The organism is Enterobacter cloacae complex sp. ECC445 (assembly GCF_021892025.1).
Classification (GTDB): Bacteria; Pseudomonadota; Gammaproteobacteria; order Enterobacterales; family Enterobacteriaceae; genus Enterobacter; species Enterobacter chengduensis.
The window spans coordinates 394,554-440,795 of the sequence record NZ_JAKLRZ010000002.1 but is presented as its reverse complement, the minus strand read 5'-3'; the positions used below and the strand labels follow the sequence as shown (position 1 = coordinate 440,795).

The window sequence follows — 46,242 nt, the reverse complement described above, 5'->3', positions numbered from 1 at the left end:
TTTTTTTGCGCGGCTGTCTTGTACCCCCCCGCCACCCCCCCCGCGCGGGGGGGCCACCGGGCCACAACCACCCGTACCTTAAAACCCACCCCGCCCCCCTTTAATATGCCCGGCCCGGGGCGATATCGGGGGGGCCGGGGGGAGGTCCCCGGGGGGGCGGACGGCGGTTCGTACGTGATTAACGCCCAGGTCAGCAACGCCATCGGCAACAGCGCCAGCGATAACCACACCGTTACCGTGGATCTGACCGCGCCGTCGATGGGGATTAGCATCGATTCGCTGCAAAACGACACCGGCCTGAGCGCGACGGATTTCATCACCAACGACGCTCAGGTCGTGGTCAACGGCTCGCTGACCGCGCAGCTCGGCAATAACGAGAAGGCGCAGATCAGCCTCGACGGTGGGGCAACCTGGATTGACCTGACCGTGACCGGCACCACATGGCGTTATACGGACGGCCGCACCCTGACCGACGGGACCTATCAGTATCAGGTGCGGGTGATTGATAACGCGGGCAACGTGGGGTCAACGGACAGCCAGGACGTGGTCATTGACCTGACGAAACCGGCGGCAACGACCATTACCGTGGATTCCGTTTCCCAGGATACCGGCCTGTCCGACAGCGACTTCATTACCAGCGACAACCAGATCAGCCTGAAAGGGACGCTCGGCGCGGCGCTGGGCAGCGGCGACCACGCGCAGATCAGCCTTGACGGCGGCGTCACCTGGACCGACGTCAGCGTCAGCGGGCTGAGCTGGACGTATGTCGATGGCCGCACGCTGGCCGACGGAGATTACAACTACCAGCTGCGCGTGATTGACGACGCGGGGAATATCAGCGCCACCGCCAGCCAGGTGGTGACCATTGATACCGTCGCGCCGGACGCCAGCAAAACGATCGCTATCGACCGCATCAGTGACGATACCGGCCTGAGCAGCAGCGACTTTATCACCAACGATACGTCCCTGACGCTGCACGGCTCGCTCGGCGCGACGCTGGCGGACGGCGAGTACGCCCAGATCAGCATCGACGGCGGCGTGACCTGGCAGAACGTCATCGTCACCGGCAACACTTGGTACTACGTAGATGGCCGCACGCTGGGTAACCAGACCTATGACTACTACGTTCGCGTGGTGGATGCGGCGGGCAACGTGGGGGCCAGCGCCCATCAGCAGGTGACCGTGGATACGATCGCCCCGGATGCGGCCATTACGGTGACCGTGGATAACATTACCGTCGATACCGGCTTCGACAACAATGACTTCCTGACCAGCTCTACCTCCTACACGCTGCACGGCACGCTCGGGGCCGAGCTGGGTGCGGGCGAGTACGTTCAGGTGAGCATGGACGGCGGCACCACCTGGGTGTACGCCACCGTCAGCGGTACCCAGTGGAGCTACAGCGATACGCGTACCCTGTCAGACGGTAGCCATAACTACCAGGTACGGGTTGTTGACCAGGCGGGTAACGTCGGGGCGACCACCTCGCAGGCGGTGACGGTGGATACGCAGGCGCCGCAGTACGGCATCACCATCGACAGCATCAGCGAAGACACCGGCCAGTCCGGAAGTGATTTCATCACCATGGACACCACGCTGACCATTAACGGCTCGCTGGGCAACGCGCTGGCAAACGACGAGCGCGTCCAGATAAGCCTTGACGGCGGGAATACCTGGTCAGACGCCACGGTCACCAACCAGCGCTGGAGCTATACCGATACCCGCGATCTGGCGGACGGTGACTACACCTACCAGGTGCGGATCATCGACCAGGCGGGCAACGTGGGTTCCACCGCGTCTCAGATCGTCACGGTAGACACGACGCCGCCAACCACGGTGGGCACGGTCGTGAGCTATACCGACGGTGAAGGCGAGCGTCAGGGCACCTTTGGCAGCGCGGTGGCAACGGACGATAACTCGCCGCTGATCAACGGCACGCTTAACCGCGCCCCGGACGACGGCGAGATCGTGCAGCTTTACCGCGACGGGGTCCTGCTGGGCCAGGTGACCATGAACGGCAGCGCGAGCTGGTCCTTCCAGGACAACGGCCTGAGCGACGGGAATCACACCTACATTGTGCGCGTCACCGACAGGGCCGGAAACTACACGGAATCCGACGGCTTTGTGCTGAACGTCGATACCAGCATTCCGACCACCACGGCGGCGATTACCGCGCAGACCACGTCGGATACCACGCCGATCGTCAGCGGTACCGTCTCCGCTGACCTGGTGAACGGTGAATACCTGGTGGTCACGGTGAACGGCAAAACCTACACCTCCCAGACGGGCGGTGCGGTGGTGGTCGACCCGGATCACAACACCTGGTATCTGCAGATCCCGGACGGCGACGCGCTGAGCGTGGCGAGCTACGGCGTGACGGCGCAGGTGAAGAGCAGCGCGGGTAACGGGAATACCACCGGCATCGCGACCGGCAGCCTGGTGATTGACACCACCTCGGTGAATACCGACTGGGCAACCACGGCGGGGAACAGCAATAACTCCACCATGACCCTCGGCATCAACAGCAGCGGTCTGTGGAATATCATTGCGAACGGCCAGTCTTACTCCAGCAGCGACAGCTCGACCTATGCCGGCAATACGCTGACCAACACCCGTAACTTCTACGTGGTGAGCCAGACCGCCGCCGACTTTGACCGTAACGGCACGCAGGACATTTTCGCCACGGAGAACACCTACGGTGGCTCCACTCAGGTGATGTGGACCTACGATGGCAGTACCTATAACGCCAGCCAGCTGGGGGTAGGCACCACCATCTGGTACGGCGGGGTGGTTGCGTACGACAAAACCGGTGACGGCTATCTGGATCTGGCCTACGGCGATGCGGGTGCAGACTCCATTACGTACGTGATCAACAACAACGGGGTACTGTCGCCGGACGGCACCAACGGCGGCGCAGGTTTCTGGGGGCAGTTCACCACCATGCGTGAAATCTCCGGCGTTGACCTGAACAACGACGGCACGGTGGATATTGTTCAGCACACCAACCGCAGCGGCGCGTACTCGTTAACCGTGATCAACAACAACGGCAACGGCACGCTCTCTATCGGCCAGAACCTGACCAACGTGTTTGTGGTCAACGCCGCGAACACCACCACGGCGGCGTCCATGACGTGGGCAGACTTCAACGGCGATGGCTACATGGATCTGTACCTGGGCAGCAGCTACAACAACAACGGCGGGGTGATCTACTACAACGACGGCACCGGGAAGCTCTCTACCACCAAGAGCGCGGTGGAAGCCTCTAACGCGTCGGCGGGATATCTGTCGGTAGCGGTGGACTGGAACGGTGACGGGCAGATGGACATTATCAAGCTCAGCACCTACGGCGCGTCACAAACGGCGACCCTGTTCACCAACAACGGTTACGGTTCCACCTGGACCTCCAGCCAGCTGGCGTCCGGTATTGCCTACGCCACCGGCGTGGCGGCAGTGGACTACAACTGGGACGGCGCGCAGGACCTGCTGGTGTCTCAGCAGAACGGCAAGGTTGTGCTGGTCCAGAACAGTAAAGCCATTGCGGACGGCACCGCGATGCATCTGCACATTGTCGATAGCGAGGGCATCAACGCCTACTACGGCAACACGGTCAACCTGTATAACGCCGCGGGCGTGCTGGTTGCCTCGCAGATCATCAACGCCCAGTCCGGTATCGGATCGAACGATACCTCCGCGCTGGTGAGCTTCTACGGGCTGGATCCGAAGGAGACCTACTCGGCGGAGATTGTGAAGATCACCAACGGGGTATCGGATAACGTCACCTGGAGCGATCTGGTCGCGGGCAACGGCAAAGAGGGCTACGTCCTGACGGCCGAAGCGGCCACCGGCGGCCACAGTGGGACCATTACCGGTACCGGGTATAACGACACCTTTATTGCAGAGGATGGCACCTATACCTACAACGGCTCCGGCGGCTGGAATACCCATTCCGACTACGACACCTGGAGCAACACCGGCGGCATGGACGTGGTGGATTACCGCAACGCGACCTCCGGCGTGACCGTTGACCTGCGCCTTTCAACCGCGCAGGACACCGGCTTCGGGACCACGCGGCTGTTGAACATTGAAGGCATTAACGGCTCGGACTTCGACGATGTTATCACCGGCAACAGCGCGGATAACCAGTTCGAAGGCCGCGGCGGAAATGACACCTTCAACATCGGCAGCGGCGGTCACGATACGTTGCTCTACAAGCTGATCAACGCCTCGGACGCAACGGGCGGTAACGGTCACGACGTGGTGAACGGCTTTACGGTCGGCACCTGGGAAGGGACGGCGGACACGGATCGTATTGACCTGCGCGATCTGCTTTCCGGCAGCGGCTATACCGGCACGGGCTCGGCGAGCTATGTGAACGGCGTGGCCACGCTGGACAGCAGCGCGGGCAATATCAGCGATTACATCCGCGTGGTGCAGAACGGCAGCAATACCGAAATTCAGGTTGACCTGGACGGTACCGGCGGTCAGTTCTCGCCGACCACCCTGGTGACGCTCAACGGCGTGCAGACGGATCTGGCGACGCTGCTGGCCAACCATCAGCTGTTAATTGCGTAAAACAACGCCGCGAGGAGCGATCCTCGCGGCCTTTTGCGTTTCTTTACATAAACGGCAATAACCCTATATTTCACAAGATTATTTTGCGGGCTCGTTTAAAGAATGTTCGATTTTGAGTTATCCCGTAAAGGTATCATTTCAGTGCGAAATTATCGCCCTGGACAGGACGTAGCAATATGAAGACACATCCACAGTACGAACCCTGGCTGCAGGGCATGCTCATCATCGCGAAGCACTACCGGCTGGACTTTTCCGCAGAGCATGTTCGGGTCACGATTAACCACGAAAGCCAGTCTCCGCGCCAGCTGGTGCTGGAGGAGATGGCGCATCAGCTTGGGCTGGGGATGCGTGCGGTGGCGGCTGAAGCGGTCTCCCTCGACCCGTGGCGCCTGCCGCTGCTGGCGGAGTTCACCGGCGGGCAAATTGCGGTGATCAACCGCATGGATAACGAAGGCAACGTCAGCCTGCAGTTCAGCGGCGACGGCGGCCTGGAGACGACGCTGACGCGTGAGGAGCTTGGACCGCGGTTAAAAGCCCTGATGGTGCTGCGCCCGCTCGAGTCCACGCCGGACGCCCGCGTGGATGACTACATCAAACCGTATGAGAAAAACTGGTTCTGGCAGCTGGCGCTGAAGGACTGGCGGCGCTACGGCGACATTATGCTGGTCGCGCTGGTGGCTAACGTGCTGGCGCTTTCCGGCATGGTCTTCTCCATGCAGGTGTACGACAGGGTAGTGCCGTCGCAGTCCGAAGCCACGCTGTGGGTGCTGTTTGGCGGCGTCATGATTGCCATCGTTTTCGAATTCATCATGCGCATGCTGCGCGTGCATATTTCTGACGTGGTGGGGAAACGCGCGGACCTGCGCATCTCCGAACGCGTCTTTGCCCACGCGCTGCGGATCAAAAACGGCGCGCGCTCCAAATCAACCGGATCGTTTATCGCCCAGATCCGCGAGCTGGAGTCGGTGCGCGAGCTGATCACCTCCACCACCATTGCGGCGATTTCCGATCTGCCGTTCTTCCTGCTGTTCGTCTTTATCCTGTGGATGATTGGCGGCCCGCTGGTGCTGGTGGTCCTGCTCGCCGTGCCGCTGCTGCTGATTCCTGGGCTGCTGGTGCAGCGCCCGCTGGGGAAGCTCTCCAGCGAAGGGATGCGTGAATCCGCCATTCGTAACGCCACGCTGGTGGAAGCGGTGCAGGGCATTGAAGACATCAAGCTGATGCGCGCCGAGCAGCGTTTCCAGAACCAGTGGAATAACACCAACGACGTCGCCGCCAGCGTCGGCATGAAGCAGCGCTGGCTGACGGGCCTGCTGCTCACCTGGACGCAGGAGGTGCAGTCTATCGTTTATGCCGTGGTCCTGCTGGTGGGCTGTTACCTGGTCATCAGCGGCGACATGACCACCGGTGCGCTGGTGGGCACCTCGATTCTGGCATCGCGCACCATCGCGCCGCTGTCGCAGATTTCGGGCGTGCTCTCCCGCTGGCAGTCGGCAAAAGTGGCCCGCAAGGGGCTGGATGACCTGATGCAGCGGCCGATTGACGACCCGCAGCACGGCAAGAAGGTGCACAAAGCCCACCTGCGCGGCGACTACGCGCTGGAGGACGTCGGGTTTTACTACGATGAAGAAGAAAAACTCAGCGTGCTCAACGTCAGCAGGCTGCAGATCCGCGCCGGGGAGCGCGTGGCGGTGCTCGGCCGCAACGGTTCCGGGAAAAGCACGCTGTTACAGCTTCTGGCGGGCATGCAGGAGCCGCAGCAGGGCAGCATCCTGCTCGACGATATTGCGCTCAATCATCTCGACCCGGCCGACGTGCGACGCGACATGCAGCTGCTGAGCCAGCAGGCGCGGCTGTTCTTTGGCTCCGTGCGGGACAACATCCTGATGGGGAACCCGCTGGCGACCGACGACGAGATTCACCAGGCGCTGGTCAACAGCGGCGCGCTGGAGTTTGTGCGTAAGCAAAAAATGGGGCTTAACACCCTTATCAACGAGGGCGGCACGGGGCTGTCCGGCGGCCAGCGTCAGGCGCTTTTGCTGGCGCGCGCGCTGCTCACCTCGCCGAACATTCTGCTGCTGGACGAGCCTACCGCCTGGCTGGACGAAATGAGCGAGAAGCAGTTTATTCAGCATCTTCACAAATGGCTGGGTAAACGCCGGACGCTGGTGGTGGCGACGCATCGCCTGCCGATTCTGGACCTGGTCGACCGCATCATCGTGCTGGAGAACGGCAAGGTGGTGATGGACGGCCCGCGCGACGCCATCCTGCACCAGCACGGTATGGCGCCGCAAAAGACAGCACAGCGCACCGTGACCATGAAACCGGCGGCGGTAGCTGAGGAGGGCGCGGCATGAATGATTTCTCCCGTTTTAATAGTCGCCTGAAGGAGCCGCGCCTGCCGAGGTCGTCGCTGGTTGCCTGGTCGCTGTTCGCCCTGCTGGCGGTATTTATCGCCTGGGCGAGCCTGTTCGAACTTGATGAAGTCACAACCGGCAGCGGCAAGGTGATTCCCTCTTCGCATGAGCAGGTCATTCAGTCTCTTGAAGGTGGGATTATCCACAGCCTGATGGTGCGCGAAGGCGACATCGTTGAACGCGGCCAGCAGCTTGCGCAGCTTGACCGGACCAAAACCGAGTCCAGCGTGCTGGAGAGTGAGTCGCGTCTGAATGCCGCGCTGGCAACCGCCGCGCGCCTGAAGGCCGAGGTCAACGACACCGAACTCGCGTTTCCGGACGAGCTGGATGACGACGTTGAGCTGGTCAAACAGGAAACGGCGCTCTACCAGTCCCGCCGAGAAAGCCTGGAAAAAGGGCTGGCAGGCCTGCGTCAGGGCGCCGAGCTGGTGCAGCGCGAGCTGTCGTTAACCCGTCCGCTGGTGACCCAGGGGGCGGCCAGCAAGGTTGAGGTGTTACGTCTTGAACGTCAGAAAAATGAGCTTGAGAATAAAATCACCGAGATGAAAAACCAGTATTATGTTCGCGCCCGGGAAGAGCTGGCGAAAGCCAATGCGGAGATTGAAGCCCAGCGTTCGGTGATGAAAGGGCGTGAGGATTCGCTGACCCGGCTGACCTTCAATGCGCCGGTGCGCGGGATCGTAAAGGATATTGACGTGACGACCGTGGGCGGGGTTATCCCGCCAAACGGCAAGCTGATGAGCCTGGTCCCGCTGGATGACCAGATGGTGGTTGAGGCAAAAATCTCCCCGCGCGATGTGGCGTTTATCCATCCCGGCCAGAAAGCGCTGGTGAAGGTCACGGCCTATGACTATTCCATCTACGGCGGGCTGGAAGGGGAAGTGACCATGATTTCACCGGATACCCTGCAGGACGAGGTGAAAAGGGATGTTTACTACTATCGCGTCTATATCCGCACCGACAGTAACCATCTGACCAATAAGCAGGGAAAAGAATTTCCTGTTTTTCCGGGGATGATTGCGACGGTGGATATAAAAACGGGGAGTAAAACTATCCTTGATTATCTGCTGAAGCCGCTCAACAAAGCAAAAGAGGCGCTGCGGGAAAGATAAGGTTGGGGCGTTCGGGAAACCGAACGCCATTTTGACTATACCGCTGTCGTTACGTGATGTGTTTGACGTCGCTCTTTCGGTACCACGTTGATGTAGTGTGTGACATACGCGAAATAGAGTCCGGCATAGTTTTCGACCAGTTCGATAAATGTCGGATATATTGATATCCGACCATCACCCCGATCCTTAAGATAACCTGCCTCTTGTGCCGATTTGATAATTCGGTTGACGTGAATACGTGAAACAAAAAATTCTTTTGCGAGCGTGCTGGCTGAATAGTCAATCACGGCGCCGTAAGCGGATTTGTTTTTCATGGCCTGCAAATAGATATAAAGCATAATCATCCGGCCGCCATCTTTATCAATAAATAACCCCACCTCGGGTAACACCTTTCTGAACGTTAATCCCCTGAACAGATATTCCGCGGCGCGGCGGAAAAAGTTATTTCTTAACGTATCGTTGTCCAGCAGGTTCACGTTGATATTAAATGCCGGGTAAAGAATGCTGACGGGCAAAAAAGCACCGGACATATATCGCTTAAGTTCATTCAGGCCTTTTTCGGTTGGCGCGATTCTCGTTTTGCGTCTGTCTTCCTCGCAGCGCCAGGTCCTGATGCGCCCGGTGGTTCTCAATATTGTGATGATCGCAATAACGCTATTGGGGCTGGCTATTTTATAGCGGGAGCATAACTCTTTAATCTCAGAAACTGACTCGGCCTGGTTGCCAAAAATAAAACAACACATGGCGAGGATAATGTTAAACCGTGCTTCCTGAAGCATTGTCTTGTAGAACAAAGGTTGTTTTTTATAGATGGCGTCATTAATTGTGTAGTGCTCTAATATTGCCTCACTAAATCGCGGGTTGTTTTTTATAACATCCCTTCGATGTAGCAAAGCCCTGGATGAGATGTGATTATCCATAGCATTTTCTCGTATTTGATGGACCGATAGATGAAGTATCCAGTCTTCTTTTTCGGAATTTTCATTATACCTGAGAAAAAACGATTTGCGGTCGTTATTTGCAAAGAAAGATATATTTACATTTATCTGAAGAAGCGGGGTGATTAACGCAAAGATGTTCCGGTGAGTAGGGCTGATAACAGTATCTTAACCTCGTGGCGTGCGGTAAAATTCCTATATTCACCGGATGATAATAATTCCGCATTCATAATAAGAATGGCGCTTTTTGTGCCCAGGAGCAGGTTATGACTCATAAAGTTTCTCTCAGAAATGTTGCTTGCGACGAACGGCGATTTGTCATTTCAACCTGCGGTTTTACGTTCCAGGGTTATGCATTGATGCTTGAAAAGTACGGCATTGAGGCTACGCATGTCCACTTTCAGGGAGATGACGCGTGCGAGCGGGATAGGGAAAATATGCTTATTAATCATAATGCTCACATCGTCGTGTTTCTCGGGAAAGGGGTTGTTAATCTCCTTGAAAGCCTGAAGCGGCTGGCCTGCGTTCTGAATGCACTGCCGGTGATTCGACGCGTCACGCTGTACGGTGACATTCCCGACAGCTGGCTCTATCGAACCTTAAGCAGCCTGTTAAATAATAGCCATCAATTATCATTGATTCGCATCGCCAGCGTTTCCGATGTTATTGCCTGTTTCCATACCCACAATAAGGGGTTTAAAGACCGCTCGCGCTTATTGCGCGACGGCTATATGGGAGATTCCCCTCAGGAAAACCTGCGGTGGTTAACACGAAGAGAAATAGAGGTTTTATTAAATTTTTATCGCGGCATGTCCGTAAAAGAATTGTGCGACAGGCTGGGATTGTCGAACAAAACGGTTTACACCCATCGTAAAGAAGGCGTGCAAAAATTACAGCATATTAAGCGATGGTTAAACGATCCGCACAGTTTCAAGATGGAAAGAAGCGTTAAGCGCCAGCGTCAAAAAGAGGGGTTTTCAGAAAAGGAAGCCGAGATCTTCAATGCGCTGTTGAGGCGAGAAATATTCCCCGCTTATCAGATCATTACCGATCGCGATAAGAAAGGGGTGGGCTTTGAAATACTGATCCGCTGGAATAAGAACGGAAAAATCGTTAAGCCAGCCTGTTTTCTGGATGATATTGTTAATCATGAAATATGGCTGAAAATCACGGCGCTGGTTATCCACGCCGCGGTGTCGGGTATTAATAAATATAATGGGAAGTTTTATTTTTCAGTCAATATTCCACCTCGCCTGGCGTCCGGAAATGCATTGCCCGAGATGGCCAGGAAAGCTATCGGCATGCTGCTTAAGCCCCAGTGGGCTGAAAAACTTGTCTTTGAGTTTGCGGAAGATATTGATGTGACGAAAGATAAAAACATCCCCGAAACGATGCGGCACCTTCGCAATACCGGATGCAGACTCTTTCTGGACGACTGTTTCTCTAACCATCACACCATGTTCCCGGTGAGACAGGTGCATTTTGACGGGTTAAAACTTGACCGGGACATCGTTGAGCATTTTGTGGCGAACGACAATGACTATAATCTTATTAAGGCCATTCAAATCTACAGCGATATGACCGGAACGGACTGCATTGCCGAGGGGGTGGACAGTGAAGAGAAGTTTGAAAAATTAGTCGAGCTGGGGGTGAAGAATTTCCAGGGTTATTATTTGTCGCGCGCCGTGAAAGAGGAAGAGTTAGACCGCATGGTGAGGCTTTTTAGCTAAAAAAATAAAGCCCCGAAGGGCCTTGATTATTTACGTCCCAGCAACAGACCGAGAACAATACCTACCGCGCCCGCCGCGACGAGGCCGGTGAGGGGGTTATTTCTGACAGCGTCAGTAACATCAGAAACGGCATCGCTGGCCTGCGCGGCGTATTTTTTGGCCGCACCTTTTACCTGATGCTTTGGTGAATCAACGAATTCACCAAACTGCTGCTGGGCTGAACCTGCAAGTTCATCAAATTTATTTTTTGCTTTTTCTTCAGCAAACTGGGTGTTTTTATCAGTATCGAAATCAGACATTTTTGCCTCCTTTTGTTGATACTTAAAGGATAGCCGCTCTTTGTGAATGTGGGAGGCGGAGGGCTAAATTCAGCCCTCGACGGGGCGGTTTTCGGATATATCTCTATACGGTAATACGGCTTCCCAATGCGGATCGGCGGGAGATCCCAAGCGAACTGCGCATGCATTTCGTGCGATTAGACCCGGTATCGGTGACGATCCCGCAGAGCGGGATTTTCTGAGCCCCGCTATGCCGCCGAGAAGCTCGTTGCCGGACAAGATTCTGCCTTTCGGGTCCTGTAGGAGTTGATCTGAGGCTCTCGAATTGACGTTTCCACACCGGCCATTTTATATAAAACATCCTTGCTGAACTCGTGAGTGAAAAAGAAACACAGGTGATACATTGTTTTTAATTCCATTCTACGCGTAGTCACATTAATAACCTGGTAAATGTACTTGCTGCTGGATTTTAATATGGATGCAACGGTGTGTATGTTATAGAGGCAGCACAAAGCACATATTCTGATCTGCCTGTCAGTAATAGATTGAAGAGAGAGGTAGGCAAAAATGCGTTCTTTTATCTCAAACAACGCTGGGGCATCTGGGTCGCTTATCAGGCTATTGATTTCATTAAGGGTAGTGCACTTATGCAACCACGCAAATTTTTTGAACAGTAGTGAGTAAACGCCTGCTTTTCCGGTAAGCACGACGCGGTAGTGCGGGTCTAGTGGCCTTAATGCGTTTAACAGTTCCGTGAGTGAAACAATGGAGTCAAAATCAATAATGCATAATTTGCTGTGAAGGCCAACTCTGTCGTATAGCGCCCGTATGGCGATGTCTAAAAAAATATTTTTTGTTATGATTTCTATCCTGTTATTCATTCCGGATTAGTCCTTTAATCATTCGCTACTGATTTTAATTGAGCCGAACGCAGTTGATATTTTTCATTTTCTGTTTTTTTGTAACTTTATTTACAATTATAGATTCATAAAAATGCACGCACAATTCTTAACGGATCCAATATTGGATTCGTTCACGGAACGCGGGTGCTCAGTTGATGCCCCTGAACGCGTCAGGGGCGGGAGGCCTCTGTATGGCCATCCCGCAGGGATTGTAGGCCGGATAAACGCAGTGCCACCCGGCACAATGGCGATCAATTAAGGTAGGAAACTATGGAGAGGTGATGCTGGCAGCATAACGTTGCGCGGCAGCAATCGCTCTGTCGTCAAAAATATTTTGTTCAAAACGATGGCTCGCATCCGCGACGCGATAAATTTTCCATTTTCCGTCTTCATTGCGTAGATACACCTTTAACCGCAGTTTCTGACTATTACCTGCACCCAGCTCAACGTTAACAACTTTACCGGACGCATAGTTTATCGCGTTACTTACGCTTAGGTCAGGGATCCACTCCGCCGCATAGTCTTGCGTATAGGTAAAATAGTCGGAATCGATAATTTCCTGTTCATAGAGAGAAAGTATCTTCTTCAGTCTGGAGAGCGTGTCTCTTGCTATATATTCACGCATTTTGGATGAATCAAGGTCATCTTCAAGGGAATCTGTTACGAAAGCCGTGAGATAGAAAGTATAAAAATCATGAGTGCGTTTTTCCGGCGCATCCATTTGTGTTGCACATCCCGTCAGTAACAGGCACATCAAGAGAATGTTGCGCATCAGTTTTTCCTGTAAATTTTGTAAGCAGGACGTGCAGAGCGATATCCCGGACCACCCCACATATCTCTTTGTCTAAAGTCAGAGTACCAGGTTGTGCCGTCATAAATTGCCATGTGCCCCGCAGGATTACCTCCTGCATAGGGCTGAATAATAACCACATCGCCTTCCTGTAATGCTTCACCTTGCCCTAAAACTCGGAAACCTGCCCGTTCAAGGTTACTGCCATAGTCTTTTGCAGCAGGTGCATTGCCAATATCCGCACCACCTGCACGTATCGCCTTACGCGTAAACTCTCCGCAGCGTTTTTGCGATGAAGTGCCTGCTTTTTGGCGCGCGTGCTGGGCCGCTGCGTGTTTGTTCCATGCCATGTGTTAACTCCTGTTGTATATGAAATCGTCACTAAACAACGGGAGCTTCAATCCGGTTAGGCAAATAATGTTATTAAAAAAATATATATTTCATAAAGTTATGTATTTTTGAGGTTTCATTTTCTTGGTTGATGATATGCAGTAGAGGCAGACGCTGTTGTTGAAACGGAAACAGAAGGTTTACATCGGCAGGTAAGTAAAATACCATACCCCCCTATAGTATCAGGAGGGCGTATGCCGCATTCACCCGAAGATAAAAAACGTATTCTTACCCGCGTCCGTCGCATTCGGGGCCAGGTTGATGCCCTTGAACGCGCGCTGGAGTCGGGCGATCCCTGCCTGGCGATCCTGCAGCAAATTGCTGCCGTGCGCGGCGCTGCCAATGGCCTGATGGGCGAAATGGTTGAAATTCACCTCAAAGATGAGCTGGTAGCGGGGGAAACCACGCCGGATCAGCGAGCCGTTCGCATGGCGGAAGTCGGCCATTTGCTGCGCGCTTATCTAAAATAAACCCACACACCTGACAAAAAGGGAAGACCTATGAAATCTCGCGCTGCTGTCGCATTTGGCCCCGGCCAGCCGCTCAAAATCGTTGAAATCGACGTGGCACCGCCGAAAAAAGGCGAAGTGCTGATCAAAATCACCCATACGGGCGTGTGCCATACCGATGCGTTTACCCTCTCGGGCGACGATCCGGAAGGCGTCTTCCCGGCGGTACTCGGCCATGAAGGCGGCGGGGTTGTCGTTGAAGTGGGCGAGGGCGTGACCAGCCTGAAGCCTGGCGATCACGTGATCCCGCTCTACACGGCAGAGTGCGGCGAGTGCAAGTTCTGTAAATCCGGCAAAACCAACCTCTGCCAGGCCGTTCGCGCCACGCAGGGCAAAGGGCTGATGCCGGACGGCACGACCCGTTTCTCGTACAACGGCGAGCCGGTTTATCACTACATGGGCACAAGCACCTTCAGCGAATACACCGTTTGCGCGGAGATCTCGCTGGCGAAGGTGAACCCGCAGGCGCCGCTGGATAAGGTCTGCCTGCTGGGCTGCGGCGTGACCACCGGTATTGGCGCGGTGCATAACACGGCAAAAGTCAAAGAGGGTGATACCGTGGCGGTGTTCGGTCTCGGCGGCATTGGTCTGGCGGTTATTCAGGGCGCGGTGCAGGCGAAGGCCGGGCGTATCATTGCGGTCGACACCAACCCCGAGAAATTCAAGCTGGCGGGCGAAATGGGCGCGACCGATTTCGTGAACCCGAAAGATCACGAGAAGCCGATTCAGGAGGTCATCGTTGAGATGACAGACGGCGGCGTAGACTTCAGCTTCGAATGTATCGGCAACGTCAACGTGATGCGTTCCGCGCTGGAGTGCTGCCACAAAGGCTGGGGCGAGAGCATCATCATTGGCGTGGCCGGTGCGGGCCAGGAGATTAAAACCCGCCCATTCCAGCTGGTCACCGGTCGCGTGTGGCGCGGTTCCGCGTTTGGCGGCGTGAAGGGGCGCACCCAGCTTCCGGGTATGGTTGAAGACGCCATGGTTGGCAAGATTCAGCTCGACCCGTTCATCACCCACCGTTTGCCGCTGGAGCAGATCAACGAGGCGTTCGATCTGATGCACGACGGAAAATCCATCCGTACCGTTATCCACTTCGGCGACAAGTAACTCTTCTGCCAGCGGTTTTTCGCCGCTGGCGTTTCTTTAATAATCTTCTCTAAAGTGTGACCAGTGCGGCGTTTTTAGCCGTAATCTAAATCTGTGCCGTGCCGATGACTATTTAACAGGCGTGTTTTAACGCATCTTCCCTACAAGAGAGTCGACGGTCATGGACAACACTTCTTCGATGCAGCCGCAGCGCACGCTGGGCTTCTTGCATCACATCAGGCTGGTTCCGCTGTTTTCCTCCATTCTCGGTGGCATTATTCTTCTGTTTGCCTTGAGCTCGGGTCTGGCGGGTTATTTTCTGCTGCAGGCCGATCGCGATCAGCAGGATGTTACATCCGAAATTCAGGTGCGTATGGGGCTGTCGAACAGCTCAAACCATCTGCGAACCGCGCGTATCAACCTGATCCACGCCGGTGCGGCAAGCCGTATCGCGGAGATGGACGCGATGAAGCAGAACATCAGCGAGGCGGAAACGCGCATCAAGCAGTCTCAGGATAGCTTTACCGCGTATATGAATCGCGCCGTACGTAGTCCTGCTGACGAAGCGCTGGATGCGGACCTGAAGGCGCGCTACGACGCCTATATCGCGGGCATGCAGCCGATGGTCAAATTCGCCAAAAACGGCATGTTTGAGGCGATTATTAACCACGAAAACGAAACGGCGCGCCCGCTGGATGACGCCTACAACGCCGTGCTGCTGAAGGCGATTAAGATCCGTACCGACCGCGCGAGCGCGCTGACGGCACAGGCGCACAGCCGCACGCAGCTGGGCCTGATGTTTATGGTGGGCGCGTTTGCGCTGGCGCTGGTGCTGACGGCGATGACCTTTGTCGTGCTGCGCCGCACGGTCATTCATCCGCTGCAGCGTGCCGCGAAACGTATCGAGAATATCGCTAAAGGCGACCTGACGATGCCGGACGACGCGGCGGGCCGCAGCGAAATTGGGCGCCTGACGCGCGATCTGCAAACCATGCAGCACTCGCTGGAAAACACCGTGGGCACCGTACGCCAGGGAGCCGAGGAAATCTATCGCGGCACCAGCGAGATTTCTGCCGGTAACACCGATCTCTCTTCGCGCACCGAGCAGCAGGCCGCGGCCATCGAGCAGACCGCCGCGAGCATGGAACAGCTGACCGCGACGGTGAAGCAGAACGCCGATAACGCGCACCACGCCAGCAAGCTGGCGGAAGATGCCTCCGGCAAAGCCAGCCGCGGCGGCCAGATGGTCTCCGGCGTGGTGAAAACCATGGGCAACATCTCCAGCAGCTCGAAGAAGATCTCTGAGATTACCGCCGTGATTAACAGCATCGCCTTCCAGACCAATATCCTGGCGCTGAACGCGGCGGTGGAAGCGGCGCGGGCGGGTGAACAGGGACGCGGATTTGCCGTGGTGGCAAGTGAAGTCCGTACGCTGGCAAGCCGCAGCGCCAATGCCGCAAAAGAGATCGAAAGCCTGATCAACGAATCCGTTTCGCTGATCGACCAGGGCTCCGGCGAAGTTGTCGCCGCCGGTAACACCATGAATGAAATCGTCGACGCCGTTAAGCGCGTGACCGATATCATGCTGGAGATTGCCGCTGCGTCCGATGAACAGAGCCGGGGTATCGTTCAGGTGAGCCAGGCGATTTCGGAGATGGATAAAGTCACCCAGCAGAACGCCTCGCTGGTGGAAGAGGCGTCCGCAGCCGCGGCATCCCTGGAAGAACAGGGCGCGCGTCTGACCGAGGCGGTGGGGGCGTTTCGGTTGAGCGGCGCGAAGCCAAACCGCGCGGCGACACTCGCGCCGGTGCAGCAGAATGCGCCGCTACGCCCTGTGGCAACGGTTTCCGGGGATAACTGGGAGACGTTCTGAGTCGCCAGCCGTGTCGGGTGGCGCTTCGCTTACCCGACCTACAAAATCCGGCCCGTAGGCCCGCGTAAGCGAAGCGCCACCGGGCAAAAAAAAGGGACCCTTCGGTCCCTTTTTTACATCTTATGTCTTATCAGGTAACGCGTACGCGATAACGTAATCACCGCGATCCGGCGACTGACGAGCGCCCCCGGCGTTGATGATGATGTACTGTTTACCGGTTTTCGGCGACACGTAGGTCATCGGACCGGACTGGCTGCCGACCGGCAGACGGTCTTTCCAGATCTCTTTCCCGGTGGCGGTATCAAACGCGCGCAGGTAGAAATCCTGGGTGCCGGCAAAGAACAGCAGGCCGGACTGGGTAGAGAGCGACGCGCCCAGCGTTGGCATCCCGATTGGGATCGGCATGTGCATGCGAATGCCCAGCGGGCCGGTATCTTCCACCGTGCCGACAGGAACCTGCCACACCAGCTTGCCGGATTTCAGATCGACCGCAGACATGGTGCCAAACGGCGGCTTCTGGCACGGAATGCCCAGCGGCGACAGGAAGCGTTCGCGCATTGCGCCGAACGGCGTGCCGTCCATCGGGACGATACCCATCTCAATGCCGCTGGCGTTTTTCGCCACGTTCGCGCGCGGCACCATGTAGTTTGCCAGCCCCAGGCGCATATCGTTGACGAACATCAGGCTGTTGTTCGGGTCAACCGAGACGCTGCCCCAGTTCATCCCGCCGAGCGAGCCGGGGAACTGCAGGGAACGGTCGAGACCCGGCGGGGTGAAGACGCCCTGATGGCGCATCTCTTTAAACTGAATGCGGCACAGCAGCAGGTCGACAGGGGTTGCGCCCCACATGTCGGATTCGGTCAGCGTCTGGTTGCCAATCATCGGCATGCCCACGGAATACGGCTGGGTCGGCGAGTAGCGTTCGCCTTCAACGTTACCGGCCGGTACCGGACGTTCTTCCACCTTCGCCACCGGCTTGCCGGTTTCGCGGTTAAGCATGAAGATCATGCCCTGCTTGCTGGTCTGCACCAGTACCGGCGTGGTGCCGCCTTTACCGTCGGGCAGGTCGTACAGCAGCGGCTGGGAAGGGAGGTCAAAGTCCCACAGATCGTGGTGGGTCGTCTGGAAATGCCAGCGCACCTGACCGGTGGTGGCGTCAACGGCGACGATAGAAGAGCTGTACTTGTCGTCCAGGGCGGTGCGCTCGCCCGCCCAGAAGTCTGGCGTGGCGTTGCCGGTTGGCAGGTAGATCAGGTTAAGCTTAGCGTCGTAAGACATGGCAGACCAGACGTTCGGCGTGCCGCGCGTGTAGGTCTGACCTTCCGGCGGCAGGCCGGTGAGGTTCGGATTACCCGGATCCCACGCCCAGGCCAGCTTACCGGTGTGAACGTCATACGCGCGCACCACGCCCGGCGGTTCGCCGGTGGAGAAGTTATCCGCGACGCGACCGCCGACGACAACGACGTTACCGGCAACCAGCGGCGTGGAGGTCTGCTGATAATATCCCGGTTTGATTTCGCCCATGCCGACGCTCAGATCCACGGTGCCGTGGTCGCCAAAGTCGTCGCATGCCTTGCCGGTATCCGCATTGATGGCAATCAGGCGGGCATCGGTGGTGGGCAGGAACAGACGGCGAGGACATGCCGCAGGCTGTGTGTCTGCCTGTGACGTTGTCACGCTTGAATGGTCTTCAAAGTAGCCCAGACCGCGGCAGCGCTGCCAGTTAGGCGCGGTGGCTTTTGAATCGTAACGCCATTTTTCTTTACCGGAATCCACGTCCAGCGCCAGCACCTTACTGTACGGCGTACAGACAAACAGGGTGTCGCCAATCTGCAGAGGCGTGTTCTGATCTTCCGCGCCGGAGCCGTTGCTCTGCGGGATATCGCCGGTGTGAGCTACCCACGCGACTTTCAGCGAGCTGACGTTTTGCTTGTTGATCTGGTCCAGCGCGGCAAAACGATCGCCGTGGGTGGTATTGCCCCAGTGTTCCCAGTTCTTTTGCTGCTCGCCGGGTGCGACGGGCTTTACCGGAACGGGCTCGTTCGCCGCCACGAGGGTTTGCGGCTTAAACATCCAGCCCAGGCTGACCAGCATGGCCACGGCGAGCACGGCCGCAACGCCGAACGCAGGCGCCTTGTTCGCTGCCGCGTGGTTAGCCGTGCGCAGGAAGGGCCAGACGATGGCGCTCAGGAACGCCAGTACGGCAAAGGTAAACAGGCGCGAGAAGAGCGGCCAAAAATCCCAGCCCGCATCGCTTACCGCCCAGACCAGCGAGGCAATAAATGCGATGGCGTAAAGCACGATCCCGCTGGTGCGGTTGCGGAAAATGAGGATGGCGGAAATCACCATTACCACGCCCATTATCAGGAAGTAAAGACTTCCTCCCACGGTGGCGAGCTTAAAGCCTAATCCGCCGACGGCCAGACCGATGAGCAACATCAGTCCGGCTAAAAGCCACTGCAGAATACGAGGTATTCCGCGCGGCGCGCTGCCAAATGCCATTTCTCTCTCCTTTAGATCCCGCCGCCGTGTCGGGTATGTACCAGTTGGGTAATAAATGCGGTGGGATTGATGATTAGTACGGGTGAATTCGTTTTTATCAAACCGTTTGTGAACCATTTGGTGAATTCACGGCTATGATAAAACTGTTAAATTGTTTTACGCAATTGTTAATGAATGATTTCGCATTATTTGATTAACGCGCAGGTCTGTTCCCTCGCCCCTTTAGGGGAGAGGGTTAGGGTGAGGGGTATTAAACCGGCATGGATTTACGGATAGCGCTCAGCAGCGTTTGTGCGCCCGTTGAGAGCGGCGCGTCTACGCGGGTCAAAATGCCTATTGGTTCACCGGCGCCGGGGGCCGTTACCGGGAGAGCGGTCAGCGTGCCCTGGCGTAAATCATCTTTTACCGCGCCGGAGGGGACGAACCAGACGTAGTCATAGTCGAGCGTGAGCTGGCGTGACAGCGAGGCCGACAGCGTTTCGATACACCCCGAGGGTAGCGTACACCCCTGCAGTTGCAGCAGGCTTTCGGCGGCCTGGCGCGGAACGGTCCCTTTTGGACATACCACCACCGGCCACTCCATGACGCGGCTTAAGGTCACCGTGTCCTGCAGCAGAGGGTGATCGGGACGAACCACCAGCTTCAGGGATTCCAGGAACAGCAGTTCGTAATTGAGGCCGCCCATCAGTTCAGGGTCGGACATGCGGCCGATACCGATATCCAGCTCGCCCGATTTCAGCCCCGCGAGCAGCATGGTGTTATTCATGGTGGCAACCTGGATCGTGGTATGCCGCTGCTGCTTGTGGAACTGGCCAATCACCGGCGGAAGAATACCGAGCGCGGCGGTAGGCAGGGCCCCGACGCGCACAACCTCGCTGGTTTGCTCTGCTTTTCGATGCAGGGACTGGCCTGCAGTATTGAGCGCATCCAGCACCTTAACGGCGTGCGTCAGGAACTGTTCGCCCACGATGGTAAGCTGCGCGCCCAGCCGACCGCGGTCGAAAAGACGGGCGCCGGTCAGCTGTTCCAGCTCGTTGAGGGTTTTCGAGAGCGCGGGCTGGCTCAGATTGAGAGTTTCAGCCGCACGCCCCAGCGTTCCCTGTTGAGCGACGGCCACAAATGTATGCAAATGGCGCAAGCGTATGCGCTGACTGAACAGACCATTTTTTTCCATAGGCGATGTTAAAAACAGAGCGATGCGGGTGACAAGTTAAGTTGTTTAATTTTGATAACCTGATAGCAAAATATTTTTAACATCTGATCTGTTTGAGTTACAACATGTTTTTCGGCAGGGGAATAAGAGCGAACGTCCTTGTTCATTTATTGCTCATTGCGGAGGGGAAGGGGGAAGCGGTTAGATCACGCCGTCACCGCCGTCAGAACACCACACCTGGCCGGACGTAAATGAACATTCATCCGAGGCCAGCGTAACGTACAGCGGGGCAATCTCGACGGGCTGACCCGGACGTCCCAGCGGCGTATCGCCGCCAAACTCCTTCACTTTTTCCATCGGCTGGCCGCCGCTGGACTGGAGCACCGTCCAGTAAGGACCGGGGGCAACCGCGTTGACCCGGATGCCTTTCGGACCCAGCTGTTTGGCTAAAGACTTGGTAAACACCGCCAGGCAGGCTTTCGTCTGGGCGTAGTCCAGCAGCACCGGGCTGGGCTTCACCGCCTGAACGGAGGAGGTATTAATAATAACGGACGAGGCTTTCAGGTGGCGTAGCGCCGCCTTGGTGATCCAGAAGGGCGCGTAGACGTTGGTTTTAAACGTGGCGTCAAAATCTTCGGTGGTCAGCTCTTCCAGAGATTCCCGGTACTGCTGACGGCCTGCGTTATTGATCAAAATATCCAGCCCGCCCAGCTTCGAGACGGCTTCTTCGACCAGATTCTGGCAGAAGGTCTCGTCCCGGATATCCCCCGGCAGCGCGACGGCCTTGCGGCCCTCCGCTTCGATCAGGTCGATGACCTCTGCGGCGTCTTTTTCCTCTTCCGGCAGGTAGTTGATGGCGACGTCCGCCCCTTCGCGGGCATAGGCGATGGCGACGGCGCGACCGATACCGGAGTCACCGCCGGTGATCAGCGCTTTTTTGCCTGCAAGACGGCCATGGCCTTTGTAGCTGGTTTCCCCATGGTCGGGAACGGGTTGCATCTCTGACGCCAGACCCGGCGGCGTCTGCGGCTGTTCCGGGAACGGGGGTTTTGGGTAAGCGTTCTTACGTTGTGTATCACTCATAGCTGACTCCTTAAGCCTTGATGGATAGTTGCAGCGTTAACGCTTCGCTGAATTACTTCTGTAAACGATCGACACGAACGACGGCAGGAGATGATTTTTTATCAAGCGAACCGTTGATGCCGATCATCTGGTCGGGTTTTACCGTTCTGCCGTCGAAGACTGCCTGGGGAATAATAACGTCGATTTTTCCAGTTTTATCCTGGAATACAAACTTATCGCCGCTACCGTCAATAAGATTACCGCGCAATGAAATGGTCGCACCGTCATGCATCTGTTTTGCCTGAGCGATGGTCATAATACGCGCGTCGTCGGTTCCACGATATCCGCTATCCAGCTCATGGGGCGGGGGCGGCGCTTCACCTTTTTGTAACCCGCCGTTATTATCTGCGAAGGCGGTGGGAATCATAAATATCAATAAAGCGGAAATAAGCGATAATTTCATCGTATATCCTTCATTTTGGATGTCTTGACTAATTAAGTATTGTTGCTATTTCTTTATGTGGCAAATGTGATAAGTCCTAAAAATATTCTCGTGAGAAATCAAAATTATCGGATAATAAGCGAAACGGTGACGATAACCATGAAGCGTGAAAATGAAAAGTTGCCCGGTATAAATGAGAGTTACCGCTTGCTGACGTTTGAATACGCGTTTCGTCAGGTGGGGTTTATTGTTCTGTTGGGTGTTATCGTCGCTGCCATTGCCGGTCTGTTTTCGAGCGGATTAGTCAGCGATACGGTCAAAACCAATTCCGCTAACTCCCTGACCATAAAGTACGAACGCTTCGGACGACGGGAGACGGAGACGCGAATGGAGCTGGCGTTCCCGGTGCAAACAGAGGGAAATTATGTTCTCAGCATGGCCAGCGAGAGCAGCAATGTTTACGAGCCTGGCAGCGTCTGGCCGCAGCCTGACAGCATGTTCAGCCGTGGCAAGACCCTCTATTTTGTCTATAACAACCTGAAAAAGTCAGACCGCTTCGCGGTGTTACTCTTCACCACGCCTTCGAGAGCCGGCAAATGGAACACGACCATCCGCATAAACAGCGAGCCGGAAATCACCCTCTGGCAATTTATTTACCCCTAGGAGGCTGATATGGATATGGTCTTTCGTGCCCTGGCGATTTATCTATTCCTCGTGGTGGTATTTAAAGTGGCCGGGCGGCGCGCGCTGCTGCAGATGACCAGCTTCGATCTCATTCTGCTCCTGATAATCAGTGAAGCTACTCAGCAGGCGCTTCTCGGACAGGATTTTTCCGTTACCGGCGCGATGATTACCATTACCACGCTGGTGGTGGTGGATATTATTTTCGGACTGATGAAGAAATATTTCTCGCCGGTGGAGAATATTCTGGATGGTACTCCTGTAATTCTGGTCGAGAACGGCGTGCCGTTAGCCGATAAACTGAAGAAAGTCGATGTGTCCTGTGATGATATTCTGGTGTCGGCGCGTCAGAATAATGGCATTACGGAAATAAGCGACATTAAATATGCCATGCTTGAGCGCAATGGGCATATTTCAGTCATTCCTTTCGAGAAATAAGAGGCGGCAAGATGAGCAATCTTTTTCACGACAACAATATTACCGTGGGCGAGCTGACGAAAAAGCTGGCGAGTAAATTAACCGATCTCGGGCTTCGCTTAACCACGGCGGAATCCTGCACGGGAGGAAAGCTCTCGGTGGCGCTTTGTGCGGAAGAGAACACCGCCGATTTTTATGATGTTGGCCTGGTCGTATTCAGCGACGAAGCCAAAGCGCGGATCCTCGGCGTGCGTCCTGAGACGCTGGCGCGCTATACCGCCGTCAGCGAACCGACGGTGGCCGAGATGGCCGCCAGCATCCGCGACATCGCGCAGGCGGATATCAGCATCGCCATCAGCGGATACGCAGGCCCGGAAGGGGGCGACGATGGGACGGCGGCGGGGACGGTCTGCTTTGGCTGGAATATACGCGGCGAGACGCAAACCCGCACCGTGCTTTTCTCCGGCGACTGTCAGGACGTGGTGGAAAAAGCGGTGCATTTTGCGCTGGCTGAACTGGTGACAACCCTGTCGGATGGGCATAACGGTTGATTTCACGTGGAGGTTCTATGGCTGTCATAGTGATTACCGGTGGGACGGCGGGCGTGGGAAAAGCCACGGCGCTGCGCTTTGCAAAAGCAGGTTACCGTGTCGGCCTCATCGCCCGCGATGAGGCCAGCCTGCACTCCACTCAGGAAGAGTTGCGGCGCTTCGGCGTTAACGCCCACGCCGTGCAGGCTGACGTCGCCGACAGTCAGGCGGTGGTGGATGCGGCCAACGAGATTGAGTATCGCCTTGGGGCGATTGACGTGTGGGTCAACAATGCCATGGGCGCCGTGCTGGCACCGTTTCGCACCCTTACGCCGGACGAGTTTCGTCGCGTAACTGAGGTAACCTACCTCGGCTACGTGAACGGTACCCGCGCGGCGCTCGAGCTTATGGTTCCGCGCGACAGGGGCGTCATTATTCAGGTGGGGTCCGCGCTGGCCTACCGTTCCATCCCCCTGCAGTCCGCCTACTGCGGGGCCAAAGCGGCGATCCGCGGGTTCACCGACGCGGTACGTACCGAGCTGATGCACGAGAACAGCCGGGTTCAGCTTTCGATGGTGCAGATGCCGGGGCTTAACACGCCGCAGTTTGAATGGGCAAGGAACAAGTTTGCCTGGCCGATGCGTCCGGTACCGCCGGTTTTCGAGCCTGAAGTCGCCGCCAGCGCCATCTTCAGGGTGGCGCAAAAGCCGGTGCGCGAGCTGTGGGTAGGCAGCAGCACCATCCAGTCGATTGTCGGGCAGTTCCTCTTCCCGGGTTTTCTGGACAGGCTGATGGTGAAGAAAGCCTGGGAAGGTCAGATGACCGACGATCTGAACGCGCCGGACCGCCGGGACTATCTCGACCAGCCGGTTAACGACCTGCACAAAATCCATGGCCGTTTCACTGACGAAGCGAAAACTCGCGCGACGTCCGTGACCTCCGGTATGCCGGGCAAAGTGGCGTTAGGGGCCCTTGCGGTGGCGGGGATTGTATTAACGCGTTTGCTAACCCGCCGGAAACCGTAATCAGCGCAGCGCGCTGCGGTGCGTCCAGAACCAGCGATAACCGTAGCCGCCAAGGCTGAGCTCGACGGTTTTACCGCAAACCAGCGCGTCATCGTAGCGTTTGTCCGCGAGACAGGCGGTCCAGGTGGCGTTGCGGATCCCCTTTACGGTGAACCGTACCTGCTGGTCGCTGAAGTTAACAAAGGTCAGGATGCTGCGTTCTTCGGTTTCGTAATAGATCCCCAGCACCGCGTCACTGTCGATGGTGAGGAGCCTAAAGGGCGCAACGGCGATTTCGGGAAACTCCGAGCGTGTATTGGCGATATCAATGATCCGGTGCAGGAGCGAGTTGCGGTGGAGCAGCGAATCGGCGACGTTGATTTTCTGATAGCGATAAGGGCCGTGGTCGATAATCGGCGCAATAAATTTACCCGGATCGGCCGCTGAAAAACCACCGCCTTGCGATCCCGCCCACTGCATCGGCGTGCGGACGGCGTAGCGCTCCTCCAGTTCGAGGTCATCCCCCATGCCTATCTCATCGCCATAGCGCATCACCGGCACGCCGGGCAGGGAAAAGAGCACCGCATGACAGAATGCCAGCCGCTTTTGCTCGCCGTTTAGCATCGGCGCCAGGCGGCGGCGGATCCCGCGCTGATAGACGTTCATCTCCTCATCTGGGGCGAAGGTATTGAGGACAAACTGTTTGTCTTTCTTGCTGATGCCTTCCAGATCCAGCTCGTCGTGATTGCGCAGCCAGTTGGCACAACAGCAGGAGTCAGGCGGGACGATCATCTTCTTCACCGCGTTGCGCAGCGGGCGGGCGCTTTTGCGGGCCAGGCTTACGTAGAAATATTTGTTGAGCCAGAAATTGAGCACCAGATTCAGGCGGTCATTATTGCCAAAGTAGTCCTGATAGGCCTCCACCTCGACGTCCACTTCACCCAGCAGGATCGCCTCCGGATTATTTTGCTCAATAAGACGCCGCATATGCTCGAGGATCCACAGCCCCTTTTTTTCATCACCGTTTCCCGCCTGCGTGGTCAGGTGGGAGGCGGCATCCAGGCGGAACCCCGATACGCCCAGCTTGAGCCAGAAGAGGATGATGTTCTCAATCTCTTTCAGCACCGCGGGCGAGGTCAGGTTCAGGTCCGGTTCGTGGCGATAGAACATGTGCCGGTAGTATTGTCCCGCCTCGTCGTCCCAGCTCCAGATGCTCTTTTCGACGCCGGGGAACATGGGGGGCGTATCGTCCTCGTCAGTATCTGACCAGAGGTAGTAGTCCCGGTAGGGTGACGCCGGGTTGCGGCGCGCCTGCTGGAACCAGGGATGCGCGTCGGAGGTGTGCTGGATCAGCAGCTCAATAATGACCTGCATGCCCAGCTCGCGGGCCTGTTCGACAAGGGCAATGATATCGGCCAGCTTTCCGAAGCGGGGGTCAACCTGAAGATGATCGCTGACGTCATAGCCTTCGTCGAGAAAGGGGGTGAGGTAAAACGGGGTGATCCAGATAACCGTCGCCCCCATCCGGCGAATGTAGCGCAGCTTGGCCGCTATCCCGGTGATGTCCCCGCAGCCATCGCCGTTCAAATCATAAAAGAGTGCGGTATCAATCTGGTAAATAATGGCCCGTGTATGCCAGTCCGTCATAGCGTTCCTCAGTGATAGCCTTCAGTATCCGAAACTTTGCCCCGGAAGACGTAGTAGCTCCAGGCGGTGTACACCAGGATCACCGGAATAATCAGTAAGGTCCCGACCAGCATAAACAGCTGGCTGGAAGGTGGGGCAGCGGCCTCCCACAGGGTGATGCGCGGCGGAATAATGTTCGGCCAGAGGCTGATGCCCAGCCCGCTAAACCCGAGGAAGATCAGCCCCAGCGTCAGCAGGAAAGGACGCGCGTGGCTGGCAGGGTTGCGCGTCAGCCGCCAGATCAGCACGCTGAAGATCCCGACCAGCAGAGGAACCGGCAGGAACCAGAAGAAGTTGGGCAGGGTAAACCAGCGGTCGGCCACGTACTGCCAGCCGAGCGGCGTCCAGATACTTACCACCGCGATAACCACCATCAGCGCCAGCAGCACGTGGCGGGTCAGCTCGCGCATGCGCTGTTGCAGCGCGCCTTCGCTTTTCATAATGAGCCAGGTGGTGCCCAGCAGCGTGTAGGCGACGACCAAGCCGATGCCGCAGAAGAGGTTGAAGGGGGTCAGCCAGTCGAGCGCCGAGCCGACAAAACGTCGGCCCTCCACGTCAAAGCCGTTGATCACTGCACCGACGACAATCCCCTGACTGAAGGTGGCGAGCAGGGAGCCGCCGGCAAAGGAGTAGTCCCAGAACCTGCGGTGTGAGGGGGTGGCCTTGAAGCGGAACTCAAAGGCGACGCCGCGAAAGATGAGGCCGATCAGCATCGCGGTGAGCGGGATCGTCAGCGCATTGATAATGACCGCATAGGCCAGCGGAAACGCGCCGAACAGCCCCGCGCCGCCGAGCACCAGCCAGGTCTCGTTGCCGTCCCAGACGGGCGCTACGCTGTTGACCATCACGTCGCGCTCTTTCGCATCGCCCACGAAGTTAAACAGCAGGCCAATGCCCAGATCGAAGCCATCCATGATGATGTACATCAGCGTGGCAAACACGATGATGGCAAACCAAATCACTGAGATATCGACGCCCATCAGATTTTCTCCTCTTCCGGAACTGACTCAGCGGCAGACAGCGGACGGGCAGGGGTGCCCGAGGTGTTTGACGTCAGCGTATCGACGGGCTGCGGGCCTTTCTTAATCAGCCGGATGAGGTAAACATAGCCCACGCCAAACACGGACGAGTAGACGACAAAGAAGGCCAGCAGGCTGATGCTCATCTGCAGGGTGCTGTGCAGCGATACCGCGTCAACGGTGCGCAGGTAGCCATAGACGACCCACGGCTGACGCCCCACTTCGGTGGTCACCCAGCCCGCCAGCAGCGCCAGCAGCCCGGCAGGGCCCATGCAGAGGGCAAACCAGTGGAACGGGCGCGAGTGGAAAAGCCGGTGACGATAGCGCAGCCAGACGCTGATCAGACCAAGGGTAATCATCAGCAGGCCCATCCCGACCATCACGCGGAACGACCAGAAAACGATGGTCGAGTTTGGCCGATCCTCTTTCGGGAAATCTTTGAGCGCCGGGACCTGCTTGTCCAGGCTGTGCGTCAGGATCAGGCTGCCGAGCGCGGGGATCTCGAGGCCGTATTTCGTGCGCTCCTCCTCCATGTCCGGCAGGCCAAACAGCAGCAGCGGGGTGGCCTCGCCGGGGGGATTTTCCCAGTGACCCTCAATGGCGGCAATTTTAGCCGGCTGATGCTCAAGCGTGTTCAGGCCGTGCATATCGCCCACCACCGCCTGAATGGGCGCGACCAGCAGCGCCATCCACATCGCCATCGAAAACATGGTGCGCACGGCGGGCGTATCGTTACCGCGCAGCAGATGCCATGCGCCGGACGCGCCGACAAACAGCGCGCTGCTCAGAAACGCGGCGATAGCCATATGAATCAGGCGGTAAGGGAAGGAGGGGTTAAAGACGATGGCCAGCCAGTCCTGCGGAATGACCTGCCCGTTTTCGATAGTGAAACCCTGCGGCGTATGCATCCAGCTGTTGGAGGCGAGGATCCAGAAGGTCGACATCAGCGTGCCGAGCGCCACCATGCAGGTCGAAAAGAAGTGCAGCCCCGGGCCGACCTTATTCCAGCCGAACATCATAACGCCGAGGAATCCGGCCTCCAGAAAGAAGGCGGTGAGCACCTCATAGGTCAGAAGGGGCCCGGTAATGCTGCCCGCGAACTGGGAAAACCCGCTCCAGTTGGTGCCAAACTGGTACGCCATCACCAGCCCGGAAACGACGCCCATGCCGAAGTTAACGGCAAATATCTTGAGCCAGAAATGGTATAGCGATCGCCAGACGTCGTTTTTGGTGCGCAGCCACATGCCCTCCAGCACCACCAGATAGCTGGCGAGGCCGATGGTGATCGCGGGAAACAGGATGTGGAACGAGACGGTAAAAGCGAACTGAATTCTGGCCAAATGGAATGCATCAAGTGCGAACATGGTCCGTACCTCTAAAACGATGGGGCACGCGCATTGTCGGGCTGCGTTTACTGCCCGGCAAAACCGATTACGGTTTTTGTGCCGGTGCCTGAACCGGCACCGGTGAGCAGGTCGGAATGCGGATCGCCGTGCCAACTTCCGCGAGCCTCTCTACCTAAAGATAGAGTGTAGTCCCGGTTGGCAAAATCCTCGCCCGGCGGCAGCGCTACGGGCTATTTTTTCGCTTCGACACCGTCTGCGTCTGAACGCAGCAGGAACTGTTCCGTGGTCTGAGGAATATGGCGAATCAGCCAGTCGGCCATTTCACGCTCTTCCGCCAGAATCGTCTCGATAGCGGGGACCGAGGCGACGTCGCCCGCTTTTTTAGCGGCAGCGAGCAGGGAGGTATAGCAGGCGATTTCAAACTGTTCGAAGACATAGCCGCTGATCGAGCCCTTCACGATTTCGTCTGAAGGGAACATGCCGCCGATGGATTGACCCAGCGCCGCCATTTTGCTCATTGAGTCTTTTAAGACCGAACGAGAAATATCATTACGGTCGAGGATTTCCTCCAGCAATGTGATTTGCCGTTTTGTCTCATTAATATGCTGTTCTATTCTGGCGCGAACATCAGGATAATTATCGATACGGCTGGCCATGGATTCCAGCATTGATTCGGCTTGCTTTTCCATCGCATGGGCATCGCGTAGCCAGTCATGGTAGTGTTCTACGTGATTCATCATTGTATCCTCATTAGGGGTTCGCTTATTTGGTCTCACTTTCAGCAGCCTGATCGGCACGTGCGGCACTGTAGCCCGATAAATGGCCGACAATATTGGCGTAGATACTGATGATAATGACCCACAGCACGCTGCTCTTCCACCATATAACGGAAGGGATAGCGAGAATGAACCATATTATGGCTGCCGCTAAATGGCACCGTTTAATTGTCCTGGGACTGATGCTCATTTTATTTGACCTGTATTATTGCGTCATTTTTGCGCTTTTTGGTTAATATTTCCAACGGCCAGATCGGTGAGTTTAAGGTCGGTCTCTTTTTCTTCTTCCAGCGTTTCGGCCAGAAGCTTAACGGCTTTTTTATAGCCCAGCTGTTCTGCTAATGTGGCAAGGGTACCGTAGCTGGCTATTTCGTAATGCTCCACTTTTTGTGCAGCGGCAATAAGCGCGGCATCACGCACTTCATTTTTTTCCGTGCTCTCGATAACTTCGTTGGCTTCTTCAATTAAGCCTTCCATCGCCACGCACTTCATGCGTTTGATCTTAATACCGTCTTCCTGCTCGACTATCTGGTCGATACGTTCGATCTGACCCTGCGTCTCTTCAAGGTGTGCGGTGAAGGCGGCGCTCAGCTTCTCGCTGGACGCGGCGCGGGCAAGCTTGCTCAGCGCGCGGGTAAGCTGCTTTTCTGCGCTGTAGGTATCCGATAGTAAATGAATAAAAACATCCTCGACGCTTTTCATATTCATAATAATTACGCTCCGGTAAAATAGAGAAAGGGTAGTGCGAGCTTTTCAGCCCGCAGCATGCTCTCTGGTTTTATTAAAAGAGTGCTAAATAAGATCAGGAGTTATCAGACTTACGGCCTCCGCCGTGACTGTTCTGTCCTCCTTTCTTACCCGCTTCAGACGCGCGTTGCGGATCGTTTTTAAAATTACCGCCGCTGTGCTGGCCACCTTTACGTCCAGCTTCTGATGCTTTTTCACGGTCTTCAGCGAAATTACCGGAACCACCACGATGCTCTGCCATATTAAACCTCATAGTCATATATTGGTTATGTCAGTACGATACGAAAATATTTCGTATCACTCGTCGTTCGAGTAATAACTCTAGTCGCTGTGTGAGAACCGTCAAATGCGTTTTGCTATTTGCGGCTGCGTTATTTTTAAATATTTGTAAATTTGCGCTTCGCTTGCGTTGGAAATATGAATAGACAGGAAGGACTTGTCAACAACCGTTCAGATTATTCCTAACTTTTAGCTAAAAATTTGAAGGGAGAGGATAAAAATAATGACGCATTCAAATTGGTTGATTTGCAGTCAGGAGAAAATAAAAAATACTCCTTTATAGCTAGCAGGCGGAACCCTAAATAATTATAAGGAAAATCCTGGATAAAAGCGTTCAGGTCAAAGGGCGGTTTCGTTAAGGTTCGTTCAGAGGCCGGTAGCACACGGTTTAACCACTGTCGTCTTAAGATCACAAATCAGAAATTCTTCCCCCCGGAAGGAACGGGTTTCTCTACACTCCAGGTAATATTCACTGGAGGCATGACATCATGGCGAACACCATCACGGCTGATGACATTCGGGAACACTTTTCGCAGGCTATGTCGGCGATGTACCAGCAGGAAGTTCCGCAGTACGGCACCTTGCTCGAACTGGTTGCGGACGTCAACCTGGCGGTGCTGGAAAATAACCCACTATTACATGAACAACTGGCAAACGCCGATGAGCTTGCGCGCCTGAACGTGGAGCGCCACGGCGCGATCCGCGTCGGCACGGCGCAGGAACTGTCTACCCTGCGCCGTATGTTTGCCATTATGGGGATGTACCCGGTCAGCTATTACGATCTCTCCCAGGCGGGGGTGCCGGTCCACTCCACGGCGTTTCGCCCGATCGATGATGCGGCGCTGTGCCGTAATCCGTTCCGTATCTTTACGTCGCTGCTGCGCCTTGAACTGATTGAGAACGTCGCGCTGCGCGAACGGGCGGCGGAAATCCTCTCTCACCGGAACATCTTTACCCCGCGCTGTCTGGCGCTTCTCGATCTGCATGAGTCGGAAGGGCAGTTTACCGACGCGCAGGCGCGCGAGTTTGTGCAGGAAGCGCTGGAAACCTTCCGCTGGCACCGCCACGCGACGGTCGATCAGGAGACCTACCTTGCCCTGAGCAACGAGCACCGGCTGATTGCCGACGTGGTCTGCTTCCCGGGCTGCCACATCAACCACCTCACGCCGCGCACGCTGGATATTGACCGGGCGCAGGAGCTGATGCCGAAGTACGGCATTGAGCCAAAAATTCTGATTGAAGGCCCGCCGCGTCGCGAGGTGCCCGTCCTCCTGCGTCAAACCAGCTTCAAGGCGCTGGAAGAGCCGGTGCTGTTTGCCGGCGAACATAAGGGCACCCACACCGCGCGCTTCGGTGAGATTGAGCAGCGCGGCGTGGCGCTGACTCCGAAAGGCCGTGAGCTGTACGATAGCCTCCTCGCCCAGGCCGGAACGGGCAAAGATAACCTGACGCACCAGCTGCATCTGCGGGAGGTCTTTAGCGCCTTCCCGGACAGCGAGCTGTTAATGCGTCGTCAGGGGCTGGCGTACTTCCGCTACCGTCTGACGCCGGCCGGAGAAGCGCATCGCCATGCGTTCCGTCCGGGAGACGAGCCGCAGCCGCTGATTGAGCGTGGATGGGTAGTGGCCCAGCCGATCACCTACGAAGATTTCCTCCCGGTGAGCGCAGCCGGGATATTCCAGTCCAATCTCGGGAACGAAACCCAGGCGCGAAGCCACGGTAACTCCAGCCGCGAGGCGTTTGAAGCGGCGCTGGGCTGCCCGGTGTATGACGAGTTCACCCTCTATGAGGAGGCGGAAACGCGCAGCAAACAGCGTTGCGGTTTGCTCTGAAACCGTTACTCTGCTGGGGTGTGATGGAAAAAAATAAGGTCGTTATGCAACATCTTTCCACCCCTGTGGTTGAAACGCGCCAGGGCGCGCTGTCTGGCTTAACCGATGAAAACGTCCACCTTTGGTGCGGTATTCCCTACGCCGCACCGCCCGTGGGCGAGTGGCGCTGGCGTTCGCCCAGGCCGCCCGAACGCTGGGATGGCGTTCGCCAGGCCACCGCCTTTTCGGCCTCAAGCTGGCAAAGCAGCGAATATTGTCAGGAGCTGGGCGGGGGCGATCCCGGTCAGTTTTCGGAAGACTGTCTTTATCTGAACGTCTGGTCTCCCGTCGACCGTACCGCACCGCTTCCGGTGATGGTCTGGCTGCACGGCGGTGGCTTTACCATCGGTGCGGGAGGGTTACCGCCCTATAACGGCAAAGCGCTTGCCACGCGCGGCGTGGTTGTGGTGACGATCAACTATCGTCTCGGCCATCTCGGCTTTTTCGCCCATCCCGCGCTGGAAGGCGAGGAAGATCGCGTGGTGCATAATTTTGCCCTGCTGGATCAAATCACGGCCCTCGAATGGGTGCGGGACAATATTGCCGCGTTCGGCGGCGATCCCGCCAACGTAACGCTATTTGGTGAATCCGCCGGCGCGCGCAGCGTGCTCTCTCTGCTGGCATCGCCCCTGGCGGCTGGCTTGTTCCACAAGGCGATTGTGCAAAGCGGATACACCCTGCCGGACACGCCGCGCGAGCAGGCGCTGCAGAAAGGGGAGGCGCTGGCCGCCCATTTCGGCCTGGAAAGCGCGACGGCGGAGCAGCTGCGCGCCATTCCGCCGGACGCGTTCTGGCCGTTATCCGCGCCGCTGAACGTCGCCCCGGCGCCCATCGTCGGAGACTGCGTTCTGCCCGAAGCGATGCTGGACGTCTTTTTCGCCGCCCGCCAGCATCCCGTACCGGTGATGATTGGGTCGAACAGCGATGAGGCTAGCGTAATGGCGGTGTTTGGCGTCGATCTTGCCGGACAAATCCAGAAGCTGCGCCGGGAGCGCCGCTTCGGGCTGGGGCTGATTAAGCTGCTCTATCCGGGCGTGAAGGGCGATGAAGAGCTGGGCAGGCAGGTGTGCCGCGACATGGCGTTCACCACGATGGGCTACGTGGTGATGCAGGCTCAGCAGCGCGTCGGCGGACTGTGCTGGCGTTACTGGTTCGACTATGTCGCCGAAGCGGAACATGGAACCTACATCAACGGCGCGTGGCACGGCAACGAAGTGCCCTACGTTTTCGATACCCTCGGCCTGGTGGAGCCTTCCCGCCAGTATGTCAACGAGCGGGATCTGCAGTTTGCTGCCCACGTGGCCGATTACTGGGTGAGCTTTGCGCGTGAAGCGGGCTCTCGCGACAGCCTGCCCGGGCCGACGCGCTGGCCCGCGTGTCGTAAAGGGCGGGACGTTCTGCTACGCATTGGCGTGAATAAACATGCAGGTTTCAGGCTTGAAAACCGCTTTATGCGCGCCCGCATGAGCCTCTTCAAACGGGTGATGAAGCACCACGTCAGCCTCGATTAAGCAAACAGGCGCGAAACGCCGCCAGTCCATTTTCCTCGGCCGGCGTTTCGCGCAGCACCAGCCGGTAGCTCGCGCCGGTTTTGATGCTTGTCTCGTATGGCCGCATCAGCCTTCCCGCGCGGACATCCTCGGCCACCAGCGTTTCGTCGGCAATGGCGACGCCCAGCCCCTGAATGGCGGCGGTGATGGCAAGATCCATCGTGTCGAAGTGTTGATTTTTGTGCATGGCAAATCCCGGACCTTCCTGCTTCGTCAGCCACAGCGACCAGTCCGTTTTATCCCTTGTCGGGTGCAGGAACGTCAGCGACCCCAGCGCTGCACCCGCTCGCACCGGGCTTATCACCGGGGTGAGCGCCTCTTCGAACAGCAGATCGCCTGCGCTCATGTGCGTGCCGAAGACAATCGCCGCGTCGTAGGATTCAGTTTTGAAATTGACGTTGTGATCGGTGGTGGTGGTCAGGGCGATCTGCAGATCCGGCTGCTCGCGCTCCACCTCCAGCAGGCGCGGCACCAGCCAGCGCATCGCGCAGGTGGGGGCCTTAAGCCGAATCACGGTATGCGGGCTGCGGGCCTGGTCGGCCACGGTCAGCAGGTGTTCAAAAGCAGACTGCAGTTCCGGGAGCAGGGCGCTGCCCTGGGAAGAGAGGCGCAGGCCGCGCGCGTGGCGTTCAAAAAGCGGAAAGCCAAACCACGCCTCAAGGGAGGCAATCTTACGGCTTACGGCTCCCTGCGTCAGGCAAAGCTCCGCGGCGGCATGGGTCAGATTCAGGTGACGCGCGGTGACTAAAAATGCGTCAATGGCGTTGAGCGGGAGCGAACGGCGCGACATAAAAACACCTCAGCTATGCATTTTTCTCATGGCTATTATGACAACAATTCGATTGTCCCGACAGCAGAGATGTTGTTTGAATAGTTATGCAATGTCCATGAGAAGGGAAAGAGGATGACTTTACGAACGCCCGTGCAAACCCGCTCCAAGCTGCCCGATGTGGGTACCACCATTTTTACCGTTATCGGCCAGCTCTCGGCGCAGCATAACGCCATTAACCTTTCTCAGGGCGCACCGAATTTTTCCTGTGACCCGAAGCTGATTGCGGGCGTCACCCGCGCCATGGAGGAGGGGCACAACCAGTACGCGTCGATGACCGGTCTGCAGCCGCTCAAAGAGCGCATTGCGGATAAGATTGCCACGCTCTACGGCACGCAGTATGACCCGGTCAGCGAGGTGCTGGTGACCGCCAGCGCCAGCGAAGGGCTCTATTCCGCCATCAGCGGGCTGGTGCATCCGGGGGATGAGGTGATCTACTTTGAGCCCTCCTTTGACAGCTACGCTCCCATTGTCCGCCTGCAGGGGGCAACGCCGGTTGCCATCAAGCTCACGGTGCCGGATTTTGCCGTCAACTGGGACGAGGTCCGCGCTGCCATCACCCCACGCACGCGGATGATCATCATCAATACGCCGCACAACCCGAGCGGTCAGGTCTTCTCGGCCAATGACCTGCAGCAGCTGGCGGCGCTGACGCGCAGCACGGACATCATTATTTTGTCTGACGAAGTGTATGAGCACGTCGTTTTTGACGGTGAACCGCACCACGGGATGGCCACGCACCCGCAGCTGGCGGAGCGCAGCGTGATTATTTCCTCTTTCGGAAAAACCTATCACGTTACCGGATGGCGAGTGGGATACTGTGTAGCGCCGGCGGTACTGATGGACGAGATGTGTAAAGTCCATCAATTTTTAATGTTTTCTGCCGATACGCCAATGCAGCACGCGTTTGCCGAGCATATGGTCGACCCGCAAACCTGGCTGTCGCTCTCGGCGTTTTACCAGCGCAAGCGCGATCTGCTGCAAAGCCTGCTTGCCGATTCGCCGTTTACGCTGCTGCCGAGCGCCGGATCGTTCTTCATGCTGGCGGACTACGGTCAGTTCAGCGACGAACGCGACAGCGAGCTGGTGAAGCGGCTGATCGTCGAGTACGGCGTTGCCACCATCCCGCTGTCGGCGTTTTATGCAGACGGCACGGATAATAAATTGATTCGTCTCTCTTTTGCGAAAGACGAGGCGACGTTACGGGCAGGTGCCCAGGCCCTGTGTCGGGTTAAACCACGCTGAGATAAGCTCTGAGGAGTTGTTGATGAAATTACGCGCGCTAGTTGTCGGCATGGGATTGCTGTGTACCTTTTCCTCCTTCGCGGCGTCCGAGCTGCGTTACGGTCTGGAAGCCGAATATCCGCCGTTTGAAAGCCGCAATGCGGCGGGCGAACTGGAAGGGTTTGACGTGGAGCTGGGGAATGCCATCTGCAAAGCGGCAGCGCTGAAGTGCAGCTGGGTGGAAACCTCGTTTGATGCGTTAATCCCGGGGCTGGTGGCGAAGAAGTTTGACGCCATCAATTCGGCGATGAACATCACCGAGCAGCGCCGCAAGAGCATTGATTTTACCCAGCCGATCTACCGCATTCCGTCGCAGCTGGTCGGCAAGGCCGGTACGGCGGTTGAGGCGACGCCGGAAGGGCTGAAGGGCAAAACCATTGGCGTACTGCAGGGCTCCATTCAGGAAACCTACGCGAAAGAGCACTGGGAAAAGCACGGTGTCACCGTGGTGTCTTATAAAGATCAGAATATGGCCTGGGGCGACCTGCTGAATGGCCGTATCGACGCCTCGCTGGTGATGTCCGCGGCCGGGCAGGCAGGGTTCCTCAGCAAGCCGCAGGGTAAAGGGTTTGGCTTCATCGGCAAGCCGGTGTCTGACGACACTATCCTCGGCAGCGGGATCGGTTTTGGGCTGCGTAAAGGTGACGAGGCCACCAAAAAGCAGCTTGATGCCGCAATTGATAAAGTACGTGCCGACGGCACGATCGCTAAACTCGCTGATAAGTACTTCCCGGGTATCGATGTCAGCGTAAAATAACCACCTCCTTTGCCCCGGCTGTTGATGTCCTGACGGGGCATTTTTCTACACATTTTCCAGGCTTTCTTTACACCACTTTCGGGCCGTTCTGGTCGACAGAAAATATTTCTCGGTTTGTTCATATAATCACCGGCCAACAATTGGATTCTTAACCATTTTTGTTTAGGCTGTGCGTTCTTTCTTGCCGTCATTTCGCCGAGCGCGGAACACATTCACACGACCATAAGGACGTTTTTCCAGGCATGAATCGCAGACGTTTTCTAAAAGGCTCGCTGGCAGTGGCAGCCCTGAGCGGCACCTCTGGCCTTGCTTCCCTGTTTTCCAACGCGGCATACGCTGCCGACTCTGACATTGCTGACGGCCAGAGCCGTCGTTTTGACTTCTCCGTACTGCAATCCATGGCGCATGACCTGGCGAAAACCCCGTGGGGTGGCGCGCCGCGTCCGCTGCCGGAGACGCTGGCGACCATGACGCCGCAGGCGTATAACGCCATCCGCTACGATGAGAAGCAGTCTCTGTGGAACAACATTGAAGGGCGTCAGCTGGACGTGCAGTTCTTCCATATGGGAATGGGGTTCCGCCGCCGCGTGCGGATGTTCTCCCTGGACCAGTCCACCTCTATGGCGCGCGAGATCCACTTCCGTCCGGAGCTGTTCAGCTACGGTGAAACCGGGGTGGATACCAAACAGCTGGAAGGGCAAAGCGATCTCGGCTTTGCGGGCTTCCGCGCCTTTAAGGCGCCGGAGCTGGCGCGTCGCGATATCGTCTCTTTCCTGGGCGCGAGCTATTTCCGCGCGGTGGACGACACCTATCAGTACGGCCTTTCCGCACGCGGTCTGGCGGTAGATACCTTTACCGACACGCCGGAAGAGTTCCCGGACTTTACCGCCTTCTGGTTTGAAACCGTCAAGCCTGGCGACACCACCTTTACCGTTTATACGCTGCTCGATAGCCCGAGCATTACCGGTGCCTACAAGTTCGTGATCCACTGCGAGAAGAGTCAGGTGATCATGGAGGTGGAAAACCACCTCTACGCGCGTAAGGACATCAAGCAGCTCGGCATCGCGCCGATGACCAGCATGTTCAGCTGCGGCAATAACGAACGCCGCATGTGCGATACCATCCACCCGCAAATTCATGACTCCGACCGCCTGGCGATGTGGCGCGGCAACGGGGAGTGGATCTGCCGTCCGCTGAATAACCCGCAGAAGCTCCAGTTCAACGCCTATATGGATAAAAACCCGAAAGGGTTCGGCCTGCTGCAGCTCGACCGCGATTTTTCGCACTATCAGGACGTGATGGGCTGGTATAACAAACGCCCGAGCCTGTGGGTTGAGCCGCGTAACGACTGGGGGAAAGGCGCGGTTGGCCTGATGGAGATCCCGACCACCGGCGAAACGCTGGATAACGTGGTCTGCTTCTGGCAGCCGGAAAAAGCGGTGAAGGCGGGCGACGAGCTGGACTTCAAATATCGTCTGTACTGGAGCGCCATGCCGCCGGTGCGCTCTCCGCTGGCCAACGTTTTCGCCACCCGTACCGGCATGGGCGGGTTCCCGGAAGGCTGGGCGCCGGGCGAAAATTACCCGAAAGTGTGGGCCCGTCGCTTTGCGATCGACTTCGTCGGCGGTGACCTGAAGGCCGCTGCGCCAAAAGGCATCGAGCCGGTGATTACGCTCTCCAGCGGTGAAGCGAAGCAGGTTGAGATCCTCTACGTTGAGCCGTTTGACGGCTATCGCATTCTGTTTGACTGGTACCCGACCTCGGATTCAACCGAGCCGGTAGATATGCGTCTGTTCCTGCGCTGTCAGGGCGACGCCATCAGCGAAACCTGGCTGTACCAGTATTTCCCGCCCGCGCCGGATAAACGTCAGTATGTTGACGACCGGGTAATGCGTTAACGCTTGTGGGATTGTGCCGGGTGGCGGCTGCGCCTTACCCGGCCTACTCTGGACGCATTTGTAGGCCGGGTAAGCGTTAGCGCCACCCGGCAATGGAGAGGCACCATGTCTTCAGAAATTATCCCCGTTTCCCAGGATATCGAACTTCGCGCCGTCGAAGAGCGCTATACCGCCGACCTGCACAATCTCGTCGTCAAAAACAGAGCCTTTCTGCAAACCGCCTTTGACTGGGCGCAGCACGTGGGCAGCGAAGAGGATACCCGCCGCAACGTGCAGAGTAACCAGATGCTGCACCAGCGCGGCTACGCCAAAATGTTTCTGATCTTCAAGGATGATGCGCTGGTTGGCGTCCTGTCGTTCAACATCATTGAACCGACCAACAAAGCCGGCTACATCGGCTACTGGCTGGATGAAGCCCACCAGGGTCAGGGCATTCTCTCTCAGTCACTGCAGGCGTTTATGCGCTACTACGCTGAACGCGGTGAGATCCGTCGTTTTGTGATCAAGTGTCGGGTGGCGAATCAGCACAGCAACAGTGTTGCCGTGCGCAACGGTTTTACGCTGGAAGGGTGCCTGCGGGAAGCGGAATACCTGAATGGTCGCTTTGACGATGCGAATATCTACGGCCGGATCTATACCCTATAACGCGCCCAGCAGCGGCGTGCGGGTGATGCGCTGGTCACCGTTAATCACTTTTTCGCCGCGCAGGTGAATGCTCTCGCCGGCAAACGCTTCAATGACCGCATCGTCGGAGATTTCAACCCGGTGTTCGATAAGCACATCTCCGCTGATGCGCGCGCGCCCCTGGATCACCACTTTATCATCCAGCATGATTGGCCCGCCGCGCAGCCAGGCCTGCCCGCCAATCAGGACGTGATGCTTGATGACGCAGTTGCCTTCGACCACGGCATTCTCCGCAATCTGCGAGCTATAGCGCACCGTGGGGATGGCATCGTCGTCAAACCCGGCTATCACGCGGGCGTTACCATAGACTTTTGCGCAGTCGCACACCCAGACGTTGTTGAGTTCGTTACCCTCCAGGATCGCGTTGTCGAAGACTTCGGCCCGGTGTTCAACAAAGGCAAAATTGACCATCGCCTCGCCGTAGATTTGCGCCTGGTGCACAATCCGTGACTGGCTCACCGTCGCCTTGTCGTAGATTTGCAGGATCTGTTCATGGTCCGGCGTCAGCCCTTTGGCGGCAATGACCACGCTGTGATGCAGCACGCGCGCGTCGCCGTAGATATGACACTCGCCCCGTACGCAGGATTGCTGAATGGTGACGTTGTCACTTATTCGCGCCCCGTGGCTGACCTCTGCGCCGTCCAGCCAGCAGCTGTCGCCGATATGCGCGTCATGGCTAATGATGCATGGAAGGGTAAGACGCGCGTTGCCGGAGACGACTGCACCCGCGAACACCACGCTGTTTTCATCGTAGATCCAGCAGTCGCCGTCCTGCGCGAGGGCGCGCTCATCGTCAATCCAGCCGCCTCTCGTGCCGACTGTCACGTCGTTAAAGTCCGCCGTGGCGATAATCTGCCGCAGCGTGGTGGCGTGGGTGGTTTCGCCGTTTTTCCATTGCCATAGGCGGGTCTCGTCGCTAAGGCGATATTTGTTCATCTTCATATCTCTGATAAGCGTCTTCACTAAACGTAGCAAAGTTTTCGCATTTCGAGCGGCTTGGCAACCAGACGGTAAACGCCTTAAAATGGCATGTAAAATGCACTTTCACTTTATGCGAACGCAGGAAAAACAATGACCGTCGATGAGAATTACTTCACAGAGAAATATGGCTTAACCCGTACCCATTCAGAGGTGCTGTACAGCGCGGAGATTGTGAAGCCCGGTAAAACGCTCGATCTGGGCTGCGGCAACGGCCGTAACAGCCTGTACCTTGCGGCCAACGGGTACGACGTGACCGCATGGGACAAGAACCCGATGAGCATCGACAATATCGAGCGCATCAAGGCGGAAGAAGGGATTGCTAATCTGCATACCGCGATTAAGGATCTGAACAACCTGAGCTTTGACGGCCAGTACGATTATATTCTCTCTACCGTGGTGATGATGTTCCTTGAGGCAAAAACCATCCCGGGCCTTATCGCCAATATGCAGCGTTGCACGACGCCGGGCGGTTACAATCTGATCGTTGCCGCCATGGATACGGCAGACTACCCCTGCACGGTCGGCTTCCCGTTTGCCTTCAGGAGCGGTGAGCTGAGCAACTACTACGAAGGCTGGGAGTTGCTCAAATACAACGAGGACGTTGGCGAACTGCACCGCACTAATGAAAACGGCAACCGCATCAAGCTGCGCTTTGCCACGATGCTGGTACGCAAGCCCGCTTAACGGGCGGCCAGCAGGCAGATCTGCAGGGCAGTCTTATAAGACGCCTCAAACGACGACAGCGGCAGGAATTCAAACTTCGAGTGGAAGTTATGCGCCCCGGTGAAGAAGTTCGGGGTGAGTAGCCCTTTAGCCGAGAGCGCCGCGCCGTCGGTGCCGCCGCGCATCGGCGTCGGTTTCGGCGTGATGCCGAGCGATTCCATTGCCTCGAACATCAGATCGATGGCGCGCCGGTCTTCGCCAATCGCATTGCTGATATTGCTGTAGGTATCTTCAATGCGATAGTCCACACTGGCCGTCGGATATTGGGCGGCAATCAGCGCGGCCACCTCGGCAATCTGCTGCTTGCGCGCGGCAAAGCTCTCCTTGTCAAAGTCGCGGATATTGGCCTTAAGAACGGCCTCGTTCTGTTCGGCCTGAATGCCGTTAAACCAGATATAGCCTTCACGTCCCTCGGTGCACTCGGGCGTTTGCTGGCGGTCAAAATGGCTGATGTAATCAGTCGCCATCAGCAGGGGATTCACCAGTACGCCTTTGGCGGACATCGGGTGCGCCGTCACGCCGGTAAAACGGATTTCCGCGGCTGCCGCATTAAAGTTCTCGTAGACAATCTCACCCAGCTCGCAGCAGTCAATGGTCCAGGCAAAGTCGACGTCGAAGCGCTTTAGATCGAGCGCCTTGGCACCGTTCAGGCCGATCTCTTCGTCAGGCACAAACGCCACGACGATATCGCCATGCCGGTGCTCCGCCGTCAGGTTTTCCAGCACCGTCATGACCACCGTGACCGCCGATTTATTATCGGCGCCCAATACGCTGGTTCCGTCGCTGAAAATAATCTCCTCGTTCGGATAAGCCAGAATTTCGGGATGCTCGTTTACCCGTAGCCAGATGTCTTTCTCTTTATTCAGACAGAGATCTTCACCGGTAAACGTTAATATTTGTGGATGAATATCCGGTGAAAGTCCCACGTCGACGGTATCAATATGGGTAATAAAGCCGATGCGCGGCGCACCGGGCACGTTGCCTTTTTTAACCGCCGTCACCGTCGCGAATTCATCAATCACAATGTCGTCTAACCCCAGCTGTGCCAGCTCCTGCGCCAGCTCACGCGCCATGTCATGCTGGCCCGGCGTTGAGGGCAGGGTTTTGACTCTGGGATCGCTCTGGCTGGTGATCGCGAGATAGCGGAAAAAACGGTGCGTTAATTGTCTGGAAAGCGGCGAGCCCATAGTGATTTATTCCTTATTTATTTTTCAGGTGTTTGCCACATCACTTTAATGTTATTTATGAAATGGCAAAAGAATTAATTAGCCGTCGAATTAAAAAGACAGGAATAAATGATGACAAGCAAACTCACAACTTTCACATTGGCGCTCGCGGCACTCACTGTCAGTTCCGCTGTCGCTGCGAAAACGCTGGTGTATTGCTCCGAAGGATCGCCGGAAAACTTTAACCCTCAGCTTTACACTTCGGGAACCAGCGTCGACGCCAGCGCCGTGCCGGTCTATAACCGTCTGGTCGATTTCAAACCCGGCACCACGGAGCTGGTGCCGAGCCTGGCGGAACGCTGGGAGGTGAGCGACGACGGCAAGGTTTACACCTTCCATCTGCGCAAGGGCGTGAAGTTCCAGAGCAATAAATCCTTCACGCCGACCCGTGACTTTAACGCCGACGACGTGATCTTCTCGTTTATGCGGCAAAAAGACGTGAATCATCCCTACCACAACGTCTCTAACGGCAGCTATTCCAACTTCGAAAGCCTGGAGTTCGGCAGCCTGATTACCGCCATTGATAAAGTCGATGACCACACCGTGCGCTTTACCCTGGCGCACCCGGAAGCGCCGTTTGTCGCCGATCTGGCCTGGTATTTTGCCTCGATCCTTTCAGCGGAGTATGCCGACGCGATGCTGAAAGCGGGCACGCCGGAGAAGGTGGATATGGAACCCATCGGCACCGGACCGTTTAAGCTGGCGCAGTATCAGAAGGATTCCCGGATCCTGTTCACGGCGTTTGCCGACTACTGGCAGGGGAAATCGAAGCTGGACAGGCTGGTGTTTAGCATCACCCCGGATGCCTCCGTGCGTTTTGCCAAAATTGAGAAGAACGAATGTCAGGTGATGCCGTTCCCGAACCCGGCCGATCTGCCGCGCATGAAGACCAACAAAGATATCAACCTGATGAGCAAGGCCGGACTGAATACCGGCTTCCTGGCGTTCAATACGCAGAAGCCGCCGCTGGATAACGTGAAGGTCCGTCAGGCGCTGGCGATGGCCATCAATAAACCGGCCATTATTGATGCGGTGTTCCACGGTACCGGCACCGTGGCGAAGAATCTGCTGCCGCCGGACGTCTGGAGTGCCGACAGTGAGCTTAAGGATTACGACTACGATCCTGAAAAAGCCAAAGCGCTGCTGAAAGAGGCCGGCTTTGCCAGCGGCGTCAGCATCGATTTATGGGCGATGCCGGTCCAGCGTCCCTATAACCCGAATGCGAAACGCATGGCGGAGATGATTCAGGCGGACTGGGCGAAAATTGGCGTACAGACCAAAATCGTTACCTACGAATGGGGCGAGTATCTGAAACGCGTGAAGGGCGGAGAGCATCAGGCCGCGCTGATGGGCTGGACGACGGCCACCGGCGATCCGGATAACTTCTTCGGCCCGCTCTTTACCTGCACCTCGGCGAACGGCGGATCAAACTCGGCGAAATGGTGCTACAAGCCCTTCGATAACCTCATTGCCGAGGCGAAATCGATGACCGATCATGATAAGCGCGTGGCGTTGTATAAAGAGGCGCAGCAGATGATGCATGACCAGATGCCTGCGGTGATGATTGCGCATTCAACGATTTTCGAACCGGTACGCAAGGAGGTGAAGGGCTATGAAATCGACCCGTTTGGCAAACATCTGTTCTGGCAAGTGGATATAAATCAGTAATTTTTCACTGCCCGGCATGCGTCCGGGCAATCTTTTTGCAATTTGTGCTCTCCGCATCATTTTTTGTCACAACAAACCCGCCTCTCTTTTGCTATAACTTCAAATGCATACTTGCAGATAACATGGAAAACTATCATGCGTACTCAAACTTTTTTTAAAGTTGCAGCGCTTACTGGTCTATTGGCTTTGGCGGGTTGTTCTTCAAAAGTCGCCGCGCCAGAACAATACTCTGGCTTTTTAAAAGACTACTCCGGCCTGCAGCAGACGACGTCTGCGACGGGCAAGCCAACGCTGCGTTGGGTTGATCCTTCCTATAATGAAGCTAACTACGACAGTATTATCTGGACCCCGATTACCTACTATCCAACGCCAAAACCCACCACGCAAATCGGGCAAAAAACGCTTGATGAGCTGTTGAATTACACCAATACCAAAATGAAAACGGCGATTGGTACGCGTAAGCCGATTGTGACCACGCCGGGTAAACATAGCCTGATTTTTCGCGGTGCAATTACCGGGGTGAGTTCGCAGAAAGAGGGACTGCAGTTCTATGAAGTGGTGCCCGTTGCGCTGGTGGTTGCCGGTACGCAGATGGCAACCGGACACCGCACCATGGATACCCATCTTTACTTTGAAGGTGAGCTGATCGATGCGGCCACCAACAAACCGGTTATGAAGGTGGTGCGTAAAGGTGAAGGTAAAGAGCTGAATAACGAAAAAACACCAATGACCTTTGCGACGCTGAAGCAGGTTGTTGATGACATGGCGACGGACGCCACCATGTTTGATGTGAAAAAGACCGCGAAGTAACGTAAAAAGGCCTGCATTGCGCAGGCCTTTTTATTCACGCCGTTCTTAAGCGCCTGAACCAGGTTTCCGGTTTGGTAAACATCACCATATTTCCTCCCAGAATCAGCGCTAATCCCACAATGCCGTTGATATGCCAGACGTAGCCTTCATACACCGTGGAGATGGAGAGCGCCACCAGCGGGAAGAGCAGCGTACTGTAGGCCGCTTTGCCCGGACCAATGCGGCCTACCAGCGTGAAGTAAGCGCCAAAAGCAATCACCGAGCCAAACACGGCCAGATAAACCAGCGCGCCGAGATAGCTCACCGTCCATTCCGGCACAAAGCTATCGCCTCTGTAAAGCGCAATGCAGCCCATGACCAGCGTGCCGTACAGCATTGCCCAGGCGTTGGTGGTCATGGTTTCCAGACCTCTGCGCTGATGACGCATGCTGATCATATTGCCCAGCGAGAAGCCGTAGGTGCCAAGCGCGGAAAGACCAATCCCGGTCAGGAGCGACGCGCTCCAGCCGCTGGCCAGCAGATCGTCCCAGAAGAGGGTGACGATCCCGACCAGGCCCAGCGCTGCCGCCGTCCAGAAACGCGCGGGCGGGCGCTGGCCGAAGAAAATAAAGCTATTAATGGCGTTGTAGAGCACGGCCATGGAGAAGATCACCGACTCCAGCCCGGTATTGATGTGCGAGGCGGCGGTGTAAAAGCACCAGAAGTTAAAGCAGAAAACGCAGCACCCCTGGAGCATGCAATAAAGGTGATCCCGCAGCGCCAGCGTGCGCAGGCGGCGCAGGGCGATTAACACCACCATCATCGTGAGGCTGGCGACGGCGAAACGCCAGAAAATAGAGACGGGCGCGGCAACGGGACCCTGCTGCAGGAAAATCGCAATCCACGTGGTTCCCCAGATGATCACCACCAGTCCGTATAATAATGCGTTCATACTCTTTCTCTTCTCAAACCACGGAAGCCCGCAGTATGGCGCTGAGATTCGCAGCGGGCTTGCACCTGCTTGCGGGTGACTTGCAAAATCTTGCGCTTTTTTCTTCCACCGGGTCTGGCAACGGGAGACAACTCTTCTTAGACTGATGTTTCGAACAATCATGCGCTAACGGTTATGTCACACGCTTACGATACCTTTGAAACGCTTTGCCAACAGAATGCGGTCCTGCGGGAGACCGTCTCGCTGAATTCGGGTATTCAGCTGGCAGCGTGGTACAACAAGCACGATACGATAACCGTGAAAAGTAACCACCATACCCTCAGCCTGTACGTGGCTGACGGCTACGAGAGCTACCAAAAAACGCCGGGCGGCTGGAAGAACGGCGGAGGACCGGACCGTTTCTGCCTGATGCCCAAAGAGAGCGAATCGACGTGGGATATCCGTGACGACCTGTCGTTTGTGCATCTTTACTGCACCGATGAACACCTGCGCGACGTGGGGGAAAAGATCTGGGACAAGCGGCCGCTTTCGCTGACCCTCGACGAGCGCATTTTTGGCAGCGATCCGAAGATCACCGCGCTGTATCGACAGTTTTTATTGGGCTGCGACTGGCAGCAGCACGCCAACCAGCTCACCCTGAGCACGGCCTCAACGCTGCTCCTGACCCATCTGCTGCAAAACTACGCTAACGTGCAGTGGAAGCTGCCGGTCGTCACCGGCGGGTTGTCGCCGTTCGTGCTGCGCAACGTGCTGGCCTTTATCGAAGAGAACCTGGGTCAGCCCCTG

The 46,242-nt window shown here is 56.6% G+C and carries 40 protein-coding genes and 1 pseudogene (1 of these 41 cut by a window edge); 22 read left to right on the top strand and 19 right to left on the bottom strand.

The genetic code is table 11. The features are described from left to right. The 4 genes and pseudogenes from L6R44_RS24975 to L6R44_RS03550 form a co-directional block, all read left to right on the top strand. Positions 1–2,883 (top strand): annotated as a pseudogene (locus L6R44_RS24975) (beta strand repeat-containing protein); the annotation flags it as partial. 57 nt (positions 2,884–2,940) lie between these two features. Beyond that, positions 2,941–4,572: an FG-GAP-like repeat-containing protein gene (locus L6R44_RS24970; RefSeq protein ID WP_442876498.1), complete on the top strand. Its 1,632-nt coding sequence runs from the start codon at positions 2,941–2,943 to the stop codon at positions 4,570–4,572. 176 nt (positions 4,573–4,748) lie between these two features. Next, positions 4,749–6,929, top strand: a complete 2,181-nt coding sequence (locus L6R44_RS03555) for a type I secretion system permease/ATPase (protein ID WP_237423286.1) — start codon at positions 4,749–4,751, stop codon at positions 6,927–6,929. Beyond that, positions 6,926–8,101, top strand: coding sequence for an HlyD family type I secretion periplasmic adaptor subunit (locus tag L6R44_RS03550; protein WP_032640293.1), 1,176 nt, complete (start codon positions 6,926–6,928; stop codon positions 8,099–8,101). The genes L6R44_RS03555 and L6R44_RS03550 overlap by 4 nt, the downstream gene beginning before the upstream one ends. A gap of 35 nt (positions 8,102–8,136) precedes the next feature. Here the strand turns inward: L6R44_RS03550 and L6R44_RS03545 are convergent, their stop codons facing one another. Then, a complete protein-coding gene (locus L6R44_RS03545) occupies positions 8,137–9,021 on the bottom strand; it encodes a hypothetical protein (RefSeq protein WP_032640292.1) in 885 nt (294 codons plus the stop codon). A gap of 284 nt (positions 9,022–9,305) precedes the next feature. Here L6R44_RS03545 and L6R44_RS03540 point away from each other — a divergent pair, with 284 nt between their 5' ends. After that, complete coding sequence (locus tag L6R44_RS03540) at positions 9,306–10,769, top strand: EAL domain-containing protein (protein WP_237423285.1); 1,464 nt, start codon at positions 9,306–9,308, stop codon at positions 10,767–10,769. Between the two features lie 26 nt (positions 10,770–10,795). Here L6R44_RS03540 and L6R44_RS03535 read toward each other — a convergent pair whose 3' ends face one another. From L6R44_RS03535 to L6R44_RS03525, 3 genes are all read right to left on the bottom strand, one after another. Further along, positions 10,796–11,068, bottom strand: coding sequence for a DUF883 family protein (locus L6R44_RS03535; RefSeq protein ID WP_237423284.1), 273 nt, complete (start codon positions 11,066–11,068; stop codon positions 10,796–10,798). A 1,149-nt stretch (positions 11,069–12,217) separates the two neighbouring features. Next, positions 12,218–12,721, bottom strand: a complete 504-nt coding sequence (locus tag L6R44_RS03530; RefSeq protein WP_237423283.1) for a YbjP/YqhG family protein — start codon at positions 12,719–12,721, stop codon at positions 12,218–12,220. Then, entirely contained in the window at positions 12,721–13,089 is a 369-nt protein-coding gene (locus tag L6R44_RS03525) for a hypothetical protein (protein ID WP_237423282.1), read from the bottom strand. Before L6R44_RS03525 ends, L6R44_RS03530 begins: the two co-directional genes overlap by 1 nt. A gap of 234 nt (positions 13,090–13,323) precedes the next feature. On the opposite strand from L6R44_RS03525, the gene L6R44_RS03520 reads away from it, so the two are divergent. From L6R44_RS03520 to L6R44_RS03510, 3 genes are all read left to right on the top strand, one after another. Next, entirely contained in the window at positions 13,324–13,599 is a 276-nt protein-coding gene (locus L6R44_RS03520) for a metal/formaldehyde-sensitive transcriptional repressor (protein WP_237423281.1), read from the top strand. Positions 13,600–13,629: 30 nt separating this feature from the next. Next, positions 13,630–14,748: an S-(hydroxymethyl)glutathione dehydrogenase/class III alcohol dehydrogenase gene (locus L6R44_RS03515; RefSeq protein WP_237423280.1), complete on the top strand. Its 1,119-nt coding sequence runs from the start codon at positions 13,630–13,632 to the stop codon at positions 14,746–14,748. A gap of 160 nt (positions 14,749–14,908) precedes the next feature. Then, the gene (locus L6R44_RS03510) at positions 14,909–16,600 is read left to right on the top strand and encodes a methyl-accepting chemotaxis protein (protein WP_237423279.1); all 1,692 of its coding nucleotides are present in this window, start codon (positions 14,909–14,911) and stop codon (positions 16,598–16,600) included. A 120-nt stretch (positions 16,601–16,720) separates the two neighbouring features. Here the strand turns inward: L6R44_RS03510 and L6R44_RS03505 are convergent, their stop codons facing one another. From L6R44_RS03505 to L6R44_RS03490, 4 genes are all read right to left on the bottom strand, one after another. Continuing rightward, on the bottom strand, positions 16,721–19,102 hold the full coding sequence (locus L6R44_RS03505; RefSeq protein WP_237423278.1) for a glucose/quinate/shikimate family membrane-bound PQQ-dependent dehydrogenase: 2,382 nt from the start codon (positions 19,100–19,102) through the stop codon (positions 16,721–16,723). A gap of 250 nt (positions 19,103–19,352) precedes the next feature. After that, a complete protein-coding gene (locus L6R44_RS03500) occupies positions 19,353–20,276 on the bottom strand; it encodes a LysR substrate-binding domain-containing protein (protein WP_237423277.1) in 924 nt (307 codons plus the stop codon). Between the two features lie 180 nt (positions 20,277–20,456). Continuing rightward, complete coding sequence (locus L6R44_RS03495; RefSeq protein ID WP_032640265.1) at positions 20,457–21,338, bottom strand: SDR family oxidoreductase; 882 nt, start codon at positions 21,336–21,338, stop codon at positions 20,457–20,459. A 52-nt stretch (positions 21,339–21,390) separates the two neighbouring features. Continuing rightward, positions 21,391–21,780 carry a YdeI family stress tolerance OB fold protein gene (locus L6R44_RS03490; RefSeq protein ID WP_237423276.1) on the bottom strand — a complete coding sequence of 130 codons (390 nt, stop codon included), beginning with the start codon at positions 21,778–21,780 and terminating at the stop codon, positions 21,391–21,393. A gap of 138 nt (positions 21,781–21,918) precedes the next feature. On the opposite strand from L6R44_RS03490, the gene L6R44_RS03485 reads away from it, so the two are divergent. Genes L6R44_RS03485 through L6R44_RS03470 form a run of 4 tightly spaced genes read left to right on the top strand, consistent with a single transcriptional unit; the run spans position 21,919 to position 24,412 of the window. Further along, positions 21,919–22,422 (top strand): hypothetical protein, encoded by a 504-nt coding sequence (locus L6R44_RS03485; RefSeq protein ID WP_237423275.1) that lies wholly within the window; start codon positions 21,919–21,921, stop codon positions 22,420–22,422. A gap of 9 nt (positions 22,423–22,431) precedes the next feature. Beyond that, positions 22,432–22,878, top strand: coding sequence for a DUF421 domain-containing protein (locus tag L6R44_RS03480; protein WP_237423274.1), 447 nt, complete (start codon positions 22,432–22,434; stop codon positions 22,876–22,878). A gap of 11 nt (positions 22,879–22,889) precedes the next feature. After that, positions 22,890–23,408 (top strand): 2-oxo-tetronate isomerase, encoded by a 519-nt coding sequence (locus L6R44_RS03475; RefSeq protein WP_032640260.1) that lies wholly within the window; start codon positions 22,890–22,892, stop codon positions 23,406–23,408. A 17-nt stretch (positions 23,409–23,425) separates the two neighbouring features. After that, the gene (locus L6R44_RS03470) at positions 23,426–24,412 is read left to right on the top strand and encodes an SDR family oxidoreductase (protein WP_237423273.1); all 987 of its coding nucleotides are present in this window, start codon (positions 23,426–23,428) and stop codon (positions 24,410–24,412) included. Here the strand turns inward: L6R44_RS03470 and L6R44_RS03465 are convergent, their stop codons facing one another. From L6R44_RS03465 to L6R44_RS03435, 7 genes are all read right to left on the bottom strand, one after another. Beyond that, positions 24,413–26,038, bottom strand: coding sequence for an alpha-amylase family protein (locus tag L6R44_RS03465; protein ID WP_237423272.1), 1,626 nt, complete (start codon positions 26,036–26,038; stop codon positions 24,413–24,415). It lies immediately after the preceding gene. Positions 26,039–26,046: 8 nt separating this feature from the next. Continuing rightward, positions 26,047–27,057 carry a cytochrome d ubiquinol oxidase subunit II gene (gene cydB / locus L6R44_RS03460; protein WP_237423271.1) on the bottom strand — a complete coding sequence of 337 codons (1,011 nt, stop codon included), beginning with the start codon at positions 27,055–27,057 and terminating at the stop codon, positions 26,047–26,049. Next, on the bottom strand, positions 27,057–28,460 hold the full coding sequence (locus tag L6R44_RS03455; RefSeq protein ID WP_237423270.1) for a cytochrome ubiquinol oxidase subunit I: 1,404 nt from the start codon (positions 28,458–28,460) through the stop codon (positions 27,057–27,059). The genes cydB and L6R44_RS03455 overlap by 1 nt, the downstream gene beginning before the upstream one ends. A 212-nt stretch (positions 28,461–28,672) precedes the next feature. Next, on the bottom strand, positions 28,673–29,179 hold the full coding sequence (locus tag L6R44_RS03450) for a ferritin-like domain-containing protein (RefSeq protein ID WP_237423298.1): 507 nt from the start codon (positions 29,177–29,179) through the stop codon (positions 28,673–28,675). A gap of 25 nt (positions 29,180–29,204) precedes the next feature. Continuing rightward, positions 29,205–29,408: a hypothetical protein gene (locus L6R44_RS03445; protein WP_032640249.1), complete on the bottom strand. Its 204-nt coding sequence runs from the start codon at positions 29,406–29,408 to the stop codon at positions 29,205–29,207. 23 nt (positions 29,409–29,431) lie between these two features. Next, positions 29,432–29,926: a YciE/YciF ferroxidase family protein gene (locus L6R44_RS03440; protein ID WP_023311678.1), complete on the bottom strand. Its 495-nt coding sequence runs from the start codon at positions 29,924–29,926 to the stop codon at positions 29,432–29,434. Positions 29,927–30,020: 94 nt separating this feature from the next. Further along, a complete protein-coding gene (locus L6R44_RS03435; RefSeq protein WP_004150795.1) occupies positions 30,021–30,206 on the bottom strand; it encodes a general stress protein in 186 nt (61 codons plus the stop codon). 526 nt (positions 30,207–30,732) lie between these two features. Between L6R44_RS03435 and hglS the strand changes: the two genes are divergently transcribed. Both hglS and L6R44_RS03425 read left to right on the top strand, forming a co-directional pair. Beyond that, entirely contained in the window at positions 30,733–32,076 is a 1,344-nt protein-coding gene (hglS, locus tag L6R44_RS03430; protein WP_237423269.1) for a 2-oxoadipate dioxygenase/decarboxylase HglS, read from the top strand. Positions 32,077–32,120: 44 nt separating this feature from the next. After that, positions 32,121–33,626, top strand: a complete 1,506-nt coding sequence (locus L6R44_RS03425) for a carboxylesterase/lipase family protein (RefSeq protein ID WP_237423297.1) — start codon at positions 32,121–32,123, stop codon at positions 33,624–33,626. Here the strand turns inward: L6R44_RS03425 and L6R44_RS03420 are convergent. After that, positions 33,613–34,455, bottom strand: coding sequence for a LysR family transcriptional regulator (locus tag L6R44_RS03420; protein ID WP_237423268.1), 843 nt, complete (start codon positions 34,453–34,455; stop codon positions 33,613–33,615). The two genes, L6R44_RS03425 and L6R44_RS03420, sit on opposite strands and share 14 nt — an antisense overlap. 114 nt (positions 34,456–34,569) lie before the next feature. Here L6R44_RS03420 and L6R44_RS03415 point away from each other — a divergent pair, with 114 nt between their 5' ends. From L6R44_RS03415 to rimL, 4 genes are all read left to right on the top strand, one after another. Next, on the top strand, positions 34,570–35,739 hold the full coding sequence (locus tag L6R44_RS03415; RefSeq protein ID WP_237423267.1) for a pyridoxal phosphate-dependent aminotransferase: 1,170 nt from the start codon (positions 34,570–34,572) through the stop codon (positions 35,737–35,739). A 22-nt stretch (positions 35,740–35,761) separates the two neighbouring features. After that, positions 35,762–36,535: a transporter substrate-binding domain-containing protein gene (locus tag L6R44_RS03410; RefSeq protein ID WP_032640239.1), complete on the top strand. Its 774-nt coding sequence runs from the start codon at positions 35,762–35,764 to the stop codon at positions 36,533–36,535. Positions 36,536–36,777: 242 nt separating this feature from the next. Further along, positions 36,778–38,433, top strand: a complete 1,656-nt coding sequence (locus L6R44_RS03405; protein ID WP_045326162.1) for a glucan biosynthesis protein D — start codon at positions 36,778–36,780, stop codon at positions 38,431–38,433. Positions 38,434–38,538: 105 nt separating this feature from the next. Next, a complete protein-coding gene (gene rimL / locus L6R44_RS03400) occupies positions 38,539–39,078 on the top strand; it encodes a 50S ribosomal protein L7/L12-serine acetyltransferase (RefSeq protein WP_237423266.1) in 540 nt (179 codons plus the stop codon). On the opposite strand, the gene ydcK is transcribed toward rimL, so the two are convergent. Beyond that, positions 39,073–40,053, bottom strand: coding sequence for a YdcK family protein (gene ydcK / locus L6R44_RS03395; protein WP_237423265.1), 981 nt, complete (start codon positions 40,051–40,053; stop codon positions 39,073–39,075). The two genes, rimL and ydcK, sit on opposite strands and share 6 nt — an antisense overlap. Positions 40,054–40,188: 135 nt before the next feature. Here ydcK and tehB point away from each other — a divergent pair, with 135 nt between their 5' ends. Beyond that, positions 40,189–40,782 (top strand): tellurite resistance methyltransferase TehB, encoded by a 594-nt coding sequence (tehB, locus tag L6R44_RS03390; RefSeq protein ID WP_237423264.1) that lies wholly within the window; start codon positions 40,189–40,191, stop codon positions 40,780–40,782. Here tehB and pepT read toward each other — a convergent pair. Then, the gene (gene pepT, locus L6R44_RS03385; protein WP_237423263.1) at positions 40,779–42,008 is read right to left on the bottom strand and encodes a peptidase T; all 1,230 of its coding nucleotides are present in this window, start codon (positions 42,006–42,008) and stop codon (positions 40,779–40,781) included. The two genes, tehB and pepT, sit on opposite strands and share 4 nt — an antisense overlap. Positions 42,009–42,119: 111 nt before the next feature. Here pepT and L6R44_RS03380 point away from each other — a divergent pair, with 111 nt between their 5' ends. Beyond that, positions 42,120–43,715: an ABC transporter substrate-binding protein gene (locus L6R44_RS03380; RefSeq protein ID WP_237423296.1), complete on the top strand. Its 1,596-nt coding sequence runs from the start codon at positions 42,120–42,122 to the stop codon at positions 43,713–43,715. 135 nt (positions 43,716–43,850) lie between these two features. Continuing rightward, positions 43,851–44,525 (top strand): DUF3313 domain-containing protein, encoded by a 675-nt coding sequence (locus tag L6R44_RS03375; RefSeq protein WP_237423262.1) that lies wholly within the window; start codon positions 43,851–43,853, stop codon positions 44,523–44,525. Positions 44,526–44,559: 34 nt separating this feature from the next. On the opposite strand, the gene L6R44_RS03370 is transcribed toward L6R44_RS03375, so the two are convergent. Continuing rightward, entirely contained in the window at positions 44,560–45,456 is an 897-nt protein-coding gene (locus L6R44_RS03370; protein ID WP_032640222.1) for a DMT family transporter, read from the bottom strand. 174 nt (positions 45,457–45,630) lie between these two features. Here L6R44_RS03370 and L6R44_RS03365 point away from each other — a divergent pair, with 174 nt between their 5' ends. Further along, positions 45,631–46,242: the 5' portion of a helix-turn-helix transcriptional regulator gene (locus L6R44_RS03365; protein WP_032640219.1), read on the top strand. 261 nt of this gene lie beyond the right edge of the window; the window shows 612 of its 873 coding nt (coding positions 1–612); its start codon is at positions 45,631–45,633; its stop codon lies off the right edge, out of view.

Excerpts from the sequence above, each read along its gene's own strand:
- L6R44_RS03410 (WP_032640239.1), top strand. The coding sequence starts at position 35,762 with ATGAAATTACGCGCGCTAGTTGTCGGCATGGGATTGCTGTGTACCTTT.
- rimL (WP_237423266.1), top strand. The coding sequence starts at position 38,539 with ATGTCTTCAGAAATTATCCCCGTTTCCCAGGATATCGAACTTCGCGCC.
- L6R44_RS03405 (WP_045326162.1), top strand. The coding sequence starts at position 36,778 with ATGAATCGCAGACGTTTTCTAAAAGGCTCGCTGGCAGTGGCAGCCCTG.
- L6R44_RS03545 (WP_032640292.1), bottom strand. The coding sequence starts at position 9,021 with ATGGATAATCACATCTCATCCAGGGCTTTGCTACATCGAAGGGATGTT.
- L6R44_RS03495 (WP_032640265.1), bottom strand. The coding sequence starts at position 21,338 with ATGAGTGATACACAACGTAAGAACGCTTACCCAAAACCCCCGTTCCCG.
- L6R44_RS03535 (WP_237423284.1), bottom strand. The coding sequence starts at position 11,068 with ATGTCTGATTTCGATACTGATAAAAACACCCAGTTTGCTGAAGAAAAA.
- L6R44_RS03415 (WP_237423267.1), top strand. The coding sequence starts at position 34,570 with ATGACTTTACGAACGCCCGTGCAAACCCGCTCCAAGCTGCCCGATGTG.
- L6R44_RS03505 (WP_237423278.1), bottom strand. The coding sequence starts at position 19,102 with ATGGCATTTGGCAGCGCGCCGCGCGGAATACCTCGTATTCTGCAGTGG.
- L6R44_RS03540 (WP_237423285.1), top strand. The coding sequence starts at position 9,306 with ATGACTCATAAAGTTTCTCTCAGAAATGTTGCTTGCGACGAACGGCGA.
- L6R44_RS03470 (WP_237423273.1), top strand. The coding sequence starts at position 23,426 with ATGGCTGTCATAGTGATTACCGGTGGGACGGCGGGCGTGGGAAAAGCC.
- L6R44_RS03425 (WP_237423297.1), top strand. The coding sequence starts at position 32,121 with ATGCAACATCTTTCCACCCCTGTGGTTGAAACGCGCCAGGGCGCGCTG.
- ydcK (WP_237423265.1), bottom strand. The coding sequence starts at position 40,053 with ATGAACAAATATCGCCTTAGCGACGAGACCCGCCTATGGCAATGGAAA.
- L6R44_RS03420 (WP_237423268.1), bottom strand. The coding sequence starts at position 34,455 with ATGTCGCGCCGTTCGCTCCCGCTCAACGCCATTGACGCATTTTTAGTC.
- pepT (WP_237423263.1), bottom strand. The coding sequence starts at position 42,008 with ATGGGCTCGCCGCTTTCCAGACAATTAACGCACCGTTTTTTCCGCTAT.
- L6R44_RS24970 (WP_442876498.1), top strand. The coding sequence starts at position 2,941 with ATGCGTGAAATCTCCGGCGTTGACCTGAACAACGACGGCACGGTGGAT.
- L6R44_RS03500 (WP_237423277.1), bottom strand. The coding sequence starts at position 20,276 with ATGGAAAAAAATGGTCTGTTCAGTCAGCGCATACGCTTGCGCCATTTG.
- L6R44_RS03530 (WP_237423283.1), bottom strand. The coding sequence starts at position 12,721 with ATGCGCAACATTCTCTTGATGTGCCTGTTACTGACGGGATGTGCAACA.
- L6R44_RS03520 (WP_237423281.1), top strand. The coding sequence starts at position 13,324 with ATGCCGCATTCACCCGAAGATAAAAAACGTATTCTTACCCGCGTCCGT.
- L6R44_RS03445 (WP_032640249.1), bottom strand. The coding sequence starts at position 29,408 with ATGAGCATCAGTCCCAGGACAATTAAACGGTGCCATTTAGCGGCAGCC.
- L6R44_RS03555 (WP_237423286.1), top strand. The coding sequence starts at position 4,749 with ATGAAGACACATCCACAGTACGAACCCTGGCTGCAGGGCATGCTCATC.
- cydB (WP_237423271.1), bottom strand. The coding sequence starts at position 27,057 with ATGGGCGTCGATATCTCAGTGATTTGGTTTGCCATCATCGTGTTTGCC.
- L6R44_RS03480 (WP_237423274.1), top strand. The coding sequence starts at position 22,432 with ATGGATATGGTCTTTCGTGCCCTGGCGATTTATCTATTCCTCGTGGTG.
- L6R44_RS03380 (WP_237423296.1), top strand. The coding sequence starts at position 42,120 with ATGACAAGCAAACTCACAACTTTCACATTGGCGCTCGCGGCACTCACT.
- L6R44_RS03370 (WP_032640222.1), bottom strand. The coding sequence starts at position 45,456 with ATGAACGCATTATTATACGGACTGGTGGTGATCATCTGGGGAACCACG.
- L6R44_RS03450 (WP_237423298.1), bottom strand. The coding sequence starts at position 29,179 with ATGAATCACGTAGAACACTACCATGACTGGCTACGCGATGCCCATGCG.
- tehB (WP_237423264.1), top strand. The coding sequence starts at position 40,189 with ATGACCGTCGATGAGAATTACTTCACAGAGAAATATGGCTTAACCCGT.
- L6R44_RS03485 (WP_237423275.1), top strand. The coding sequence starts at position 21,919 with ATGAAGCGTGAAAATGAAAAGTTGCCCGGTATAAATGAGAGTTACCGC.
- L6R44_RS03440 (WP_023311678.1), bottom strand. The coding sequence starts at position 29,926 with ATGAATATGAAAAGCGTCGAGGATGTTTTTATTCATTTACTATCGGAT.
- L6R44_RS03455 (WP_237423270.1), bottom strand. The coding sequence starts at position 28,460 with ATGTTCGCACTTGATGCATTCCATTTGGCCAGAATTCAGTTCGCTTTT.
- L6R44_RS03435 (WP_004150795.1), bottom strand. The coding sequence starts at position 30,206 with ATGGCAGAGCATCGTGGTGGTTCCGGTAATTTCGCTGAAGACCGTGAA.
- L6R44_RS03375 (WP_237423262.1), top strand. The coding sequence starts at position 43,851 with ATGCGTACTCAAACTTTTTTTAAAGTTGCAGCGCTTACTGGTCTATTG.
- L6R44_RS03465 (WP_237423272.1), bottom strand. The coding sequence starts at position 26,038 with ATGACGGACTGGCATACACGGGCCATTATTTACCAGATTGATACCGCA.
- L6R44_RS03550 (WP_032640293.1), top strand. The coding sequence starts at position 6,926 with ATGAATGATTTCTCCCGTTTTAATAGTCGCCTGAAGGAGCCGCGCCTG.
- L6R44_RS03525 (WP_237423282.1), bottom strand. The coding sequence starts at position 13,089 with ATGGCATGGAACAAACACGCAGCGGCCCAGCACGCGCGCCAAAAAGCA.
- L6R44_RS03490 (WP_237423276.1), bottom strand. The coding sequence starts at position 21,780 with ATGAAATTATCGCTTATTTCCGCTTTATTGATATTTATGATTCCCACC.
- L6R44_RS03510 (WP_237423279.1), top strand. The coding sequence starts at position 14,909 with ATGGACAACACTTCTTCGATGCAGCCGCAGCGCACGCTGGGCTTCTTG.
- L6R44_RS03515 (WP_237423280.1), top strand. The coding sequence starts at position 13,630 with ATGAAATCTCGCGCTGCTGTCGCATTTGGCCCCGGCCAGCCGCTCAAA.
- L6R44_RS03475 (WP_032640260.1), top strand. The coding sequence starts at position 22,890 with ATGAGCAATCTTTTTCACGACAACAATATTACCGTGGGCGAGCTGACG.
- hglS (WP_237423269.1), top strand. The coding sequence starts at position 30,733 with ATGGCGAACACCATCACGGCTGATGACATTCGGGAACACTTTTCGCAG.